Source organism: Kordia antarctica (assembly GCF_009901525.1).
GTDB lineage: Bacteria > Bacteroidota > Bacteroidia > Flavobacteriales > Flavobacteriaceae > Kordia > Kordia antarctica.
The window spans coordinates 2,288,873-2,346,543 of sequence record NZ_CP019288.1; the positions used below are offsets into that span (position 1 = coordinate 2,288,873).

The 57,671-nt window shown below is 33.1% G+C and carries 55 protein-coding genes (2 of these 55 running past the window's edge); 27 read left to right on the plus strand and 28 right to left on the minus strand.

The features are described 5' to 3' along the window. From IMCC3317_RS09215 to rlmB, 7 genes are all read left to right on the plus strand, one after another. Nucleotides 1-406, plus strand: partial view of a hypothetical protein gene (locus IMCC3317_RS09215; RefSeq protein ID WP_160129225.1) — the end only. 494 nt of this gene lie to the left of the window's left edge; the window shows 406 of its 900 coding nt (coding positions 495-900); its start codon lies beyond the left edge, outside the window; the stop codon is at nt 404-406. A 149-nt stretch (nt 407-555) separates the two neighbouring features. Then, nucleotides 556-2,190 (plus strand): aryl-sulfate sulfotransferase, encoded by a 1,635-nt coding sequence (locus IMCC3317_RS09220; protein WP_228055011.1) that lies wholly within the window; start codon nt 556-558, stop codon nt 2,188-2,190. A 374-nt stretch (nt 2,191-2,564) separates the two neighbouring features. Next, nucleotides 2,565-5,657 carry a SusC/RagA family TonB-linked outer membrane protein gene (locus IMCC3317_RS09225; protein WP_160129227.1) on the plus strand — a complete coding sequence of 1,031 codons (3,093 nt, stop codon included), beginning with the start codon at nt 2,565-2,567 and terminating at the stop codon, nt 5,655-5,657. A 10-nt stretch (nt 5,658-5,667) separates the two neighbouring features. Further along, on the plus strand, nt 5,668-7,092 hold the full coding sequence (locus IMCC3317_RS09230) for a RagB/SusD family nutrient uptake outer membrane protein (RefSeq protein WP_160129228.1): 1,425 nt from the start codon (nt 5,668-5,670) through the stop codon (nt 7,090-7,092). Nucleotides 7,093-7,112: 20 nt separating this feature from the next. Beyond that, nucleotides 7,113-7,952 (plus strand): hypothetical protein, encoded by an 840-nt coding sequence (locus IMCC3317_RS09235; protein WP_160129229.1) that lies wholly within the window; start codon nt 7,113-7,115, stop codon nt 7,950-7,952. Between the two features lie 10 nt (nt 7,953-7,962). Beyond that, complete coding sequence (locus IMCC3317_RS09240; protein WP_160129230.1) at nt 7,963-8,808, plus strand: hypothetical protein; 846 nt, start codon at nt 7,963-7,965, stop codon at nt 8,806-8,808. A 65-nt stretch (nt 8,809-8,873) separates the two neighbouring features. Beyond that, nucleotides 8,874-9,614: a 23S rRNA (guanosine(2251)-2'-O)-methyltransferase RlmB gene (rlmB, locus tag IMCC3317_RS09245; protein WP_160129231.1), complete on the plus strand. Its 741-nt coding sequence runs from the start codon at nt 8,874-8,876 to the stop codon at nt 9,612-9,614. Here the strand turns inward: rlmB and IMCC3317_RS09250 are convergent, their stop codons facing one another. Then, nucleotides 9,615-10,370, minus strand: coding sequence for a rhomboid family intramembrane serine protease (locus IMCC3317_RS09250; RefSeq protein WP_160129232.1), 756 nt, complete (start codon nt 10,368-10,370; stop codon nt 9,615-9,617). A gap of 179 nt (nt 10,371-10,549) precedes the next feature. Between IMCC3317_RS09250 and IMCC3317_RS09255 the strand changes: the two genes are divergently transcribed. Together IMCC3317_RS09255 and IMCC3317_RS09260 are read left to right on the plus strand one after the other, a co-directional pair. After that, entirely contained in the window at nt 10,550-11,407 is an 858-nt protein-coding gene (locus IMCC3317_RS09255; protein ID WP_160129233.1) for a hypothetical protein, read from the plus strand. Between the two features lie 127 nt (nt 11,408-11,534). After that, the gene (locus IMCC3317_RS09260) at nt 11,535-12,812 is read left to right on the plus strand and encodes a replication-associated recombination protein A (RefSeq protein ID WP_160129234.1); all 1,278 of its coding nucleotides are present in this window, start codon (nt 11,535-11,537) and stop codon (nt 12,810-12,812) included. A gap of 634 nt (nt 12,813-13,446) precedes the next feature. On the opposite strand, the gene IMCC3317_RS09265 is transcribed toward IMCC3317_RS09260, so the two are convergent. From IMCC3317_RS09265 to IMCC3317_RS09300, 8 genes are all read right to left on the minus strand, one after another. Further along, the gene (locus IMCC3317_RS09265; protein WP_160129235.1) at nt 13,447-14,241 is read right to left on the minus strand and encodes a hypothetical protein; all 795 of its coding nucleotides are present in this window, start codon (nt 14,239-14,241) and stop codon (nt 13,447-13,449) included. A gap of 53 nt (nt 14,242-14,294) precedes the next feature. Then, a complete protein-coding gene (locus IMCC3317_RS09270; protein WP_228055013.1) occupies nt 14,295-15,722 on the minus strand; it encodes a DUF5723 family protein in 1,428 nt (475 codons plus the stop codon). Between the two features lie 17 nt (nt 15,723-15,739). After that, nucleotides 15,740-16,291, minus strand: a complete 552-nt coding sequence (locus IMCC3317_RS09275; RefSeq protein WP_160129236.1) for a hypothetical protein — start codon at nt 16,289-16,291, stop codon at nt 15,740-15,742. Nucleotides 16,292-16,733: 442 nt separating this feature from the next. Beyond that, on the minus strand, nt 16,734-17,417 hold the full coding sequence (locus tag IMCC3317_RS09280; RefSeq protein WP_160129237.1) for a YjjG family noncanonical pyrimidine nucleotidase: 684 nt from the start codon (nt 17,415-17,417) through the stop codon (nt 16,734-16,736). After that, the gene (locus IMCC3317_RS09285; protein ID WP_160129238.1) at nt 17,410-18,696 is read right to left on the minus strand and encodes a polysaccharide deacetylase family protein; all 1,287 of its coding nucleotides are present in this window, start codon (nt 18,694-18,696) and stop codon (nt 17,410-17,412) included. The genes IMCC3317_RS09280 and IMCC3317_RS09285 overlap by 8 nt, the downstream gene beginning before the upstream one ends. A 163-nt stretch (nt 18,697-18,859) precedes the next feature. Continuing rightward, the gene (gene radC, locus IMCC3317_RS09290) at nt 18,860-19,555 is read right to left on the minus strand and encodes a RadC family protein (RefSeq protein WP_160129239.1); all 696 of its coding nucleotides are present in this window, start codon (nt 19,553-19,555) and stop codon (nt 18,860-18,862) included. 191 nt (nt 19,556-19,746) lie between these two features. Beyond that, the gene (locus IMCC3317_RS09295; protein WP_160129240.1) at nt 19,747-21,342 is read right to left on the minus strand and encodes a recombinase family protein; all 1,596 of its coding nucleotides are present in this window, start codon (nt 21,340-21,342) and stop codon (nt 19,747-19,749) included. Continuing rightward, nucleotides 21,296-21,499, minus strand: coding sequence for a hypothetical protein (locus IMCC3317_RS09300; RefSeq protein WP_160129241.1), 204 nt, complete (start codon nt 21,497-21,499; stop codon nt 21,296-21,298). The genes IMCC3317_RS09295 and IMCC3317_RS09300 overlap by 47 nt, the downstream gene beginning before the upstream one ends. Nucleotides 21,500-22,861: 1,362 nt before the next feature. Between IMCC3317_RS09300 and tnpA the strand changes: the two genes are divergently transcribed. From tnpA to IMCC3317_RS09325, 5 genes are all read left to right on the plus strand, one after another. Then, a complete protein-coding gene (gene tnpA, locus IMCC3317_RS09305; RefSeq protein ID WP_160128709.1) occupies nt 22,862-23,212 on the plus strand; it encodes an IS66 family insertion sequence element accessory protein TnpA in 351 nt (116 codons plus the stop codon). Further along, on the plus strand, nt 23,200-23,553 hold the full coding sequence (tnpB, locus tag IMCC3317_RS09310; protein ID WP_228054780.1) for an IS66 family insertion sequence element accessory protein TnpB: 354 nt from the start codon (nt 23,200-23,202) through the stop codon (nt 23,551-23,553). Before tnpA ends, tnpB begins: the two co-directional genes overlap by 13 nt. Nucleotides 23,554-23,602: 49 nt before the next feature. Beyond that, complete coding sequence (gene tnpC / locus IMCC3317_RS09315) at nt 23,603-25,090, plus strand: IS66 family transposase (RefSeq protein WP_228054778.1); 1,488 nt, start codon at nt 23,603-23,605, stop codon at nt 25,088-25,090. A gap of 1,723 nt (nt 25,091-26,813) precedes the next feature. After that, nucleotides 26,814-27,428, plus strand: coding sequence for a hypothetical protein (locus IMCC3317_RS09320; protein ID WP_160129242.1), 615 nt, complete (start codon nt 26,814-26,816; stop codon nt 27,426-27,428). Nucleotides 27,429-27,442: 14 nt separating this feature from the next. After that, entirely contained in the window at nt 27,443-27,637 is a 195-nt protein-coding gene (locus tag IMCC3317_RS09325; protein WP_160129243.1) for a hypothetical protein, read from the plus strand. Nucleotides 27,638-27,640: 3 nt separating this feature from the next. Here the strand turns inward: IMCC3317_RS09325 and IMCC3317_RS09330 are convergent, their stop codons facing one another. After that, nucleotides 27,641-28,093, minus strand: a complete 453-nt coding sequence (locus IMCC3317_RS09330) for a hypothetical protein (protein ID WP_160129244.1) — start codon at nt 28,091-28,093, stop codon at nt 27,641-27,643. Between the two features lie 467 nt (nt 28,094-28,560). On the opposite strand from IMCC3317_RS09330, the gene IMCC3317_RS09335 reads away from it, so the two are divergent. The 3 genes from IMCC3317_RS09335 to IMCC3317_RS09345 all read left to right on the plus strand — a co-directional run bounded on the left by IMCC3317_RS09335 (nt 28,561) and on the right by IMCC3317_RS09345 (nt 29,484). After that, entirely contained in the window at nt 28,561-28,701 is a 141-nt protein-coding gene (locus IMCC3317_RS09335) for a hypothetical protein (protein WP_160129245.1), read from the plus strand. Nucleotides 28,702-28,918: 217 nt separating this feature from the next. Beyond that, nucleotides 28,919-29,275 (plus strand): hypothetical protein, encoded by a 357-nt coding sequence (locus tag IMCC3317_RS09340; protein WP_160129246.1) that lies wholly within the window; start codon nt 28,919-28,921, stop codon nt 29,273-29,275. A gap of 14 nt (nt 29,276-29,289) precedes the next feature. After that, on the plus strand, nt 29,290-29,484 hold the full coding sequence (locus tag IMCC3317_RS09345) for a hypothetical protein (protein WP_160129247.1): 195 nt from the start codon (nt 29,290-29,292) through the stop codon (nt 29,482-29,484). Between the two features lie 3 nt (nt 29,485-29,487). Here the strand turns inward: IMCC3317_RS09345 and IMCC3317_RS09350 are convergent, their stop codons facing one another. Beyond that, entirely contained in the window at nt 29,488-29,940 is a 453-nt protein-coding gene (locus IMCC3317_RS09350) for a hypothetical protein (protein WP_160129248.1), read from the minus strand. 600 nt (nt 29,941-30,540) lie between these two features. Here IMCC3317_RS09350 and IMCC3317_RS09355 point away from each other — a divergent pair. After that, nucleotides 30,541-30,798: a hypothetical protein gene (locus tag IMCC3317_RS09355; RefSeq protein WP_160129249.1), complete on the plus strand. Its 258-nt coding sequence runs from the start codon at nt 30,541-30,543 to the stop codon at nt 30,796-30,798. A gap of 1,214 nt (nt 30,799-32,012) precedes the next feature. Here IMCC3317_RS09355 and IMCC3317_RS09360 read toward each other — a convergent pair. The 17 genes from IMCC3317_RS09360 to IMCC3317_RS09445 form a co-directional block, all read right to left on the minus strand. Next, nucleotides 32,013-32,225, minus strand: coding sequence for a heavy-metal-associated domain-containing protein (locus IMCC3317_RS09360; RefSeq protein WP_160129250.1), 213 nt, complete (start codon nt 32,223-32,225; stop codon nt 32,013-32,015). Between the two features lie 23 nt (nt 32,226-32,248). Continuing rightward, complete coding sequence (locus IMCC3317_RS09365) at nt 32,249-34,501, minus strand: heavy metal translocating P-type ATPase (protein WP_160129251.1); 2,253 nt, start codon at nt 34,499-34,501, stop codon at nt 32,249-32,251. A 376-nt stretch (nt 34,502-34,877) separates the two neighbouring features. Then, the gene (locus tag IMCC3317_RS09370; RefSeq protein ID WP_160129252.1) at nt 34,878-36,047 is read right to left on the minus strand and encodes an alpha/beta hydrolase-fold protein; all 1,170 of its coding nucleotides are present in this window, start codon (nt 36,045-36,047) and stop codon (nt 34,878-34,880) included. Nucleotides 36,048-36,250: 203 nt separating this feature from the next. Then, nucleotides 36,251-36,817: a helix-turn-helix domain-containing protein gene (locus IMCC3317_RS09375; protein WP_160129253.1), complete on the minus strand. Its 567-nt coding sequence runs from the start codon at nt 36,815-36,817 to the stop codon at nt 36,251-36,253. A 248-nt stretch (nt 36,818-37,065) separates the two neighbouring features. Then, nucleotides 37,066-38,868, minus strand: coding sequence for an efflux RND transporter periplasmic adaptor subunit (locus IMCC3317_RS09385; RefSeq protein WP_160129255.1), 1,803 nt, complete (start codon nt 38,866-38,868; stop codon nt 37,066-37,068). A gap of 14 nt (nt 38,869-38,882) precedes the next feature. After that, on the minus strand, nt 38,883-39,590 hold the full coding sequence (locus IMCC3317_RS09390) for a PepSY domain-containing protein (protein ID WP_160129256.1): 708 nt from the start codon (nt 39,588-39,590) through the stop codon (nt 38,883-38,885). Nucleotides 39,591-39,596: 6 nt separating this feature from the next. After that, nucleotides 39,597-40,076, minus strand: coding sequence for a YybH family protein (locus IMCC3317_RS09395; RefSeq protein ID WP_160129257.1), 480 nt, complete (start codon nt 40,074-40,076; stop codon nt 39,597-39,599). A gap of 19 nt (nt 40,077-40,095) precedes the next feature. Continuing rightward, complete coding sequence (locus IMCC3317_RS09400; protein ID WP_160129258.1) at nt 40,096-40,653, minus strand: potassium channel family protein; 558 nt, start codon at nt 40,651-40,653, stop codon at nt 40,096-40,098. A 555-nt stretch (nt 40,654-41,208) separates the two neighbouring features. Beyond that, nucleotides 41,209-41,745, minus strand: coding sequence for a DUF3347 domain-containing protein (locus IMCC3317_RS09405; RefSeq protein ID WP_160129259.1), 537 nt, complete (start codon nt 41,743-41,745; stop codon nt 41,209-41,211). Nucleotides 41,746-41,770: 25 nt separating this feature from the next. Continuing rightward, on the minus strand, nt 41,771-42,223 hold the full coding sequence (locus tag IMCC3317_RS09410; RefSeq protein WP_160129260.1) for a heme-binding domain-containing protein: 453 nt from the start codon (nt 42,221-42,223) through the stop codon (nt 41,771-41,773). After that, nucleotides 42,224-42,805 (minus strand): DUF3347 domain-containing protein, encoded by a 582-nt coding sequence (locus IMCC3317_RS09415; RefSeq protein ID WP_160129261.1) that lies wholly within the window; start codon nt 42,803-42,805, stop codon nt 42,224-42,226. It abuts the gene before it with no gap. 40 nt (nt 42,806-42,845) lie between these two features. Then, nucleotides 42,846-45,155, minus strand: a complete 2,310-nt coding sequence (locus IMCC3317_RS09420) for a multicopper oxidase domain-containing protein (protein ID WP_160129262.1) — start codon at nt 45,153-45,155, stop codon at nt 42,846-42,848. 127 nt (nt 45,156-45,282) lie between these two features. Next, nucleotides 45,283-46,254: a metal-dependent hydrolase gene (locus IMCC3317_RS09425; protein WP_160129263.1), complete on the minus strand. Its 972-nt coding sequence runs from the start codon at nt 46,252-46,254 to the stop codon at nt 45,283-45,285. A 48-nt stretch (nt 46,255-46,302) separates the two neighbouring features. Further along, nucleotides 46,303-47,520 (minus strand): TolC family protein, encoded by a 1,218-nt coding sequence (locus IMCC3317_RS09430; RefSeq protein WP_160129264.1) that lies wholly within the window; start codon nt 47,518-47,520, stop codon nt 46,303-46,305. Beyond that, the gene (locus IMCC3317_RS09435) at nt 47,517-51,254 is read right to left on the minus strand and encodes an efflux RND transporter permease subunit (protein WP_160131897.1); all 3,738 of its coding nucleotides are present in this window, start codon (nt 51,252-51,254) and stop codon (nt 47,517-47,519) included. Before IMCC3317_RS09435 ends, IMCC3317_RS09430 begins: the two co-directional genes overlap by 4 nt. A 104-nt stretch (nt 51,255-51,358) precedes the next feature. Then, nucleotides 51,359-51,775: an HYC_CC_PP family protein gene (locus IMCC3317_RS09440; RefSeq protein ID WP_160129265.1), complete on the minus strand. Its 417-nt coding sequence runs from the start codon at nt 51,773-51,775 to the stop codon at nt 51,359-51,361. 135 nt (nt 51,776-51,910) lie between these two features. After that, nucleotides 51,911-52,285 (minus strand): hypothetical protein, encoded by a 375-nt coding sequence (locus IMCC3317_RS09445; protein ID WP_160129266.1) that lies wholly within the window; start codon nt 52,283-52,285, stop codon nt 51,911-51,913. Nucleotides 52,286-52,473: 188 nt separating this feature from the next. Between IMCC3317_RS09445 and IMCC3317_RS09450 the strand changes: the two genes are divergently transcribed. The 9 genes from IMCC3317_RS09450 to IMCC3317_RS09490 form a co-directional block, all read left to right on the plus strand. Beyond that, nucleotides 52,474-52,896 (plus strand): HYC_CC_PP family protein, encoded by a 423-nt coding sequence (locus tag IMCC3317_RS09450; protein ID WP_160129267.1) that lies wholly within the window; start codon nt 52,474-52,476, stop codon nt 52,894-52,896. A 178-nt stretch (nt 52,897-53,074) separates the two neighbouring features. Then, complete coding sequence (locus tag IMCC3317_RS09455; RefSeq protein ID WP_160129268.1) at nt 53,075-53,656, plus strand: helix-turn-helix domain-containing protein; 582 nt, start codon at nt 53,075-53,077, stop codon at nt 53,654-53,656. A gap of 70 nt (nt 53,657-53,726) precedes the next feature. Further along, complete coding sequence (locus tag IMCC3317_RS09460; protein WP_160129269.1) at nt 53,727-54,194, plus strand: hypothetical protein; 468 nt, start codon at nt 53,727-53,729, stop codon at nt 54,192-54,194. Between the two features lie 48 nt (nt 54,195-54,242). Beyond that, nucleotides 54,243-54,485, plus strand: coding sequence for a hypothetical protein (locus tag IMCC3317_RS09465; protein ID WP_160129270.1), 243 nt, complete (start codon nt 54,243-54,245; stop codon nt 54,483-54,485). 12 nt (nt 54,486-54,497) lie between these two features. Beyond that, nucleotides 54,498-54,713 (plus strand): heavy-metal-associated domain-containing protein, encoded by a 216-nt coding sequence (locus tag IMCC3317_RS09470; RefSeq protein WP_160129271.1) that lies wholly within the window; start codon nt 54,498-54,500, stop codon nt 54,711-54,713. 22 nt (nt 54,714-54,735) lie between these two features. Next, on the plus strand, nt 54,736-54,954 hold the full coding sequence (locus IMCC3317_RS09475; RefSeq protein ID WP_160129272.1) for an SHOCT domain-containing protein: 219 nt from the start codon (nt 54,736-54,738) through the stop codon (nt 54,952-54,954). A gap of 17 nt (nt 54,955-54,971) precedes the next feature. Next, nucleotides 54,972-55,256 carry a DUF5676 family membrane protein gene (locus IMCC3317_RS09480; RefSeq protein WP_160129273.1) on the plus strand — a complete coding sequence of 95 codons (285 nt, stop codon included), beginning with the start codon at nt 54,972-54,974 and terminating at the stop codon, nt 55,254-55,256. Nucleotides 55,257-55,375: 119 nt separating this feature from the next. Then, nucleotides 55,376-56,731 (plus strand): NAD(P)/FAD-dependent oxidoreductase, encoded by a 1,356-nt coding sequence (locus tag IMCC3317_RS09485; protein ID WP_160129274.1) that lies wholly within the window; start codon nt 55,376-55,378, stop codon nt 56,729-56,731. A 7-nt stretch (nt 56,732-56,738) separates the two neighbouring features. Then, nucleotides 56,739-57,671: the 5' portion of an APC family permease gene (locus tag IMCC3317_RS09490; RefSeq protein WP_160129275.1), read on the plus strand. 423 nt of this gene lie beyond the right edge of the window; the window shows 933 of its 1,356 coding nt (coding positions 1-933); the start codon lies at nt 56,739-56,741; its stop codon lies beyond the right edge, outside the window.

Genomic DNA, 57,671 nt, shown 5'->3' on the forward strand with positions numbered 1-57,671 from the left:
TGACAATCAATCAGCTGATCACACATTTAGTTCTACTGTTGTTTGTATTGCTCCACCACCACCAGGTGTATGGACAATTGATATGCATGACTCTTACGGAGATGGATGGCAGACAGTTGGTAATAGCTCTGCTCCTATCACTATCACACTAAATGATGGAACTGTATTTCAAGTTGGTTTATGTACTCCTTACGAAGCAAACAATTTTGCTTGTATTAATGAGGCAAACGATGGAACTGACACAATTACTATTCCAACAGGAACTACCTCTGCAGATTGGTTTTTCCCTGGAGACAACTATGGCGAAATTTCGTTTGAAATTTATGCACCAAGTGGAAACCTTGTAGCTGCTTACACAGGTGGTTCAGCTGCAGGACCAATTGCATTAAACTTATGTAATGAATAAAACCAAAAGGTTTTAAAAAATCATATAGTATTATAAACTGCCTTTGAAATTTATTCAAAGGCAGTTTTTTTTTAGATGAATATTCTTTACTTTCCGCAATCGAAAACTAACGCTAGTTTTCAAAATGATTAAATGCTATGAAAAATCAGATGAAAAGTAAATTCTTTTTATATACTGCGCTTTTATTTTTTATATCTACAAAAGCTCAAAATACGGTTGGTACGCTAACAAATAATGCCGGCACTTATAACGGCTATACATTATTTGCACCTGCAGGACACACCGAAACCTATCTTATAAATAACTGTGGAGAAATTATAAATCAATGGTCAAGTACTGTCGCACCTGGAAATGCTGTTTACTTACTAGAAAATGGCAACTTACTTCGTGCTGGAAGAATATCTAATGCAGATGTAAACTTTGGAGGTGTTGGTGGAAAAGTAGAATTATTTGATTGGGACGGAAATTTACTCTGGGAATACACGTATTCTTCAACAACAGTTTCTCAACATCACGATGTATTTCCGATGCCAAATGGAAATATATTAATGCTTGCTGTGAATACCATAACAGAAACAGAAGCAATTCAAGCAGGAAGAGATCCGAACACAATTACACAAGGAAAAATTTTTAATGAACAAATTCTAGAATTAGAACCTGTTGGAACAAATGGTGCCAATATAGTTTGGGAATGGAATATAAAAGATCATGTTATTCAAGATTTTGACGCATCAAAAGATAATTTTGGAGTTGTTGAAAACAATCCGCAACTACTAGACTTTAACTTTTTAGGAAACTCTAATGGAGCTGCAAATTGGTTACATTTTAATTCTATTCAATACAATGAAAGATTAGATCAAATTGTTATTAGCTCAAGATTAATGAGCGAGATTTACATCATTGATCATAGCACAACTACCACACAAGCAGCAAGCAATTCAGGTGGTAATCGCGGAAAAGGTGGAGATTTCTTATACCGTTGGGGAAATCCTCAAGCATATAAAAGAGGAACTGCTAACGATCAAAAATTATTTGGACAACATTACCCACATATTATCGCAGATGGATTGCAAGACGCTAGAAAAATCATTGTATTCAACAACGGATTTACTCGTTTACCAAGTTTCTCACAAATTGATATCATTTCACCTCCTGAAGATTCTGAAGGTGTATATACATATACTGCAGGAACAGCTTATGGACCAGTAACGACTGATTATTCTTATGTAGATCCAACATTAAATACCAACTTCTATTCAAGAATTCTATCAAGTGGGCAACGATTACCTAACGGGAATACGCTAATTTGTGATGGAGATGACGGCTACTTTTTTGAAATAACTCCAAGTGAAGAAATTGTTTGGGAATATGTAAACCCAGTGACACCTACCGGAGTATTATCACAAGGAGACGATCCATCTATGACTCCAAACTTATCTTTCAGAGCAATTAGATATGCAACCAATTATCCTGCTTTCTCAGGACGAACGTTAACACCAGGAGCTCCAGTAGAGCAAAATCCGGATTTATCTGGCTGTACAATTTTGGGTGTTCCAGAATTCGAGAATGAAACCATCACTATTGCACCAAATCCAGTTAAAAATTCATTATCAATATTTAGTAACTTAGAAATTTATAAAGTGGAAGTCTACTCAATACTTGGAAGGTTAGTTCATTCCTCTCAAAATAAAAATATTGATTTAAGTAAAGAACGTGCTGGTTTGTATGTTATAAAAATATACACAGAAAATAAAATTCTGACTTCTAAAATTATTAAAGAATAATCTAGCGTTTAAAACACAATGTTTGGAAGTTGCCTTCTAAATGTGAACAAAACTCACTAAATCAGCATTTTTTAGTGCTTGAATCATTGAGTTTTTAACATTATCACAAAAAATAACTACAAAGCGCGCGTTTCAAATTCAGTATTTTGCTAATCCGTTAAAATATTTAACAAAAATATACTATTCTAATAAATAGGGCTTTTTTGACCACACATTCCCCTCATTTCTAAACGTATACCTATGTTTATTAGCTCAAAATAAACGTTGCTTTAAAAAAAAACTTCACTTATTAAATGATTTTTAAGAAAAAAAAATTGGATTATTAACATATAATTAGGATTTTTGGCAATAGCTAATTCAAATAAATTAAAAAAATGAGAACAAAGTTTAGTGGTATTCTAACGCTATTTCTAGCGTTATTTGTGCAGATTCTGTTTGCACAACAACAGACTGTCTCAGGAACAGTAACCGATGACACCGGTTTACCGTTACCAGGAGCAACTGTTTTGATTAAAGGTACAACCACAGGTAAAACTACTGATTTTGACGGTAATTATTCTATCAAGGCTAACAACGGGCAAACGCTTGTTTATAGTTATGTAGGATTTTCTACACAAGAAATCAAAGTTACATCTGCTAACATCAATGTACAATTAAAGCCAGGTGAAGCTTTAGAGGCTGTAACAATTGTCGCTTATGGCGGTGCTGTAAATAGTTCTAAAGTAGCGTCTGCGATTGCTACAGTAGATGGTTCAACAATTGAACAAATTCCTATTAACTCTTTAGATCAGATCCTTCAAGGTGCTGCTGCTGGGGTTAGTGTGAACACAGGTTCAGGACAACCAGGAAGTAGTGCGACAATTATTATTAGAGGTCGTAACTCTCTACAAGGTGATATTGAGCCATTATTCGTTATTGATGGTGTGCCAGTAGATCAGGATAACTTTAGAAGTTTAAACCAAAATGACATCGAATCTTTATCTGTATTGAAAGATGCAGCTGCTACCGCAATTTATGGTAACAGAGGTGCTGGTGGTGTAGTTATTGTAACTACTAAAAAAGGTAAAAAAGGTTCTGGAGTTAACATTCAATACAGAACGCTTTATGGTGTTGCTGTAAAACCGAAGACAAGATTTGAAGTAATGAACGCAAGTCAGTTCCTTACCTTTCAGAAAAATTTATTACCAGGTAACCAATTTGGAGATTCTTTAACAGATACTCAGATTGCTGCAATTGCTGCACAAACAAATACGAACTGGTCAGATATCTTTTTCCAACAAGGAACTACATTATCTCACGAAGTAAACATTTCTACAGGTAATGAGAACACAAGTTCTTATACTTCACTTCAGTACTTTAAGCAAGAAGGTATTACATTAGGTAGTGATTTAAAGCGTTTCTCTTTCAGAAACAACTTTACTGGAACTTCTGATAGTAAGAAATTCAACTATGCTACTACATTAACGTTAAACTACTCTGTAAACAACTTCATTGTTGATGCAGCTAGAGGTAATAACACAGGAGGTCAGTTAGATAACCCGTTCATTGTACCTTACATTGGATTGCCTTATTTATCACCTTACAATCCTGATGGAAGTATTAACATTATTGGTACTCAACAAAGTGGAGCATTAAACGCTGACGGTTCAATAAACGCAAGTGGAGCTAACGGATTTGTTAACACTGCTTATTTAGCATTGAACACAGCAAGATTAAACACAGATGAAGAAACTGAATTTAAAGCAGTAGGAAGTATTTCAGCAGATTACAACTTTGCGAAAAACTTAACTATTGGAGGTTCTGTTGGTATTGATTATACAAATATCGAAAGTCTATTCATCACTGCTCCAGGAAGTCTTAGAGGATTAATTTCTCCTAATCAAGCTTCAGAAGAAAAAGGTACTCAGTTTGAGAACTTCTTTAGAGATGCTAACTTTATTACAAATGCTTTCCTTAGATATCAAAATGATATTACTGATAAGTTAAATTTAACAGCTACTGTTTACGGAGAGTACAACTACTCTAATACACAAAATGCTAATTATCAAGCTTTCGGTCTAAACCCGGCATTGCCAGGTTCAGGAAATGGTTTCACTGATGGAAATACCACAGAAGATCCTGACGGATCTGGTACTGACATTTATAATTACGTACCAAGTGTTGGTTCTACTGAAACTGAAATCGCTTTAGCTTCTGTATTCGGAACTTTAGATTTAGATTACGATGGAAAGTACGGATTTGCAGCTACAATCAGACAAGATCAAACATCTCGTTTCCCTAAAAACCCAACAGGTACATTCTGGTCGGTTGCAGGTAGATGGAATATTGATAACGAAGATTTCATGAGTGATGTTGATTTTATTACGACATTAAAGCTTAGAGCAAGTTACGGAGTTGTAGGTAATCAAAACGTTGGAACTCGTTACCAAGGTCTTCAAACTGTAAATGCTGGTCCTAGCTACCAATTAGGTACAGGATACAACTTAGGGACGCTAGTTGATGAAAATATCAAATGGGAAACTTCAAATCAATTAAACGTTGGTTTAAGCTTTGGGTTATGGAACAATAGATTATCTGGAGAATTTGATTTCTATAGAAATTTAACGAAAGATTTATTCTCTCAAAAATTATTATCTGTTGCTGGAACTGGATACAACCAAGTTACTGCAAACGTTGCTGACATGAGTAACACAGGTTTTGATTTACAAATTTCTTATGATGTATTAAGAAAATCAGAAAATAATCCTTGGGCTGTTAGAGTTCATGCAAATGGTAACTACAACAAAAATGAAGTTGAAAGATTACCAGGTGGATTCACAGGTAACACGCTACGTGTTGCTGAAGGACGTGCAGCTAACACATGGTTCTTAACTAGATGGGCAGGAGTTGATCCTTCAAACGGACAACCTCTTTACTTTGATGTAGACGGTAACATTACGAATGTTTACAGTCCTGATGATGCAGTTTACTTAGATAAAAATTTCGATCCATCATATACTGGAGGTTTCGGAGCTGACATCACTTATAAAGGATTTACACTAAGTTCGTTATTCTCATTTTCAGCAGACAGATATAGACAAAATAGTTCATTAGCGATTGTAGAAGATGTAGGATTAGCAGGATTTGCTAACCAGTCAACTAGTATCTTAAATGCATGGACTACTCCAGGACAAGTAACTGACATTCCAGCATTATCGTTTGGAGGTTTACGTGCAGTTGATGGAGATCGATATCTTGAAGATGCTTCATTCTTACGTTTAAGAAACGTTTCATTATCATACAAAGTTGATTCTAAAATCTTAGAAAAAACAAATATCTTATCTGGATTGAGAGTTTATGTTCAGGGTACTAACTTAGTAACATGGACAAAATGGAGAGGATTTGATCCTGAAAGTAACCAAAATACTGGTTTCTTTGATTATCCAGTTCCAAGAACTTTCTCTTTAGGATTTGACTTAAACTTTTAAAAAATAAAAAATGAAAAAATATTTTCTAATACCAATTATTGTCACCTTACTCTTCGCAGTAAGTTGTGACGATCAATTAGAACGTTTTCCAGTAGATAGTTTGGTTGAAGAAACCGCCTATCAAAGTGTTTCTGATTTAGAAGCAGGATTACGTGGAGCTATAAACAGTATAAATCGTGGAGGTGGACAAGCTAGTTTAATCTCATTTAACTCTATCTTTTCAGATAATACCAAAATCGGAAAAGACAATGGAGGTCAGCAATTAAACCTGTTGAACCAATTATTGAACTCTCAAAATGGTGACCAAGGAACTTGGGGAGATAGATACAACGCGATTAACAACTTTAACCGTGTATTAGCTGGAGCTTCTGTAATTACACCAACATCTGGTGAAACTGGCTCTTACAACAATATATTAGCTCAGTGTTATGCATTCAGAGCGTATTTACACCATGATTTATTAACATACTATTCGGAGGATTTATTAAATTCTGCTTCTTTAGGTGTTTTCTATCAAAATACTGTATCTACATCTGATTTTCCTGCAAGACAAACTGTTGGAGAAATCGTAACTGAAATTGAAAACGATCTTACACTAGCTGCTAGCTTAATGCCAACAAGTTCTACTGATAAGAACTTCGCGACTCGTGATTTTATCACTTTCTTAAGAGCTAGAGTAGCATTGTACAGTGGAGATTACACGACAGCTATTTCTAATGCAAATACATTGATTGCTAGCTATTCATTAGCTAACCAAACACAGTATGCTGCAATGTTTAACGGAGATACTGACACAACAGAAGTTATCTTCAAATTTGACAACGTACAAGGAAACAACAGTAGTATTGCCTTCAACTGGATTTTTACAGGTACAGGTGGTGATTTTATCGAAATGTCTACCGGGTTATTTGGACTTTTTGCTGCTGGAGATGTTCGTCGTACTGTAAATGTTGATCCTGCAAGTAATCCAGGTGCTACGCCTCCTGAATTAACTATTGGAAAGTATCCAGCTGGTGCTGATACTAATTATATCAATGATTACAAAGCAATGAGACTTTCTGAAATCTATTTAATCAGAGCTGAGGCGCATGCTAGAAAAGCTGCTCCAGATTTCGCTGCTGCTGCTGCAGACGTGAATGCTGTTAGAAATGCTAGATTTAACACACCTCAAACAACAGCGACTTACACTTCTTTAAATGAAGCTATTACTGATGTAAAAGCTGAAAGAAGATTAGAGTTATGCTACGAAGGTTTCAGGTATGTTGATATTAAAAGATACAGAAATATCTTAAATGAAGGTATTGATAGAGCTGCTAACGATTGTGTTGGTGGTATTCCATGTTCACTTCCGGTTTCATCTGAGAAATTTACTTTCCCAATACCGCAAGCTGAAATTAATGCTAACCCTAACATGACCCAGAATTCAGGGTACTAATAAACTAAAAAAAGAAAGTAATGAAAAAAATCGCAATACTTTTCATAGGTGTGTTGTTTATGTTCACTTCGTGTGAAGAGACACAATCACCAATATATGATGGTAGCCAAACTTTGGCATACTTTAATGGAACATCTTCTACATTAGAAGTTGAGATCAATAGTACCAACACAATAGATGTATCTGTAGGTGTAAGTACTACATCTTCATCAGCAAGAACAGTAAATGTTTCTGTTGACGCTGATAATACAACTGCTACAAGTGGAATGTATTCATTTCCTACTACTGTTACGATTCCTGCTAACGAGTTCTTTGGAACTTTAACTGTTATGGGTATGGATGACGGATTGACAACTTCAGGTGAAACTTTATCATTAAAAATTGATTCAGTAGACGGAGGAATTGGAAGTACCCAAATTCATACACTATCATTAGTAGAAATTTGCCCTATTGACGCAACTTTCGCTACTGGTATGTATACTTTAGATTTCGTATCAGGTGGTATCGCTGCTGCTGGATTTGCTCCAGCATTAGGAACAGCAATAAATGTTGAATTAGTTGGTGGAACTGCATCAACTGAAAGAACCTTCAATGTGAAATGTTACCCAAGTTTTGGGTTTTCTAATCCACCAGTTGATTTCTCTTTTAGCTTTGTATGTGGTACAACTACATCTAAAGGGCTTCTTGACGGACAAGTTTCAGGAGTTGGATGTGGTGGATCTATCGCATTCGGACCTGCAACATCACTAGGATCATATACTGTTGGAGATGATACATCAATTACATTTATTTTCGATGAAGACATCGACGAAATATGTGGTTCTGTAGCTACAACTACGTATACATTAACTAAAATATAATAACTTTGTTATGAAAAAAATTATAAAATTATTCATCTTACCTTTGGTATTAGTATTTACATATAGCTGTGTAAGTGATGATGGTAATAGATTTCAATCAGATCCTGAATCAGGATGGATAGAATTCCCAACGGAAGTAACTACAAGTTCTGTAGATAACTCTTTGACGTTAATTACTGTTCCTGTAAACTTTACTGCTCCTATTAACTTAACTGCAGTAAATGTAACTTACGCTATCGAAGATGTAGTAGGTGTATCAAGTAACGCAATTTCTGTTAGTGGTGCTGTAACCTTTGCTGCTAATACGAATACTGCTTTGATTAACTTAAATCTTACACCAACTGCTGCTACTGCTTTAGTATCTTCTGATATCTCTTTTGATATCGTGTTACAATCAGCAACAAGAGGAGTTTCTGTTGGATTATCAGACGGATCTTCGACAGTACGTCACAGAGTAAACTTAGTATGTGATCTTACATTAGACTTAGGTGGAATGTACAGTGTTACTACTAATTACGGATACCATGATTTCCTTCCAAACTTTAACCCTAACACAGAAGTTATGGCGATTGTTGATAATGGAGATGGAACTTTCTTTGTACAAGATTTCTCAGGAGGTCTTTACAATGGTGGTCCTTACGGTGCTGCTTACGGAACTGGTCCAACTAGTTTTGACTTTACATTCAGCAACTCTTGTAACAAAATTCAATGGGAAAACCAAAGTGACCCTTGGGGAGCTGTTATTCCATTAAATGGAGGAGTTAACGAAGTAAATGTTGCTACTGGAGTTATGACTACTTCTTGGTTCTGCGAAGGATACGGAGAAAACGGAGTTTCTGTTTACACACCAATGTAAAAATAACAACATAATACATTCAAAAAACCACCCAATTGGGTGGTTTTTTATTTTATCTTTGTCCCATGCAAGACAATAACACACAAATATTTGGTATAAGAGCCATTATAGAGGCAATCAATTCAGGAAGCACAATTGATAAGGTTTTTATTCAAAAAGGGCTTAGAGGCGACTTATTCAATGAATTAGACCAACTATTGCGTACAAACGCAATCAGTACTTCGTTTGTTCCACCAGAAAAACTAAATAGACTTACCAAAAAAAATCATCAAGGTGTTGTTGCATTAGTTTCTCCCATAGAATTTCATGATCTTGATACATTAGTTATAAGTGTCATAGAATCTGGAAGAATTCCTAAGTTTCTAATCTTAGATCAACTAAGTGATGTTCGTAATTTTGGAGCCATTATCCGTACAGCAGAATGTACTGGAGTCGATGGAATCATCATTCAGAAAAAAGGTGGCGCACCTGTAAATGCAGACTCCGTAAAAACTTCGGCTGGTGCTATCTTCAAAATGCCAATCTGTAAAGTTGATCACATCAAAGATGCTATCTATCATTTACAAAGTTCAGGCATACAAATTATTGCTGCAACTGAAAAAACCGAAAACACATTGTACGATGTAGATTTCACCGTGCCAGTTGCTATTGTAATGGGTTCTGAAGGAAAAGGTGTTTCGTCTTCAATCTTAAAAATTGTAGATCATCATGCAAAATTACCAATACTAGGAGAAATTGCTTCTCTAAATGTTTCGGTTGCATGTGGCGCATTTTTATATGAAATTATACGACAACGTTTAGCCTAACTACTCTTCTTCATTAATTTTAGAAGTATCAACATAGATATAATTTACTTTTATCTGTGGCAGCGCTTGCGGTATTTCTTCTACTTCATCAGGCAACGTTTCAATAAAATTTCCGTCCGCATCAAAATGTTTCATAAAAGGATCATTTTCTGGGACAAACTCCTCTTTTTCCCACTCGTACGTATCTTTTGCATATACTACGGGAAGAAAAACAGCTAATAAAAACCCAGTGGTAAATCCACCTAAGTGACCTTCCCAAGAAATATGTGGTTCTATAGGAAACAAATACCACAACATTCCTCCATATAAAAACATAATAATCAGCGATACCGCGACGAATCTGTAATACTTCGTTATAACTCCTTTAAAAAAGATAAAACTCATCAACACATAAATAAATCCACTTGCGCCAATATGATTTGCTTCTCGCCCAATAATCCACGTGATCAATCCTGAGCCAAACAATCCAATCAAAAAGATCATCCAACGTTGCGATCTATAAAAATAAATAATTGCTGCACTCAGCAAAAATAGCGGAATTGTATTATTCCAAAGATGTTTCAAGCTTCCATGAATAAACGGACTCAGTAAAATTCCTCGCAATCCTTTCAATGTTCTTGGATACACGCCATATTCATTAAAACGGAATCCAAAACGTATTTCAGACCAATATACTAACCAAATTAATAGTATAAACAAAAATGGTAGTAGTACGACTTGTGGCGTAAATACAAAAGGTTGTTGATTAGAATTCATAAATAATTTTACATCAAGTAGTCAAAAAATCAGCCAAAATTAGTTCGCATGAAAAATTGTCACCTAGAAAAAACAGTTATTTAATCAGGGTTTTTCCTCTAAAAAAATACGGTGTTCACGTATTAAAAATACATTTTTAAATCGTAAATTATCTGACAATCAACTAAATAACAACTATTATGAAAAAAAAATCAACCATTCTAACATTACTAATGCTTATCATTTTTTCTTGTAATTTAGAAGAAAACACAAGCGAGACAACCTCTCAAGAAACGAATCTAAAATCCATAAGTGATTTTGACGGTTACGGAATATCTCACAATCTTGCGATGGATCACATTGCTACGATGCCTAATTTTAATACTGCATCCTTGCAAGACATTTTCTATTTTGGTGATACCTATAGCGACGCTTATTTTGATAACTCAACTTGCAATTGCACTGATTGGCAAACTCACGAAACAGAATTGACAATGCTTGAAGGAATGTATGACGATCTGAACAACGCTTCCAATGTGCTCGTAAACATGAATTATATTAAACCTGAAGATGCACCATTGACAGATATGCTATTTACTATTTTTGACAATGCAATCTCTATTGAAAATAGTACATACAAAAGCGTGGCAGAATTCACTGCCGAAATTGAAGCATTTGAAAACTTTATCATTGCTAACTATCCAGTAATATATGACCAAACTGCAGGAACAGGGAATTATGCAGCCAACATGTTAGGAGCGTGTAGTATTGCTAAAAATAGTTATAGTTATTGGATAAATGCCACACTCGATAGCTCACATCCTTGGAATTACCGCTTACTACACATGAATTCAAATAATAACAGGCAAGGAAATAAAATAGGAATGCTCCAAAAAAACTTATTTGAAGACTTTGGACGAGCTGTTGGAAGAATATTTGTAGATGCTGCTGGTCTTATAGCTGGTGGAAATTGTGGACGCATTTTTGATAAAAATGGAAGAGATATAACATGTGCTATAAGACATGCTGCAAAAGTATCTGCAGGAAAAAAATCTTAGAAATTATAACCTAATGTAAAAATATATGCAACTACAGATTCCACCAAAAAAATAGTAAAATTTGTAGTTGCAACACCTTATAGAAACTTCTAATGCATAATTTGGACAAATGCCTTATTTTTGCCTAATGAATGAACCATTAGCGGAACGCATTCGTCCGAAAACATTAGAAGACTATATCAGTCAAGAACATCTTGTTGGAGAAACTGGTGTACTTACCCGACAAATAGAAAAAGGATTAATTCCTTCACTCCTACTTTGGGGACCACCAGGAACAGGAAAAACAACGTTGGCTAATATTATTGCAACTACGTCAAAGCGTCCTTTTTATTCGCTTAGCGCGATAAGTTCTGGTGTAAAAGACGTACGAGAAATCATTCTACGTGCAAAACAAGAAAATGGGTTGTTTACGACTAAAAACCCAATTCTTTTTATTGATGAAATTCATCGTTTTAGCAAATCGCAACAAGATTCTTTACTTGGTGCTGTGGAAAAAGGTTGGGTAACTTTAATTGGTGCTACCACAGAAAATCCAAGCTTTGAAGTCATTCCTGCATTACTATCGCGTTGTCAAGTATATGTATTAAACCCTTTCGGGAAAGATGATTTAGTGAAACTACTAAAACGTGCCATCAAAGAAGATACACAACTTGCGCATAAGCAAATTACGCTCAAAGAAACAGAAGCTTTATTAAGACTTTCTGGCGGCGATGCTCGAAAATTGTTAAATATTTTTGAATTACTAATCAATTCGGAAGGAAAAGACAAAATCGTTATCACAAACGAATTAGTATTAAGTCGTGTACAGAAAAACACGGTTTTATATGACAAAACTGGAGAACAACATTACGATATTATTTCAGCATTCATAAAATCAATTCGTGGAAGCGATCCAAATGGTGCAGTTTATTGGCTTGCCAGAATGATTGAAGGCGGCGAAGATGTAAAATTTATTGCACGCAGAATGTTGATTTCAGCAAGTGAAGACATCGGAATTGCAAATCCGACAGCGTTAGTGATTGCAACCAATACATTTCAGGCAGTTTCCATTATTGGTTATCCTGAAGCGCGTATAATTCTAAGTCAGTGTGCGGTTTATTTGGCAACTTCTGCTAAAAGTAACGCTTCGTATATGGCAATCAAAAAAGCGCAAGCAATTGTCAAAGAAACTGGCGATTTACCAATTCCGCTACACTTACGAAATGCGCCAACAAAACTAATGAAAGATTTAGGTTATGGCGAAGATTACAAATACTCACACGATTACAATAATAACTTTGTAGCGCAAGAATTTCTACCTGATGAAATTTCTAGTACAAAAATATACGATCCAGGAAGTAATGCTAGAGAAAAAAATCTGCGCGATTTCCTTAAAAATCGCTGGAAAGACAAGTATGGTTATTAGGGATTAGGGATTAGGGATTAGGGATTAGGGAAAATTAAAACACCAACGTCACTTCGAGTGGAATTTCGTAGAAATTTTGTATCGAGAAGTACTTTAATTTCCGAAGCTGTTCTCGATACAATTTTTTCATTTCTGCTACGCGCAATGTAAAAATCACTCGAACTGACGGCTTTGGGAATTGAAAAGATTAAATAACTCATTATTTTCAAATAAACGAACTGACAAAAAACAAATTGACGAATCAACACTTCGACTCAACTCAGTGTAAACACAAACAAACAAACGAATGTCACATTGAGCATTATTGAAATCAAAATATATTTTGATTGAAAATACCTAGCGAAGCTATCAAAATGCAAAAACCTACAATCGCACATCATGGTGAGTTAGCGATAGCAGTGAAAAGCCCACAGCGAGTTTGCGAGCGAGGACTTGCAACGAATAGCGCGACCTGAAGCGATAGCGAAAGGGAACTTCCAAAGTTTAATGTAGCAATGTGAAATTCAGTTTAAAAGTTGAAAGATTTATAAGTTTATTCCATTGAGTAAATAATTCACATGCCAAAATACCAACAATCTAAGAGCAAAGCGATACTAAAGGCGTAGCCGTTTCCAAAAGCGAAGCGCGTCTAAAATCAAAACTTAATATTCAAAACAGACACAACATTTCCTTCACTTGTCACTTTTGACAAGATCCATTTTCCGTTTTCTTTATACACAGAAGCATCTTGTCCTTTTACGATATATACATTTGGAGCACCTGATTTTAGTAAAATCATGATAACTTTTGGCGTACTATCTACCAATTGATATCCGTTTTTAATCGGTTGTGCGTATAAAACAGCTTCCGTAGTTTCTGTCACCGTTTTTACAGCTCCATTTTGGACAACAGTTTTATCAATAGGAGTTTTTTCTTCTACTACTGTAATTTCTACGTTTTCAACAACTTCAATTGGTGTTTCTACAACCACTTTTGGCGTTTCTTTAATTGTTTTTTTTATTGGTTTATAACTATAATTTTTAGCTTCAATTTCTGCAAAAGCTCTTCTGAATGCTTGACTATACGCTTTTTCGTAAGCTTTTATTCTGGAGCGCCCTTGTGCAGTTTCCATCACAACTTGATTGGAACAATCGCGAAAAACGATGGACATTTTAGTCGTAAAAATACCCGAATCGTTATTTATGTCCATATACAATGCTAAACATCTGTCGTCTACCAAATCTTTCGGAAACTCTTCGCTATCATATAAAACTTCGAAACCTTCTTTTTTGAATGAATGACGCACCAACGTATTCACACGATACTTATCATGATCTTTTAAAAAGTCGAATTTATAAGGAACTACTACATATTTATAACTATTCAAATCTTGTGAAAAACAAGAAAACGTGATCAAAAGAAAAACAACACTCACTAAAAAACGTTTCATATTTTTATATTTTTTCTATTAGGCTTCCAAATTAAGGATTTTATTGGAATTCACTACTTTTTCTCCATCGGAAAAATGTAATTAAATCCAAGTTGTACAGAAGCATATTGTGCTTTTGCAATGTTTTGATATTCAAAAAGATTGTCTGCCATGATATAAAAATTCATGTTTCCAACGTGCGATGACAAACCGACACCAACATTTGTTTTGGAAAATCCGTCAACTGTATACGTTACTTTTCCGCTTAAAAAGCTAAATAATCGTCTGTAATAAAACGCCGTTACCGCAAGTTGTGGTCTTCGTGAACGTCCAATTGCAAATACTTGCAAACCAACTTCGTTTAAATAATCGCCATCTTCTGCAATGCAATTACATTCTTTCAATATTTTTTTGCCGTATTTGTACGAAGCAGAACCGTTTAATTTCGGCGAACGCCAAGAAACATACTTTTTTGTAATCGTATCCAGTTCGAATAAATCTTCAAAATTATCTTTAATTTCTTGCCAATATTCTTCCGCAGTTTGCCCAGAACCATTATTCGGAAACAGCGGATTTACACCTTCAAATGTATGTTGACCTTTTAATGTATATGTTTCTACATCTTTTGTGTGATGAATAAATCCGAGATCTTGAATACTTCCCGTAATTGTGAATTGTTCTTTTGGATGATACGTAAAACCAAGATCGACTCCTAATCCTAAATTTCCACCAAAAAGCACACGTTTGCGCAATTCCTTCACCGCTTTTTTATTCCAATCGTTTTGTCCGTCGTTGTCCAAATCAATCAAAGAAGCAAAACCCGAAGTTTGTAATTCTAAATCCAAATCAAACGCATGGTTATAGAAATTATTTGTGCCTTCTGTAGTGACAAAACTTCCATTATTATTGGTGGATTTAAAATTGAGTAGACTCGAATATATTTTTCCACGAATTCCATACGTCCATTTTTTGTTCACTTTAGTTGTTAAACCGACATGAAGCACAGAAATTAATTCGCCTTTTCCGTTCAAATCGCTCAAATCAAATTCACGATCGATATTATCACGATTTCCTTCGTATGCCAAAATTGCATAATCTCTCGGATAATACAAATGAATATCTGTTTCTTGATACAATCCAAAGGAAAGATATTTATTGCGTTCGAACGATTTTCCAACAGCAAATCCGCCACTTAAAATTTCTACTTGCTGATTGATTGTGAAGTAATCATTTCGATCTAAATTATAGACAACTCTCCGTAGTTTTTCATTAAAATCAATTCCATTAGCTGCAAATAAATCATATGCCGAAACGCCAGAAGCACCAAAACTTGCATGAATGTGTGATAATAACGGAATTCCAATATGCCATTTATAATTGACTTCAGCGCCAGGATTTAACAACAACGATTGTGGAATGTCCGTATAATTATACAGCAATTGCTTGTTCTGCGCATGCACAAAAAAAGAAAAGAGTATGAATACTATACTGAGTTTTTTCACAGATTATATTGTTAATTTTAGCTATCTATTTGAAAAAATAAAGTCGCTTTGGAGCGCATTTTTATAATTCCTTGACTGTTTTGATTGAGTGGAATTCCTGTCGGACTTGGAAACATATTTAAAATTAGTTCGAGTCGTACAGTATTTTTTAATTGTTCCAACGAAGCATCTTCAAAAACTTCGGTATGTGTGGTGACAACTTCGGTATTTCCATTTGGAGTTGTATCAATATTAAATGTATGAACTACTTGATTGTTTTCATCGTATAGAATAACATCTGCTCTAAAATTTCGATCAATTGAGTTCGTTACTTCAAAGAAGAATTCGGCTCTAATTAAGTTATCACGAATAAATTCTTCATTAAAAACATCCAATTCTAAATCGTCACTAACAGTTACAATTGCGGTTCCTGTTGGTTCTGAAAATTCTGAAGCAGGAAAGTTAAAAAAGATCAAACTCGATTCTACAATTGGAGAAATTGACAAATCTTCCGCTTGTTCAAAATCGACATCTTTCACACAAGAAGTGATGACAAATAGTAGTAAAAGTGGAATGATTTTTTTTATCATTGAAGGTTTTGATTTTAATTTTTGAATTGTCAAATCGAGCATTATTGAAATCAAAATATATTTTGATTAAAAATACTTCGCGTAGCTATCGAGATTAATAAAAAGCAGCTGTATTCTTTAGCTTCTCGACTGCGCTCGAAGTGACAAAGCATTGATTTTATTATATTTTATTCTTATAATAATCGATTGTGCATTTTGATAAAATTCGTCAATTCGAGTGAATTTTACGATTGAAAATAAGTAAAATTTGTATCGAGAATAGATTTTTTTATACTAAACTGGTTCTCGATACGATTTTTCGTGCCTCAAAATCACTCGAACCGACGCTTCACTATACTTTTGAATTCAAAATCCATAACGGCTTTATAATAGCCATTTCTTAAGTCGAACTATATTGATATAACAACTAACCTATTGAAAAAACGACGCTTTCATACTTTTATTACAGAATTTTTTCAATTTCTGATAAGTGACGAACTATTGGACAGTGTGAATGTTCGTGTTTTTGGTCAAAATCTACATGAATCGCATGCATATTTACTGCCAATGCACCTTGAATATCAGCTTCAAAACTATCGCCAATCATGAGTGTATTTTCAGGCGAAACACTTGCCAACGCTAATGCGTGATTGAATATTATTGGATTCGGTTTTTTTACATGAACACTTTCAGAATCTATAATATGTTCAAAATAATCATAAATACCCGAAGCTTTTATTTTTCTATTTTGCACTTCTCGAAAACCGTTGGTAATAATATGAAGTTTATAGTTTCCATGTAAATTTTCAAGTAGTTCTAAAGTGTATTCAAAAAGATGATTGAAGCTTGATAAGTGCGCAATATATTGTTCCGCTAAATGATTGATTAATTCGTCAGAAGCTTCAAATTCCAACGCTTTAAAAGTTTTTGCCAAACGTTCATAACGCAGTTCTGTTTTGGAAATTTTTTCTTCGCGAAAAAGTCGCCAATATTCTAAATTAATTGGCACATATATTTCTAAAAAACGATCAAAATCTACAGGAACTTCACTTTCAGTAAGTATTTTTTGAAAGGTTAATGCAGAGTTTTTTTCAAAATCCCAAAGTGTATGATCTAAATCAAAGAAAATATCGGTAATGTTACGCATTGCTGTGTTCTTTTAATAAATTGATATACAATTCTTTCCATTCTAAGTTACGTTCGGAAAGTACTACGTTGTGAAATACAGGTATAAAAGTACCGTTTACTTTTTGTACTTCTGCCAACATTTTCATGATTTCACTTGTAAAAACCTCAGCATTTAGTTCGCCCGAATATTCCATACAAAATGGATGAATTTTTAGCGGCGTTTGAATTTCCATACCAATGTCATAAAAGTAAAATGGACTGCACGTTCCTGCGCGAAATCCGTTGGTATTGCGATAACCCATAGAATAGTCTTCGGTAAATTCTAGATCGATTAAATTTCTATAAAATTGTGGCACATTTAGCTTGTTAAAATGTTGGCGCGCGCGTTTTACAGGTTTGTTTATTGTTGTGTTGAGTCGCTTCTTCTCTACTTTTAGTTTTTCGATATCTGTAAATGATTCATAGGAAGCTAAAAGCCCAATTTTACTGTAATCAGAGACGTTTTTTATCAATCGAATGAACTCATTTTTATAGATAGAAATGTTATGATCGTGCGTTGAATAATTCCCAATTTGGAAAAAATAGTATGCTTTTGTGCGGTATTTTTTGTGTAATGCAATAAATGCTTCAAAATTGTCATATGGATCTTCTTTCATGCCTAGTAATACCGCAAAACGGTCTATGAAACGTGAAAATTTAAACCGTACAATATCTGTAACAAATCCGCCAAGTACTCTAATCATTCCACGCTTTTTGTATGCATATGCAACTGGAATATTTATGACTGGTGTGTATGAAAATTTGCGTTCTTCAGGAACAATCGTTGGAAAAGCTTCTAAGAATATTTTTTTAAATTTTTGACACCAAATATCCACGACAGGCGTTGTCAGAAAATCATTTTTAAACGCTAAACTTTCCGCTGCTGTATAACGTCCGTGTTCGTCTTTTACATAAGGTAAATATTCTTCATATCTACTTAATAAATAGAAACTCGCGGCAAAAATATCGAATGGAATCATACTTTTTTCGCCTGTGGGAAATAAGCAAGGTGTTTTATCCCATTGCTGAATAGTAATATCTATTTCTCCAATTCCTTGCTCAAATAATAGATCTTGACTTCGCACAAAGAATTCATCGCCAAGCGGTTGTTTTGCGTACGACATTTTCACTTCGTTATGCGCAATAAAGGTTTCTATTTTAGTTGTAAAATCAACAGGAATACCTAATATCCGCGTAAGCAAATGTTTAAATGTGTATCGGAGTCTTGGTGTAATTTTTTGTGTGTATACTAACAGCATTTAGAACTCTTTTAATCTTTTTTAATTTGCTAAAAAATTGCTCTTTTCATTTCTGTATTTGTCTTTTCTTCATTGCTTAACACTGCTATGCAACTCAGAAAAGCCTTCATCAGAATTGAAAACTTCTAATTTTCGCTTAAATCCTAAAAGTTTAAACGAGTTCTTAGAGTAAGTTTTCATCAGCGAAACTAAAATACTCTTTTTCTGTGATAATTAAATGATCTAATACTTTTATATCTATATTTTCGGCACCTAAACTTAATTTCTTCGTAATTGCTTTGTCTGCCGCACTTGCTTTTAATGTTCCTGATGGATGATTATGTGCTAAAATAATCGCAACTGCGCCAACTTCCAATGCTGTTTTTAACACCAAACGAATGTCAACTAATGTTCCGGTGATTCCGCCTTTGCTCAATCGAATTTTTTTAAGCACTTTGTTTGAATTGTTGAGATATATAATCCAAAATTCTTCGTGTGGCAATTCGCCAATAATTGGTTGCATGATTTCGAATACCATTCTGCTCGACGTAATTTTTTTGAGTTCTACTTTGGTTTCTACTTGTCTTCGTTTGCCAAATTCTAATGCGGCGATAATTGTAATTGCTTTCACGAGTCCAACTCCTTTAAATTTTCGCAATTGTTCTGAAGATAACTTTGCGAGTTCGTTCAAATTTCCGCCAACAGAAGCTAAAATACGTTTGGAAAGTGATACGGCACTTTCTTCTTTGTTTCCTAATCGGATTAAAATGGCGAGTAATTCTGCATCACTTAATGCAGTTTTTCCTTTGTCAGCTAATTTTTCTCGCGGGCGATCATCTTTTGACCAATATTTGATAGATTGTAAGTGAGTGTCTTCCATTATATGTTTGTTTTTTCAACTTATAAATGTTTGATACAATCATATTCAAAAAAATTGAAGATGTTAGAAAATTTATAGATTAGCAGCTCATTTTTCACTATTAATTTTCATTTTCTTTGCTTGCCCAAAGAAAACAGAAACAAAAGAAAAGGCATTTTCTGGCAGGTATTTTTAGTTTTCTCTTTGGAAAACTAAAACCAAAAAACTTTTGCTAAATTTTCTCCAAGGCTTACGTAAGCGAATTTATTATGTTTACCCGTAATTTCTTCGTTCTCTTTTGGATTTAAAACCTCTGATAATGAACTAATTAAACTCAATACAGGGTTTAACTCAAGACTTAGATAGCTGTCTTTTTCACGGCTATACCGTATTCCGTGTGGAAATAGTAAGTCTTGTAGTTTTTGTTTGTTCACATAGTTTGATAACTCCCATGTTTTATGCAAGTTAGAAACTAATTTTATAGAATTATCCATATACAAATTAAACTTAGATTTTTCTATGCTGTTATTTTTGATTTCCTTTTCTATTGCTTCTTGTTCTAGCTTTAGTTTTTTGCTAAACTTTGTGTAAAGTTCCATATTTATTTCACCATATACAAAACGTTCCTCTACTTTTTCTAGCTTCTCTTTAATAGCGTTTAGGTTATACTTTAATTGCTCTGTAACATCCTTATTTGATTCATTATGATATTCAAATACATAGTTCAGTTGACACTTTAACGGTGCTATGAATTTTTTGGCTACCTCTAAAGTACTTAATAAGTTTTTGAATTTCTCATTCAATTTATCTGCACGGCTATAACCACTACAGCCTTTTGCATTGCATCTATAATAGTTAATCTTATATATTTTCTCTGTATATCCTGTTATTGGTTTTTCGCATCTATCACATTTAATAAATCCTTTCATCGGTAAATGTATGTTGTGCTTAGTGTGCTTAAAACCACCACCATTTTTTTCGTTGATGTTATTTACTTTTAAAAACAACCCTTTTGATACAATTGGTTTGTGATTTCCTTGTACAACTTGTCCATCCAGTAAGCTATTTGCAATGAGTCCACAATATACAGGATTGCGAAACATATCGGTAAGGCGTGGCGCATATAGTTTGAGTCCGTAATTTTTAAGTCGTTTTAGAATCTCGACATTTGATATGTTTTCGTTGGCTTTCCATTCAAATGCTTTGCGAACTAACTTCGTTTTTTCGTTGTGTATAAGAATCGGTCTATTTTGTTCGTCTCTAGCGTTTTTATATCCAAGTGGAGCGTTTCCAATATAGAAACCTTGTAAAAGACGTTGTTTCATTCCTGTGACTGTTTTGTCACGCCTTTGGTCATTATCATATTTACTAAATAGTAAATTCAGATTTTGAAAGAATGTACCTGTTGATGTTTTGGTGTCCATTGGTTGTGTGACTGAAATTACATTGATACCCTTTTTTTGTAATTTCTCAACGGTAGTAATAGCACTTGCGCCCGCCCTAGAAAAACGATCTATACTGTATACAATGATCGTTGCTATCTTTTTTTGTCGTACAAAGCTTAGCATTTTTTGAAACTGCTTGCGGTCATCTGTTTTAGCGCTTTCATACGTACCACCAAAATAGCCCGATATATCTAGCTTTGCCCTCTTTGCATAAGCGGTACAATATTCATTTTGACTTTCAAGACTCGTATTGTCTTTTTGTTTTGAACCCGAAACTCTTGTGTAGATAACGGCTTTATTGTTAGTAATAGCTGATTTATTGCTTTTCTTTGCAAAGCTTTGAAATTGAGTCAGATTGCCCATAGTTGGTAATGATGTTATGAGTTAATAATGATAATTCTTTTAAAGTGTTTATAATTTCAATTGCTTGTTCATTAGACACATCAGCGAATCCGTCGAAGCTTTTTAATTCTTCAATAGAAATCGTTTTTAATGTTGTTGTATCTTTTACATTTTTCATTTATAGGAACTATTGTATTACATCTTACCGCTAATACGTGGCTAGATGCTGTTATTCCCTTTTTAAAAATTGTAGAATTATTTGAAATCATATCTTCAATATTACAAAGAATTGAAACTAATTCCAATGATTCTACAACAAATTAATAGTTAAAATCTTACAATTTTAGATTAAGGAATATTATTGTATGTTTTATTTATTATAATGATCACTTCACGATAAAGTGATTATCTCTTACTATTGTATGTTTAAATTGTTTATTGATTCTATTATGTTCAAAACTTCTGGAATGATTTATTTGATAAATTCTTTATTGGTTTATAATTTTTACATATTGTTTCTTTTTAAGGTTACTGACTATTTTTCAGGTACTCAAAGTCTCTAAACTTTGAAGTAATATTTAATTCATGAGGTCTCTAAACCGTTATAGAATACAAATATGGAATGAATTGATTAAACATCATTTGTTCACTTTTGGTACTCGGTACGTAAAAACTGTAAGTCATTGATTTTATATGATTCTTTGAAAAGCAGTACAATTAGTTTTCTCCGAAAAATTGACTTTATTAGTTAGTAATGATAGTTCTATTTTAAAGCTTGCATAAATTCTTTATGTCTTTATGATTACAAAGATTCTATATAAAACTGAAATATCATTTGTAAAATTTTGGTTCCGAACCAAAGACTCGAAAGGGAAGGCTATGACTAAGAAAATGGTTAAAAAAGCACACATAATTACTGATTTTTTTATTTCTTTTTTTAAGGTTAAACATTCGTTTTAATTACGCCAACTCATTTTTTATGATCGTTATACTTATATGACAATTTCTTAAATACAGTTTGATGCGTTTATGAATACAAAGATTTAAAACAAAACTGAGATATCATTTGTACGCATTTTGTATCATACAAATGCCTTTAAAGGCAATACTATTGCTTAGAAAACAGTTCAAAAAGCACATAGAATTACTGTTTTTATTATTTCTTTTTTTAAGGTTCAACATTCGTTTTAATTACGCCAGCTCATTTTTTAGGATCGTTATACTTATAGGATAATTTCTTTAATACAGTTTGACGCGTTTGTGAGTACAAAGATTTAAAACAAAACTGAGTTATCATTTGTAAAATTTTGTGTACTACACAAAAGTCTTTAAGCGATTGTAAATTCTATGAAATTAGCTTGAAAATGGAACGGTCTTTTGAACTGAATTTTTCAGCTATTTTGAAGAATGGAATAGACGTATTTTCCATTAAGAAAACTAAAGCTGTTTTTTATTTTTTTTCAAAAAAATCATAGAAAAATCGTAAGCCTTCGGTAAACTGCATATTGCAGAGAATCTTTGAGTGGATTATTTTAGTCAGATGAAAAACTCCAAGAAACAAGAGCGTATGTTTGCCTTGATAGAAATGATGTACTTAGAAGATATCGATCAGAAATATTTTTGTGAGCGTGAAGATATCAAGCTGGCTACTTTAAAATATTGGCTGAAACACTATCATCTTGAAAAGAAATTAGATCAAGCGGAAATTCATCCTAGAGAAGAACCATCTTGGAGTAAATTTATTCCTATTGAAGTTGATATGCCCATGACTACTTCTGATTCATCAATTAAAATTGAATATCCAAACGGTGTTCGTCTACATTTAGATACCTGTTTATTAAATCAAAAGACTCTTTGCTCATTAACTCAACTTATATCATGTTTGGACTAGGAATTTCACACCGTTATCATTTATATAGTCACCCCACCGATATGCGTAAGAGTTTTGATGGTCTAGCAGGTATTATCCAAAAAGAACTCAACGGCTCTGCTCTGGATGGAACTGCATATATATTTATCAACAAATCACGTGATAAAGTAAAAATATTACATTGGGAAGATGGTGGTTTTGTGTTGTATTATAAACGCTTGGAATCTGGTCGCTTTGAGTTGCCTGTATATGATGCTTCTGTGATGGGTATTACTCTTAGTTATTCGCAATTGGTGTTACTTATCGATGGTATTTCAATCTCTCATATTCGTAGAAAAAAGCGATATCAAATACCTGCATAAATTGTTGTAAAACATTGTTTTTTCTAAGGAGTATTTGTATTTTTAACATGTGAAAACATCCTTATCTACAGTGGTTATCGATCAAGATTATGTTCAGATTCCTAAATCAGAATATGAACAGTTACTCTCTAACTATCAAAATTTAGAATTACAGTTATCTGAGTTAAAACGCCTTATTTTTGGTAGTAAAAGCGAACGATTTGTTCCTAACACAGATGCACTTCAATTAGGACTATTTACAGAAGAAACTTCTGAGCAGACAGCGGTAGTACAACAGCAGATTAGTTACAATCGGTCAAAAACAAAAAAGCATCCTATTCGTTTACCATTAGCTTCGCATTTACCAAGAGTTGAAGAAATAGTAGAACCTGTGCATATTGCTCAAGGTAGTATTAAAATAGGTGAAGAAATTACAGAAGTATTGGAGTATACGCCTTCTAGGGTCTATGTTCGTAAAATTATTCGTCCAAAATATGCATTACCAAATGATGCAGGAATCGTTATTGCTTCACTTCCTAGCATGATCTTGCCAAAATCCAATGTTGGAGCTGGATTATTAGCCCATATTTGTGTCAGCAAGTTCGTGGATCATCTTCCTTTTTATCGTCAGATACAAATTTTAAAAAGAGAAGACGTTGTTGTAGCAATGTCATCAATGACAGGTTGGTTTTCTAAAGGAGTAACACAATTGGAGGTATTATATGAAGTCCTACAAAAAGTAGTATTACAAAGTCAGTACCTCCAAGGGGACGAGTCGCCGATCAAAGTTCAAGACAATCATAAAAACGGAAGCTTGCATACAGGATATCATTGGGTATTCCATGCACCAGTGGAACGATTAGTATTATTTAAGTACGATCCTAGCAGGTCAGCAAAAGTTCCAAAAGATTTTTTACAACAGTTTAGCGGAACATTGCAAACTGATGGATATAGAGCATACCAAAATCTAAGTACCAAACATCCGATAAAGCTCTTGGCTTGCATGGCACATGCCAGGCGCTATTTTGAAAAAGCACTTGATAATGATAACGCAAGAGCCAGCCATGCTATGGGGCAAATCCAAAAACTATATGCCATAGAGCGAAAAATAAAAGAGCGTACTACAAATACACAGACCATAAAACGCTATAGAGAGTTATGTGCGAAGCCTATTTTAGAAAAGCTTCATACTTGGATGCAACAAGAGTACAGTAAAGTATTGCCTAAAAGCGCTATTGGAAAGGCTTTTGCGTATAGTTTAAACTTGTGGGATAAGCTAAGCGCTTACACACAAGATGGAAAGTATCTGATTGATAACAACCTAATAGAAAATGCAATTAGACCACTGGCACTCGGGCGCAAAAATTATCTCTTCGCGGGATCTCACAAGGCTGCACAACATGCAGCTATCATGTATTCTTTCTTTGCTACTTGTAAAATCAATGATGTAAATCCGTATCTGTGGCTACATGATGTCTTTAAAAGATTACCTGAGCATAAAGCCAATAAATTAGAAGAATTACTACCACAAAATTGGAAAAATCCAGCAGTAGTTTAAATTGTTAAAGAAATACCATTTTCTTAGCAGAATCTCTCCAATACTAAGAATAGCTTAAAATCAGACACCTATCTAAGAACTAGAAATACTAAGCTTGCTAACTATCAGTGTAATACGGTTTTTCATAACTCCTTTTATGTAAAATACAGTCTTACAAAATCATCCTGAAATATGCAATACGGGTTTTACCGAGTGCTTACGAAAAATCAATCCACATTGACCCTTATTTTATTAAATACTATTTATCATTTAATTATATTTTTTTCAAAAACTTTTCAGAATTTTTTTTCAAAAAATAAACTTCAAAAAACAGCCTTTTTTCAGAAAAACAGCAAGAATTTGGTGTTTTAATTTGAAATTCAGTTAAAAAGTGAAAGTGATTTGACCTTTTCGAAAAAAAATAAAACCACTTTTACTTTTTTTTATAATTCACTGAATTACAATTAGTTAATTTTTAAAAAAACAAATTAAAAAATTGAATTAAAAAACGAATATATTTTTTTCATAATTTAATTTCAAAAAACAGCCTTTTTTCAAAAAAATAGGTCGTTTTTCAAATTATTTAATAAAAAATTTGAACAAAATTAAAATTTTTCATTCAGTGATCAGTTTTAAAAAAAGAATTGAAAAAAATATTTACGTTCTGATTTGCATAAAAAAATAACGTTGCGATCCTCAAATTGGATACCCAATTTCAGCGATAAAAAATGAATACTGATTTTCGATTTACTTAAAGTATTACTTTAAGGTTCTTGACACGTTCATTTATCTTTTTTTTAAAGATATTTCAATGTTCTTTTTCACCTTTATTTTTGTAAATGAGATGTAGAAGTTTAAAATAATAAACTCGAAAATTTTGAGACATTGAGTACTTAAAAAATGACCCATTGAAAGCGTTTTCAATTTGAATAGAACTTATCGTATTCTATGATAAAAGCAAATAAAAATCTATCTATTTTCACAACTAATCACTAAGTGATGAGTAATTTTTTTCAACTTGTTCTTTAGCAATAAGTTGATATGAAAAACTAAATTCTTCACTATCTGCTTAATGATGAGTTCCTTTTGTATCTAAATTTCAGCTTACTGCTTAACAGTGAGTTGATTTTTCTTTATTATTTAAGGCTTAATGATGAATGAAAAATAAAGGTTAAAACAACTCATTGCTTAGTGATAAGTTAGGTTTTATGATAAAACAAAAGCTTCAATAATTACAATTGAAGCTTTTAAAAATATATCAAAACATGGTTTCTTTTAAAGAAAAGAAAACTTTGTAAATCTTGTTATTTTATAAGCAATACCAAACACATGGTTTTATCTTCACAACTAAGTTTACTAAAATGCGAGAATACATTTTCTCATTACGGAAACCCGTAAGTTTATTGCGTTTTTTATTTGTAGGCAACAAGCTTAGCTATTGTAAAACTGTATCTATTTTACGGTATTACCGTAATGAGTTGCTTTTTAGACTTTTATCTTTGATGCTGAATTTACACTTTACTAAATATGATAAATTAAATCATAATAAAAGCCAAGGTTTTATACTTTATTCATTGAAATACTTTACGTATTATTAGTAATTTACAGACTAGTAAAACCTAATTTAAGTATAACTTATTATGAAAAAAAGATTCAACAGTTGGGGGTATCCATTTTGTTTTCAGTAATGTATACAAATTGAACACTTGAAGCTTAAACGAAGAAGATAACACTATTGAAACCATTGACAAAAATAAAATTCAACATCCAAACGATAGGAGATATTTTAAAAATTATTTCTTTAGTAATTGGTGCTTTAATAGCTTTTACAGCACCATTTATTCACATGTGCTTTGATAAAAGTTCTGAAGTTGAAGTTTTCGGATATTACAATGCTCGAATGTTCTGCTATGCAATAGGCATGCCTGTAACTCTCTTTTTTTCTGCTCTTTTTGTTTCTTTCAGTTCAATGTTTATTCATATTAAAATTTTCAGAAAAATTATGTCTATTATTTCATACATGATTTTATCTATTTCAATTTATTATATAATTTGGAGTATCTGGGCAAGGAAAGATTTTCCCAAACCTTATTACTATACTTCTATCATTATCTTATCACTAATTTCTAGTTATCTATTGTTTTTATTAATAAAGAGAACAACTAAAAATACCATTAGACTTTCTAATATTGCTAGAGATCTAAAGTCTTTAGAAGTAGAGTCAAAAACTATAAATGACATTGCTAATATTATGCCTTCAAAAGACGAAACAGTCACCTATAAAGCAATGATTGATGTTACTGGAGAAAATATTGGAGAATCTATTAAGAAAATTGACAACGAAATAAATAAAGACTAAGAATCTTTAGAGTCATGGAGAACGAGGAATTAGAAAATATTAAAAATGAACTCCTAAAAAAGTTAGAGTCAGAATTTAAAGAATCTGAAACTATTCAATGGTTTGTAGAAATAGAGATCAAAAGACTCACAACAAAAGAAACTGATTATTCAGAAATAAAGAAAATTGCAAGATTGACCTCAAAAATTTTAAAAGGCAAAAAAAAATAACCTCTATTCGCTATTTTTCTGTTTGTCGTCTTTTAATTGATTTTTCAATGCGTTAAAAATATTTTCATCATTTAATATATTGAGTAGTTTGTGTGTGAAAAAATTGTTTATCTCTTTTCCAATTATAAGGGTTAAAGCTTTTTTTACTTTTTCATCATTCACTAGTGAATTAAGCAAACTCAAACTAAAATCAGGATTACTATTCAAAATATTAATATCTATTTGCTGATCTTCACTTAAATTATACATATTCCCTTTTCCCGTCAATAACCAAGTTGGATTTACTTCTTTATAAGCATTGAGATATTTTTCTATGTTTAACTCAGTAAGACCAGTTTTTTTTCCTAAAACACCATTAGCAATTCCAGTATCTCCATAAAATTTTCGATTACTAATCCCTTTATCTTTTAGATGTTTGAGTATTCTTAATTTAATTTTAGAGGAAAATCGCTCCATATTGTTTAATTATTGAGATAAGTGTCTATATTTGTGGAGACATTTATGTATTTATACTAATTTAGACTGTAAAATGCTGATTTTTTTTTCATGTTAATACAAAATAATCATTGCTTTTTGCAGTCTTAATTACAATAATGAGTTTATTATTTAAGACAACTAAGATAGTAAAATTAAAAGATTAGATTAGAATATCTTGTTTTAAAATAAATGAATGATCTCATAAATCATAAGGAAAATTATCCTTATTGTCTTTATATTTTCATGTTATTTATGGCTAGATAACGCTTTTACAAATATAAAAATATTTGAAAAAGTTAACTAATCAAAAACACAGCAGTTTTGCTTTATATGCGATATAAAAAAATAGCATGTAAGGTTGAATTATAGGCTTTTATCATTACAATACTCTATATTTTATTAGTATTTTACGATTTAGTAAATTATTAATTTTAAAAAGTATTAACATGAAAAAAGTATTTCTAATCTTGACAGGAATTTTATTGATGAATTTAACAGGTTGTAACCCTGAAGCTTTAAACGAAGACGATAACACTATTGAAACCATTGACAAAGATAAAATTCAACATCCAGACGATAGGGGATAATATAAAAATTATTTCTTTAGTAATTGGTGCTGTAATAGCATTTACAGCACCATTTATTCACATGTGCTTTGATAAAAATTCTGAAGTTGAAGTTTTCGGATATTATAATGCTCGAATGTTCTGCTATGCAATAGGCATTCCTGTAACTCTCTTTTTTTCTGCTCTTTTTGTTTCTTTCAGTTCAATGTTTATTCATATTAAAATTTTCAGAAAAATTATGTTTATTATTTCATACATGATTTTATCTATTTCAATTTATTATATAATTTGGAGTATTTGGGCAAGGAAGGATTTTCCCAAACCTTATTACTATACTTCTATCATTATCTTATCACTAATTTCTAGTTATCTATTGTTTTTCTTGATAAAGAGAACAACTAAAAATACCGTTAGACTTTCTAATATTGCTAGAAATTTAAAGTCTTTAGAAGGAGAGTCAAAAACTATAAATGACATTGCCAATATTATGCCTTCAAAAGACGAAACAGTAACGTATAAAGCAATGATTGATTTTACTGGAGAAAATATTGGAGAATCTATTAAGAAAATTGACAACGAGATAAACAAAGACTAATAACCTTTAGAGTCATGGCAAAAGAGGAATTAGAAAATATTAAAAATGAACTCCTAAAAAAGTTAGAGTCAGAATTTAAAGAATCTGAAACTATTCAATGGTTTGTAGAAATAGAGATCAAAAGACTCACAACAAAAGAAACTGATTATTCAGAAATAAAGAAAATTGCAAGATTGACTTCAAAAATTTTAAAAGGCAAAAAAAAATAAACTTTATTCGCTATTTTTCTGTTTGCTGTCTTTTAATTGATTTTTCAATGCGTTACAAATATTTTCATTATTTAATATATCGAGTAGTTTGTGTGTGAAAAAATTGTTTATCTCTTTTCCAATTATAAGGGTTAAAGCTTTTTTTACTTTTTCATCATTCACTAGTGAATTAAGCAAACTCAAACTAAAATCAGGATTACTATTCAAAATATTAATATCTATTTGCTGATCTTCACTTAAATTATACATATTCCCTTTTCCCGTCAATAACCAAGTTGGATTTACTTCTTTATAAGCATTGAGATATTTTTCTATGTTTAACTCAGTAAGACCAGTTTTTTTTCCTAAAATACCATTAGCAATTCCAGTATCTCCATAAAATTTTCGATTACTAATCCCTTTATCTTTTAGATGTTCGAGTATTCTTAATTTAATTTTAGAGGAAAATTGCTCCATATTGTTTAATTATTGAGATAAATGTCTATATTTGTGGAGACATTTATATATTTATGCTAATTTAGACTGTAAAATGCTGATTCTTTTTTTCATGTTAATACAAAATAATCATTGCTTTTTGCAGTCTTAAATTATAATAATGAGTTTTTTTATTAAAGACAACTAATATAGTAAAATTAAAAGATTGGATTAGAATATCTAATTTTAAAATAAATTAATAATCCCATAAAACAAGGTTGAAATTACACTTACAGTTTTTATTTTTTTCATGTTATTTATGGTTAAGTAACGTATAGAAGTTTCCTTATTATCTAAAAATTGTATTGCAAATAATTTTTAATAATGGACGTAGCTAAAAATAGTTTAAAAGTAACATATTAATTTTTTGTTGTAATAATATACAAAATGATTAGAAGGTTTAAAGTAGTTCAGCTTCAATTTTTAGGTTGATTAATTACTTTTTTTCATGATTACAGTTTTTATTGGTTATTGCACCTGTTCTAGGGCAGGTGCAATTTAATATGAAATTAAAAAACTGTGTTTATCAGTGCTTTTATTGTATTACAATGTACGATCCGTTAATGATTAATATAGAAATATATGATACACAAAGAACAACGCATTAAACTCAAAAAAGTTTTAGCACATAATTATACAAAAGGTGTTCTGAAAATTTTAAAAGAGAAGAAAATAACTAACAGAAGAGGAACACCTTACGGATCATCAATGATAAGAAATGTATTTAACGGTCTTAACCAGAATGAAGCTATTGAAGATGCAATTATGGAACTTTTTATCCAAACCCAAGAAGACATTAAAGAAACCGTTGAAGAGAGAAATCGAATTTTAGAAATATAGCGGTTGCTAGTTTATACCTAGACAACGAGTTTCAGAAAAACACTTTTGTGCTACATTTAATATGTGTTATAAATACAGTATTTCATTGATACTGTTGTTTAAGGCAGGGCGATTGACGGCTTACTTCTCGTCGCCTTGCTGACTAAATAAATGTAAAGATCTAATTAAAAAATTTCAACTTTCATTTCGATTTAACTCAATGTAACACGTGGCAATGAATATGAATTTAGAAGAAAGAAAAACAGAACATTTAAAATGGTTTATAATAGGATTTTGTAGTGCCTTTGGGATTGGAATACTGTTATTTACTGTATTATATTTTTATTTAAAGTAAACCTAAATTACTTGAACCCCCGTTTTCATCAGAACTAAATATTAACACACCGTACATTTTTTTCTTAGAAAATTATGGATAAACAACACGTAGTTTTATTTGGGCAATGCATGTTGTTAGGTGTGTTAAAAGTGGATCTTAGGAAACCTTTCAAAGCGACGGTTGGGTAGCTGTCGCTTTGTTTTTTACTTCGAGAAGTTCAGAACCAAACAGGAAATGATAAAGATTTCCATTTTCATGGGAATAAGATGTCTAATTACTTGCTGTTTTTAGAAAGGCAAGGCGTTACTAGGTCTATAGAGGTTGTGCCTAGCCGCCTTGTTATCATTAATAGATTCCTGCCTTCGCAGGAATGACAAAAAACTAATAAATGAGATTCCCATTTTCATGGGAAATGAATATGAATAAAGAAAAGCTATTATTTTTAAAAGGTTTCATTACAGGTTTTTTAACTGCAACGGTATTTATTGTACTTTTTGTTATCGTGGTTTTGTGTGTGAAGTATTCTTGATTTATCAGATTGGAATACCTTTTTATTTATTTAAAAACCCTTCAGTTGTAATGATTGAAGGGTTTTGTTTTGTTACTCTAAATTAAAGGTGTGTAAAGTTATTTTAGTATCAATATTTTTTATGTAAAGCTATTTTAGGACGACTGTTAAAATAAGTAAAGTTATATTAGTACGATAAGTTTAAACTGTAAAGTAGTTTTAGGATTAGACATTTACTAAAGTTTGTTTAACAACTGCTCAGCGTTTGTCTAAAGATTGCTGAAAATTTGTTTAAGAATTGTTTAGAGTTTTATTTATAATTATCACTAAAATAAATTAAGTATCTGAAAAACAAATTTTTATAGTTTTTACCATATTAAAGCGGAATTATTAATCTACGGACTCGGCCTTAAATCCAATTTTCTGTAATGTAGCTTTTACATCTTCTTCCGAAGCTCCATCGCCTTCTATAGTTAGAATTTTATCAGGATTGGTTGTATCTACTTCCCAGTTTACAACACCATCTTGTTTGTTTAAAAAAGGGGTTACTTTAGATACACAACCACCACAATTAATATTTGTTTTAAATTTTAAAGTTTTCATAGTATTTGAATTTATAATTAATATTAAAGTTTTATTCGTTTAAGTCTTAGACTATTTGTCACTACCGAAACACTACTGAATGCCATTGCTGCTCCTGCAATCATAGGATCTAATAAGAAACCATTTATTGGATACAAAACACCTGCGGCAATAGGTATTCCAATGATGTTATAAATGAATGCCCAAAACAGGTTTTGTCGGATACCTAACACGGTTCTTTTTGATAGCTCTAATGCTTTGGGAATGGATTGTAAATCTGACGTTATCAATGTCATTTTTGCGACGTCCATTGCTATGTCTGATCCTTTACCCATTGCAATACTCACATTAGCCTGTGCTAAAGCGTGAGAATCATTGATGCCATCGCCAACCATAGCTACTATTTTTCCATCTGCCTGTAATTTTTCAACAAAAGCTGCTTTCTCCGAAGGCATTACTTCACCTTTGTAATTTGTTATTCCTACCTGCATTGCGACAGCAGATGCGGTTTTCTTATTATCTCCAGTAAGCATATACACTTCAATTCCTCTTTCTTGCAGTATAGCTATTGCCTTTTTAGAAGTTTCCTTAATCTTGTCCGCAATGGCCAGTATTGCCAGCACTTGTTTTTCATTACTGAAGAATATTACCGTCTTTGCTTGGTCTTCTAAACTTTCAGTTGTTTGGGTAAAGTTAATGTCGATTTGAATATTTTTCTCGACCATTAGTTTATGGTTGCCCACATAATACTTTGAACCATTTTCAGCTTGAACGCCTTTTCCCGTAATACTTTCAAAAGCTGAAATTTCAGATTGTTCGACGTTTTGCTCTTTTAAATGGTTGACAACCGCTTCTGCCAAAGGATGTTCTGATTGACTTTCGATAGCCAATAGAGTTTGTTTGTATTTACTTAGGTCGTCAAGTTTATCGTTCCAAATTACATCAGTTACATTAGGTTTTCCTTCTGTAATCGTGCCTGTTTTGTCAAGAATTACCGCATTTACTTTATAACCTAGTTCCAAGCTTTCGGCATCTTTTATAAGAATATTATTTTCTGCTCCTTTGCCAATGCCTACCATTATTGCCGTAGGTGTTGCCAACCCTAATGCGCAAGGACAGGCAATGACCAATACAGCGACTGAAGTCAATAATGCTTGAGAAAATGCGTTGTTACCACCAATCGAAAACCAAACAATAAATGTTATAATGGAAATACTCATTACCACAGGAACAAATATTCCAGCGATTTTATCGACCAATTTTTGAACAGGCGCTTTACTTCCTTGGGCTTCCTGTACCATTTTGATGATTTGGGATAATAAGGTTTCCCCGCCTACTTTTTCAGCGGTAAATTGAAAACTTCCTTTTTGGTTTACCGTACCTGCAAATACTTTTTCATCCTTTGTTTTTTCTACAGGAACAGGTTCCCCCGTAATCATACTTTCATTCACATAAGAATTTCCTTTTGAGACTAAACCATCAACAGGAATTTTTTCTCCAGGTTTCACCAAAATAGTTTGCCCTACTTGCACAGATGAAATCGGAATTTCTTTTTCTTCATCATTCTCAATAATTTTTAGCGTTTTAGGTTGTAGACCCATCAGTTTTTTAATAGCCGAAGAGGTATTAGATTTTGCCTTTTCCTCCAATAATTTCCCCAAGGAAATAAAGGTTATAATTACTGTTGCTGCTTCATAATAGACGTGAGGTTCAGTACCTCGACTCAACCAAAATTCAGAAAAAAATGTATTGAATACACTAAACAAGAAAGCGATTCCAGTACTCAAGGCTACCAAGGTATCCATATTGGCTTTACCATATTTGGCTTGCTTAAAGGCGTTTATAAAGAAACTTCGCCCAAACCAAAAAAGTATAGGAAACGTCAGTACCAAGGAAATCCATTTTCCTGGTCCCCAATTCATATAGAACATTCCTAATACGAAAATTGGAAGGGTAAGAATAGCCGACCAAATAGTACGGTTTTTTATATCCTGATAGTGTTTTTGTTGAAGTTCTTGCTGGGCTTCTGATGAATTTTCGGTATCCAGAATTAAATCGTAACCAACTCCTCTTAACGCATTTTGAAAGTTCTCGGGATTTATGGCTTTATCATATTCTACCAAAACAGAACTGCTGGCAAAATTGACGCTGGCATCAAAGACACCTTCAGTATGTTTTAGTACAGACTCTACACTTGCTGCGCAGGATGCACAGGTCATACCAGTAACTGGAAATGATTCTTTTATTCCTTGCTTATGTTTTTTTTCTTTGGTTTCAAAAATGTTAACTGTATCCATAATCCTATTGTTATTTGTACACTACAAATTTCGGGATTAAAGGACTTTAATATGTTACGTTATATGCTGAATGAATTGTAAAATTTACTGAAACTCCAAACTGTTGTCCGAGTTTGGTTTGTTAATGATCTGGTAAATAGAGTTTAATGCTTCAATCGTCAAAAGTTACTTCATCCAAATCTAGCTGGGCATGAAGTTTTATATTATTATTTTAATGACACTATTCATTTGACAGTACGAAAGATTTAATCTGCTTTGTTTTTTTACTCAGTTCTTTGTTGTCAGTAGTTTTTGTTTTTATCTGTCTAAGTCTGTAGAAGAAATATCTTTCTTACCTTACTTAATTCACTAACCAATTCAATGGAGTTGAAGATTGCTAATTTTTAAGTTTAGTTTGAACACGTATTAACTGTCTTGAAAAGTAATTTGTATCAGGAGAGTTTTGTTCTTTAGATAGATTTACTGCTGTTTGATGAGCTTTCAACGCTTTTTTTATTTCATTATTTTCTTCATAAGCATCACCTAAAGCTTTATGAGCAATAGCCGATTGAGGATATTTTTTTATATTTTCTTCAAATAAATTGATTGCCATATCCGTTTGACCATCATCAAGTAATACATAGGCAACACGCCTTAATGTTCTATTAGGAATCTCTTTAGAAGTTTGATACTTATCAGCTCTATGTGAATAATAGGTTTTAAGAGCATTAAGCCCACCACGGTTTTTGAAATCTTCATAACTACTGTATCTAGGAGATTGATAATCGGCAAATACTTTAGATAACCCTTCATACATAGTAAGATATGGAGTGGTCATATGTACTTGATTTTCTATAAAGTTATATTTCCAATCTAATGATTTAGGAGCTTCATTTTTTAAGATTTCTACAAACTTTTTAAGCGCATTTGTTGCACGTTCACCTTCTGCCGCTTCATCTGCTAATGTAAAATAAAGAGATTTATTTAGTGCCTTTTCTGTTTTAAACAATTCATTAAACTTACCATGTAATTCAGAGTCTAAAATTTGAATTACAGGACTTGCCGCTATATAATTATCAAACAACGAGGATTCTGTTGCCAAATAATTTAAGACAAATGCACCAGCCATAGAGTGACCAAAAATGGTTTTATGGTTTGTAGTGCGATAGTTTTTTTCAACAAACGGTATCACTTCATCTTTAATATACTGCTTAAATTTATCCCTCTCTCTGGCTAAATCTCTATTTCTTGTTCCTTGATTATTTGGAATAGCAACAATAATACTTTCTGGCATTCTTTCATTTTCAGCTAAAAGGGTGGACGCATTCGATGTATGTTGAAAATGATTGTCGCCATCTAAAACATAGATTACGGGATATTTCTTTTCTGAGTTTTTGTAATCATTTGGTAGGTGAATCAATAAATTGCGTTCTTCATTTAGGATAGATGATTGAATCTTATGAAGGCTACCAATTTCTACTGTAACTGGCTCACTAACTATTTCTTGTTGTGCTTGAGTAGTAGTTAAAAATAGGATTACTAATATTCCTGTAATGATTTTTTTCATTTTAATGATTGTTTAAATTTTAATTAAAAGTAGAATAACCTTATACAATTTAATAGAGGTATATGCTATCTCAAGTTGTTCCAAAATATTGGACACTACAAATTTCAGAACTTTTAGCGAAGAACGTGTTATGGAATATACCGAAAGAGTTATAGAATATGCCGAAGGAGTTATAGAGTCTTCCGTTGTAAAACTTATCTGCTCTAAATTTCATCCAACGATTTACGATTTCTATCAATAGATTTCTTAAAGTGCGTTGGCGTCATTCCAGTTACTTTTTTAAATTGGTTGCTCAAATAGGCAACGCTACTATAATTCAACTTATAGGCTATTTCACTTAAAGTTAACTCGTCATAGACTATCAGTTCTTTAACGCGTTCAATCTTCTGATTTATAATATATTCCTCAAATGTGATACTTTCAACCGATGAGAAAAGTGAGCTTAAATATTTGTAATCTAGGTTGAGTTCATTACTTATGACGTCTGCCCATACTATATCAGTTTCTTCATTTGAATGGTGTATTCTATTTACAACCAAATTCTTCATTTGCTCAATTAACTGACTTTTACGATTATTAATTAAACTAAAACCAGCATCTCGAAGTTTTTGGGACAATGCCTCTTTGTGCGTTTCATTAGGTTTTGAAACCAACTTTACTTCACCCAATTTAACAGTGCTATATGGAATGTTCAATTCTTCCAAAATATTAGATACTGCAGATATGCATCTTGGGCATACCATGTTTTTTATATGGATAATCTCATTCATACTTTATTTGCTTCAAAACAATGTTAATTCAGATTTGGATAGAGAATAATAAACAGCTGCTATAGCTGCAACCACAAAAATCATTACTATTACAATTAAAGCTATGACTTTATCTTTTCTTGTAATAGCACTTTTAGGCTGCTGTTTATTTCTCTCACTTTTCCTTCTATTTCTTCTACTTTCACTCATCATCTCTACTATCTTTAATGGATTAGAGCTTGAAGAACTTTAGTCCTGTTATAATCTAATTATTCTATTGTATCTCTAACCTCACCACATTTCAACATTGCATCTCCGTAATATGGATTACGGATTTCTTTTTCTAAACTCAACCAATAAGCACCTTTGTTATTATCAGCCATTGGGCAAAACTCGCTATACACTTTTTGATTAATCCCGAAAAGCTGTATACTACTTATCATATGAGCAGAAAGATGCTTGAAATGTCCTCTTTGTGTTGCAATTTCCGAACTGTTCTCAATAGCACTGGCAGCCGTTTTTAATTCTTTCTCAATGGTCATCCAATGATTATGTGCTTTTTCATTGGATAGTAGTTTCATATCTACTTTTGCTAAATTTTGACCTATTTTTTTCGCAGCTATTTGTGCTTCATTATTATTATCATTGACTAGAGCATCTTTTAAAAGAATATAATCGTCAAAAACCTGTTTCAACTGATTTTGAAATTTGTTTGAAACTACTATCCTTTCTTTCATCTCTGAATGATTAGTTTTATCCGTTTTATTTCCAGAATCACCATCTTGCATACCTAGATGTCCTTCGTGTCCTGTCGTAGTTTTGCCTCCTTCAGCATTCATCATACTTTTTTTACCCTGTAACTGTGCAGCTGCATCTACTGTAAATGTGCCATTGGTTACAACTTCGTCACCATTTTCTAAACCTTCAAGAATGGTATAAGTATCTCCATTGGCATTGCCCAATAAGACTTCTCTCATTTCAAAAACAGACTCATTTGGTTTTGTTTTAATATAAACCACAGAGCGTTCTCCTGTCCACATCACAGCAGTAGCTGGAACCGTAACAGTACTATTAGAATTTGATTGAATACCTTCAACCTTTCCTTCAACAAACATTCCTGGTTTAAACTTATCACTTTTGTTATTAAGCACAGTTCTTATCACGATAGTTCTGGTTGCAGAATTTAATAATGGATCTATAAATGAAATTTTTGCGTCAAAAACTTCATTGCGGTAGGCGTTTGTGTTGACTTTAATAGTTTGCCCTTTTTTTAATAAAGCAATTTGATTTTCATACGCATCAAATTCTGCCCAAACCGTATTGAAATTAGCAATTTTATATAAGGGTTGCCCTTGTTTTACATAATCACCTTCTTCAACCATTTTATTAGTTACTGTACCAGAAACCGTCGCAAATACAGGAAAATTCTCTTGTATTTTTCCAGCAGACTCAATAGCATTAATTTGCTTTTCTGAAAGTTTCCAAAGTTTAAGCTTGTTTCTTACAGCCTTATAAAGTTCAGGTTGTGATTCTTTTAGAGATGAAGCTGTTAGTAGTTCTTGCTGTGCAGCAACTAACTCTGGTGAATAAATGGTTGCCAAACGTTGACCAGCACTAACACGTTCTCCAGTAGAATTAACATATAGTTTTTCAATTCTTCCACCAAAATAGGTCACCTGAACTGCATTGGATTCTTCGTTAGTCATAATTTTACCCGATAGCTTTAAAGAATTATCACCCACTTGTCCTTGTTCCACAACAGATGTTTGAATGTTAGCCAAAGCCATCGCATTTTCGGTCATTTTAATTTCGTTAGCATTAAGACCTTCTGCTCCAGTTTCAGCTGGTATTAAATCCATCCCACAAATAGGACAATCACCAGGTTCTTCTCTCATAATTTGAGGGTGCATAGAACAGGTCCACATTTGGTTAGAAACAATTTCTACTGAATGTTCGTGGCTATCCGTGATCTTATTTGTCGCAATATCAGCAGAACCTCCACCAAATAATAGAAAGCCGCCTAACAGGCCAACAATCAACGCAACACCTATATAAATGATGTTTTTATTCATAATATTTTGTTTTACTATCTTTTCTTTTTATTTATTTTTCTAATCGTTGGTGATGATGTATACCAAAGTAAAAAACCGCTTAATACTGTTATTAGACCTAGTAACGAGAATATTCTTAAAACGATGGTGTTAAAATTATCTCTGCCTTCATAGTCCATAGTATGTGTCATCCATAAAAAGTCGAACCAACGCCAACTGCGGTGTCTTACGGTTTGAAATTTCCCATCATTTACAGACACATAGGCTTTTATAGCTTCATCATTTGCATACGATATTACATAGGCGGGTAATAGCTTTTCACGATACTCGTGTTGTTTGCCTACTTCTGTGATGCGCTCCACATTTACGATTTGCAATTCCTTTTTCATATACTGCTTTGCCACATATATTGCTTCTTCTTCGGTTATTTCTGATTTTAATTTTCCGTTTAAAGCGTTGTAAAGCTGTTTTTTATTTATCCAATAATGAGGTACATTATCTATATCTCTTATTTCTATTGCCCTGATTCCTTCTTGCACGTTAAGTTGAGAAGGGCTTAAAAGGTTTTGAAAGGCTTTTGGTTGGTATTGTAAATTCTTAAACTGGTCACCGTGGATGTCATCAATATCCGTCCAACTAAAATACAAGCCACTAATCGTCCACATCAAGAATTGAATACCGATGAAAAGACCTAAATACCTATGTGTCTTTCTAATTTTAAGTGCTGTTTTTCTACCTACCATTAGTAATTATTTTTTATTTCTTGATGACGAATGCGTTTTAATTATTTGCCACTTACCGTCTATCTTTTTTATAATTGAAGTAGCCACTCCTTTTTTAATAATTGTTCTACTTTTTCCTTTCTCATTGGGATTGAGAACAATGGTATAAACATAGGTTTCTGTAGTAAACGCATAAATGCCATCTACCTCAACATCGATTTCATAATCTGAAAATGTGAAACTTTTAAAATGTCCTAATTCTGGACCTAAATGATGCTCTATATAATGTGCATAAGAACCTTCTACACCTCCAGATTCAAAGACTTCTGAATTTTCGGAAAATAATTCGAATGTGCCTTCGGTTGTTAAGTTTTGCAGGGCATCTTTGTATGATTTCATTACTTTTAGGACAGCTTCCTTTTCAGAAGTTTCAATGTTCTGTGCATTGGTAAAGTTGACTGTTGTAATGAAAACAGTTACTATTGTAATTAATTTAAGTACTTTCATAGTTATAGTTTTAAAAGGGTTATTTGTCAACGTGTATTCTATTAATATTTGCAATTCCGAAGACCAAAACGAAAAAGCTTAAAAAGACTTCCAACATTACTATTATTTTTCCAGGAACAGAGATTGGTACGATGTCTCCAAAACCAACGGAAGAAAACGTGATTAAACTGAAATATAAAAATTCGAAAAATTGTCTAAAAAAGGAATCATTTTCTATGAGTGATGTTTTAAAACTATCAAAATCCGTGATATAAAGAGCGTGATAATCAAATGAGAACGACAGCACGATTAAGAGAATTAAAACTCCAAAAAGTGTTAGTATGTGAGTAAGTTTATGGCTTTCGCCAATTATTTTACTTAATTGTATAAAAGTTAGCCGAACAATAAATATTGTTTTGATAATGGCAAAAAGAACGATTAAAATAGGCAGAAATAAGCTATTAGAATTTCCGTTAGCCCATAGTGTATAACTTAATGATAGTACAGTGATTACACCTGCAGTAAGCAATACCTTTTTTAACAGTTGTTTATAAAAACCTGTGTTTTTAAATGTTTCCGTTGTGTTCTCTATTCCCATTTTAACTTATTCTTTTAACTGAATAATTGCAGTACCAAAGCTCCGCCAACTATTAGGGTTATAATTATATAGACGACATAATTAATCCATTTTTTAACAACAGATTTTTCTGTTGTATGTTGACAACCATCTTTGCAACATTCTTTCATTATTTTAGTTAAATCAAATTAGTATTCTACTTAGTTATAGTTCCATCATTAAATAGCACTTGAAAATGAGAGTTAAATTCTATCCATCAATCAAAAAATATATTCTCCTCTCAAAATCAAGTACTCTTCCAATAAATTTCTCTTTTTCAAAAGTTCTTATTTTCCTGACATAGAAAGAGATATATTATTATTCTTAAGGATTTAATACTTCTCCTTTGCACAGGCTGCTATTAATCAAATCAACTTTTCTTTTTCAAATATCTTGTGCCTGACACGGGAAGAAATTAACGCTAACCATCAACATTGTTTTCCTTCCCACGACAGGACTTAAGCACTATTCAGATATCCTAACCTTTTGTTAACTAGCAAACCAGAGCCAATTAAAAGATTTTAAGGAAAGGATTATCTAATTAATAGTCTTTTGAACTTTTCCACATTTAAGCATTTTGCTTCCGTAATATGGATTTCTCACATTTTTACTTGTACTTAACCACGCACTGCCTTTATCATACATTGGGCAAAACTGTTCGTAAAGTGTACTTTTTGTTCCTGTAATGGCAACCATATCTGAAACATCTTTACTTAATGTTTTAAAGTGTTCTCTTTGATGGTCTAAAGGACTTTTTACAATATGTTCTGCGTGCTCTGTTGCATCAACAATAATGTCAGCCAATTCTTTTTGCTCTTCTGTTGTATAGCTTGACTTGTCAAATGCTTTCAACGAAGCTTCTAATTTTGATCCTGCTTGTGCTGCCTTTTTAGAATCATCTGCAACCAGCGCATCTTTTAACATAAAATAATCTGCAAGAATTGCTTCTGCCTTGGAATCGTTCATTTTGTCCATGTTCATTTTACTGTGATCCATCTTATCTTTTTCTTGTGCATTGGTAAAAGAAACTGCTAACAATAGCATTGCTACTATACTCATTTTTAAATTTTTCATTGTTTTTATATTTAATTATTGTTGTTTATATACTATCTTTTAATTGAGTCATCCATTGAATCATTTCCTGCTTTTCAATATCTGAAAACGCAGCATCACCATGAATAAATGTGTAAGAGTTCATAGGCATTTTGCCACTTTCAATTTGCTTAATAATAGATCTTAACTTGCTCTTTTTTCTACGATTTGATAATGAATCCCACTCATTGAAATTCAATTCAGCTTTACCTTCTTTGATATGACCTTCTAAAAACCAAGCCACAGGCTGGACTTTATTATACCAAGGATATTTCGTGTTGTTACTGTGGCAATCATAGCAGGATACTTGCACCATTTTTTTGATATTATTTGGAACATTGTTGACCAACATAAAATCGGTTTTTGGAATACTATCGCTTTGGTTACGCTCTGTAGGTACAAATTGTATACCCACAAGAACGACCAATGCTATAATTGCTATGATTTTTATAATCTTCATTTAGTTGATTTCCCTTTGTACTTTACCACACTTCAACATTTGGCTACCATAATATGGGTTACGTACTTCCTCTTTCATACTTAACCAAGCAGTTCCTCCATCGTACATTGGGCAATATTGCTCATATAATGTATTTGAAGTACCTGTAATTGCAACCATTTCTGTAATATCTTTACTTAATACTTTAAAATGTTCACGTTGGTGATTGATATCGCTTTCAGAAATATGTTCTGCATGTTCTACAGCATCTTCTATGATATCCTTTAATTCCGTTTTTTGTGAATCCGTATATGTTGAAATATCAAGATTGCCTAAACTTTTTGCTAACGCAGCACCAAATTCCTTTGCCTTTTTATTATCATCACCTACCAAAACATCTTTTAGGTTGAAATAATCTTTTAGGACAGCTTCTGCTTTTCCATCTTCATTGGTGTTCATTGCCATTTCTTTTTTCTCGCCTTCGTGATTCATTTCTGTATTCGATTCGCTATTCACTTGCGCTTTCTTTTTATCTTTACAAGACATTGCTGCTAGACTCGTGAAAGCCACTGCTAAAATTGTTATTGTTTTTAAGTATTTCATTTTTTTGTTATTTAGGTATTATTATTAATTTTTGTTTGTGTTAAAATCGCACTGATAATCCACCACCTGCTCCAAAACGATTATCATAACTTGCCATTAAAGAAAAGTTTCTTGAAAGCATATATTCAGCTCCAGCACTCCAAGTTGTTTCAGAAGTAAAATTTTTATTTGTTGGTAGATTGTTTACCCAACCAAAATCCATTTGATATTCATAATATCCAAATACAGATAGTTTTGGAAAGATCATAATACTTCTTCCTAGAGATATTCTTGGTCGTAGTTCATTATCAATTCGAGCATCAAGTGCAAATAAATACGGTGTTAAATAGCGAACACCAATAACTGCGATTGTTGAAAATTCATCAAGACTATCTTCCATTTCATTCTCGATATTGACACCTCCAAAAACTCGTAAGTAATCATGTAAATAGCGTTCATACGTAAATTCTGCTTCTAAATTTTTATTCCATCCATATTCAATAGACGCATTAAATTGGTTTCTCAAATTAGAAGTTATCAAATTAATTGTAGTGTTATGTGAAGCAATATCTGCCATTCCCCATGAATACCATAAATCGGTTTCTTCAACAATTATAGAAACTGGATACTCTTTCATTCTTGGGTCTCTTGGCGTATCATACGATATTACTCTAGCCATACCACCCATCATGTGATATAAAATATGACAATGAAAAAACCAGTCGCCATTTTCGTCGCCATTATTACCATAAAATTCTATGGTTACTTCTTGCATAGGCGGCACATTGACTGTGTGTTTGAGAGGTGAGTACTCCCCATTTTCATTGATAATCCTAAAGAAATGACCATGTAAATGCATAGGATGGTGCATCATAGTAAGGTTGTTTAAAGTAATTCGTGTTACTTGATTGCCTTTTATCTTAATATTATCTGTTTCTGAAAGTGGTAAACCATTCATACTCCAGATATAGCGGTTCATATTTCCAGTAAGATTTAGCAATATTTCCTTTACGGGAATATTTTTGTCGTAGACCGTTTTTTCGGGTGACTTCAAATAATTATAATTATATTCTGAGAACAAACCCATTCCTTCCATTTTCTGTAAGGTGTCCGTTTTCATACCTTTCATAGAATCATCGCTATTCATCTCCATTCCTTTCATTTTGGAATGGTCCATATTTTTCATTGTATCATCTTTCTTTTCAGAATTATCCATATTCATTCCCTGCATGTTATCCATCTGCATTCCGTACTCATCCTTCATTTTATGGCGTTCATCTTTTCCTGGTTGAAACTTTAAAGCGTGTGCTCCCATTTTCATATCCATCTTTGCCATTTTTTGCATCATCCCAATCTTATCTGGTCTTGGAATATCCATAGCAGGTAATACTTTTCCATTTCCAATAAAAGCAGATGCAGTTCCTGAACCATCTTGCGCTGTGATTTTGAATTCTATTTTACCATCTTCTGGTATGGTTACAATAAAATCGTAAGCTTCTGCTATACCTATAAAAGTTTTGTTCTTTTTAACAGGCACTACGTCAAGACCATCAGCCGAAACTAATAATGGCATCTCTCCACCAAAAGTCATCCAGAATGAGGTGGAAGCACCACCATCAATAATTCTCAATCGTACTTTTTCACCAGGTTTAAATTCTGGATATTCTATACTTTGCTCTCCATTAATTAAAAAGGCAGGATAATACACATCGGCTATATCTGCTCCACCCATGCGCTGTCTCCAAAAATTGAGTTGTGCTCCAAAGGCTCCACGTACAATAACCTGATTCAATGGTGTAGCGGTTCCTTTTTTGATACTGTACCATTCATTACCTCGTTTTAAATTGCGAAGTACATTCATTGGTTTTTCATTAGTCCAGTCTGAAAGCATCAGAACAAGTTCTTTATCATAATCCAATGTCTTTTCTTTAGGCAGAATAACAATAGAACCATACACACCACTTTGTTCTTGCAACATCGTGTGTGAGTGATACCAATACGTTCCTGATTGTTTTATAGGGAATTCGTACTTCTGCGTATGCCCAGGTTCTATTGGTGGTGTATTTAAAAAAGGCACACCATCATAGAAATTGGGAAGTAATAGTCCGTGCCAATGCACAGAGGTTTCTACACTCATCTCGTTTTTTACATAGATAACCGCATATTCTCCTTCGGTAAATTCTAAAGTAGGACCAGGAATTGTTCCGTTGACAGTCATTCCCATAACATCTTTTCCTGCTTTATTAACCGTTGCTTGACGTAAGGTTATGGTATGTTCTCTAACAGGTAAATTATCAACGTTACCTTCCACAGACTGTGAAAAAATTGGTTGACTAACAATTAGAATTAGTATAAATTTTAGATATTTCATTATATAAGTTTGTATAGATTTTATTTGTTTGTTAAATAGTTAATAATTGTCATCTGCGCATAAATAAGGCCTTCTACTTGACTGTGACAATCATTGAGCGTCATTCCTTGTAATTTATATATGTGCTTCATTTTAAATCCTTTTTATGCATTCCAGTATTTAACTTATAATTGCCATTTGAATTTGGTACAACTTCAAAATAAAAAGCTGTTGGTGCTCTGTAACTTCCATACGTTCGAATGCCTTGCATATCGCATTGCATATTATATAACCGTATTTTTCCATCGTTTTCTGCTACAGTATAAAACCCTTTTGAAAACCATTTTAATGTAGAAGCCAATTCAGCATCTATATTATCCAATAAATAATCATTTATCGGAAACTCGGTAAAGGTTATTGGGTTTTGTGATAGATTATTATACTTACCAATAAATAAACTGTTTTTAGTTTTAGCAACACCATACCAACTAACACTCCCAATTTTTACAGGAACAGTTAATAAACTTTTATACGGAATGTTTTCTGCTTTTAACTGCGCATCAAACTTTTGATTAACATAGCTTTTAATACCTAAAGTTGATACTAGATACAACGTGCTTATTACAAGCCCAATTTTACTGAATAAACCTCTATTTTTTTTGTTCCTGAAAAGTGTTAGACTTAAAATTAATCCAATCAATAATGGAACTGTATAAAAAGGATCTACAATATTAATGCTATCAAAACTTACGCGATAGTTTGAAAATGGCAGTAGTAATTGAGTTCCATAAGTTGTGAACGCATCTAACAGCATGTGCGTAATTAATGCTAACCAACTAAAGACCCAAAGTCTCCAATATAAAACATGTTTTGTCCACTTTATTTTTGATAAAATAAAAGCAATTAAAAATGCTCCTATCAAGCTAAATAGAATGGAATGACTGAATCCTCTATGAATACTTATTCGTTCTATGTCTGAATAAAATGGTAACAAAGCAATATCAAGGTCAGGAATAGTAGCTATAACCGCGCCTAAAATTGCGCCTTTACTTCCAATTTTTTTACCGAGTATTACCTCTCCAATAACTGCTCCTAATGTTGCTTGCGTTAAACTATCCATTTAAAAAATTAATTAGTGTTTGTGTCCGTTTTCGTTATTGTTTTCATTTTAATTACTTAAATAATTAATTATTGCCGCTTGAATGAAGTAACCTTTGATGGATTCAATTAGGTTGATTTGGAACTTCAATTGTAATTCCTGCACATCTAATACATCATTAAAATTAATAGTTCCAGTCTCATAGTTTTTAATCAGAATCTCTTCAGCATTGTTGGCTTGTTTTAAATTATCGGATTGAATATTGAACTTAATTTTTGTTGCCTCTCGATTATATTGTGCATCTGCCAATAGTGTTTCAAGTTTGTTCAACCTATCCTCTTTCTGAGATTGTATTTGCAATTGCTTTAATTCATTCTGTTTTGTGACAGACTTATACTTATTATTAAATATTGGAATTGAAATAGAAACCATTGGCATCAAGATATCTTTTCCATTGTCGGTAAAATTCATACCTGGACGTTCCGAAACTGGAACATAATCCAAACCAAAACCAATATTTGGGGCACTTTCTTTTTGATTTAATAATTCAGATTGCTCAACAGACTCATACAATTTATCGTACTTTATAAGTTCTGGGTTCAGTAGAAGGTTACCTCTTGAAATCAATATATCATCATCTGGAATCGTCATTTCTTTAACTACCACCACCACTATAGTTTCATTTCGATTTAAGAGATTATTGAAGGCTACTTGTTCTGCCAGAAAATCTTGTTCCAATACTTCTTTTTGCTGTATCAGTTCATTCTGTCGTATTTGAAGACGAAGCACATCCACCGCAGATGCCTTACCAACTTCTACAGAAGTTAACGCAAGACGCTCATAGGTATCCAAAAGCTCGATGTTTTCATCAAGAACAAATTGTTTTGCTCTAATGGCGTAAAGCTTATAATAGGATTGAGAAACTGCTAAAGCAAGTTTTCTCTTGGCTATGACAATATCTACATATTGGGTTTCTGCCATTGAGCTTGCGTAGTTTTCCCTTGCGGTAATAGTACCGAACCAAGGCAACATCTGTTTTACAGAAAAACGTGCACGCTGCGCTCCTGTACGTGTTTCAGGTTCACTCACAAAATAACCCACGCTTACTTCTGTATTTGGAAGTGTATTTACCTCATTTACTTTTTCTTCGGCAATAGTATAGCGCAATTCAAAAGCTTGAATTTCAGGATTGTTCTTTTCGGCTTCCTGAATATAGGATGCTAACTGCTGTGCGTTTGTTTCCGCGAAAGCGAAAAAAACAAGTCCTATTAAAATTATATATCTCATTTTGTAGCTCTTTTTAATTGAAATTCTTGTTTCCAGCTAAATAAAACTGGTACAACAAACAATGTTATAAGTGCAATAAGCATCCCACCAAAAGATGGAATTGCCATTGGTATCATTATATCACTACCACGACCTGTTGATGTTAGTACTGGTAGTAACGCAAGGATAGTTGTCGCAGTTGTCATTAGACAAGGACGAATACGCTTTTCACCAGCTTCAACCACAGATGCTCGTATTTCTTTCTTGGTTACTGGTGTATTTCTATCAAAAGTTTGTTTTAGATAAGTTGCCATTACCACACCATCATCCGTAGCAATACCAAAGAGCGCAATAAACCCTACCCAGACCGCGACACTCAAGTTTATAGGATGCATTTGGAAAAGGTCTCGAAGGTTTTCGCCAAAGAAGTTAAAATTCAAGAACCAGTCTTGACCATAGCACCAAATCATTATAAAACCACCAGCAAATGCTACTGCGATACCTGTAAATACCATTAATGATGTACTTACAGAACGGAACTGGAAATAAAGAATAAGAAATATAATTCCCAATGCTAATGGTACAACCACACCCAAAGTTTTTTCGGCTCGTAGTTGATTTTCATACGTACCAGTAAATCGATAGTTAATCCCTTTTGGGACTATAAGTTCGCCACTATCTATTTTTTCTTGTATAAGTGCTTGTGCGCCTTCAACTACATCAACTTCGGCATAGCCATCCAATTTGTCGAATAGTACATAGCCTACCAAGAATGTGTCCTCACTTTTTATGACTTGTGGTCCTTTTTCATATCTAATAGTAACAAGCTCGCTCAATGGAACTGGATTTCCATTTGAAACTGGAACATGAATGTCTTTTAAATCATTTGGATTTGCCCTTAATTCTCTCGGATAGCGCACACGAATACCATATCGTTCTCTACCTTCAACGGTTTGCGTTAGCACCATTCCTCCAACAGACACCTGAATGACTTGCTGTACTTGTTCTACGGTAATACCATATCGTGCAAGTTGCTCTCTATCAATATCCAAAAGCAGATAAGGTTTCCCGACAATACGGTCAGCAAAGACAGCTTCATCCTTAACACCATCTGCTTGTTTTAATATGCCTTCTAGTTGTACTCCAAATGCTTCAATTTCTTTTAAGTCTTGTCCTTTTACCTTTATTCCCATAGGTGCTCGCATACCAGTTTGCAACATTACCAAACGTGTTTCAATAGGCTGTAGTTTAGGTGCTGACGTAACTCCTGGAAGCTTTGTAACCTTAATAATTTCTTTCCAAATATCATCTGGTGATTCAATTTCTGGTCGCCAGTTTCTATAGTATTCTCCGTCATCATCTGGTATGAGTTGTGAACGATGAACCGAAAATGGGTCTTTGATTTTGGAAGCATCATAGTCTGCTGCTTCATCGACTTCGTTATTTGGGTTTATAACCAAGCTTCCATCTTTCAGAATAAACAGTCCGTCTTTGTCTACTTTATAACGTTGCCTAGCTCTTTTATCATTTAAAACATATTCTGATTTATATTGAATGACATTTTCATACATAGATAGCGGCGCTGGATCTAACGCCGATTCTGTTCGACCAGATTTACCAACAACCGTTTCAATTTCTGGAATACTAGCTACAGCCATATCCAGTTGTTGTAGAACGCGTTTATTCTCTTCAACACCAGCGTGCGGCATAGAAGTAGGCATTAAGAGAAAGGATCCTTCATTTAAAGAAGGCATAAACTCTTTGCCTGTATTTTTCATAATCATCACACCCATTATAATGATTGCTGTAGGTAGTGAAAGAAATAAGATTTTATTACGTAATGCCCAGTTAAGAATGCGCACATAATACCTTCTAAATAAAGTAAAAACGCCCAACAAACCAAAACAGATAAGCCCAACGAAGATCAAGTTCCAAAAGATGCTTCTATCTACTCCTAGTGGTCTCCAATATTCTGCCAATAAAAATATAATCGCGAATGCCGATATAAATATGTTAATGGTATTTGCACGACTTGATGTTAGTTTTTCTCTTAATCTTAAAAATCCAGTAATTGCAAACGCTAATAATATCAAGCCAAGAAAATAACCAGAAACAATAGAAATAACACCAAGAACTACGAGTGCTCCATTTAAAATATAATTGTATAATTTTTTAACACTACGCTGCTTAAAAAGGAAGGCGGCAAATGGCGGTATTAAAAACAAAGCAACTATAAGGGATGCCGTTAGTGCCGACGTTTTTGTAAATGCCAAGGGTCTAAATAATTTTCCTTCGGCACCAATCATTGTAAATACTGGAATAAAACTTATAATTGTGGTCATTACAGCTGTTAGTATAGCTCCAGAGACTTCAGCAGTTGCATTATAAACCACCGTATTTATCGGTAATTTCTGGTCATTTTCATCTAAATGCCGTAGCACATTTTCTGAAAGAATAACACCTACATCCACCATCGTACCAATTGCTATAGCAATACCCGATAAGGCAACAATATTGGCATCCACATTAAACAGTTTCATTGATATAAATACCATCAAGACGGCAACCGGAAGCAGTCCAGAAATAAGTATAGAAGCCCTCAAATTAAATAACATCATAATGATGACAAAAATGGTAATGAGTATTTCTAATGAAAGTGCTTCGTCTAGGGTTTCCAGCGTTTCTTGAATCAATTCTGTCCTATCATAAAAGGGAACAATGGTAAGCTGTGACGTTCTCCCGTCACTCAATGTTTTTGAAGGTAAACCTGCACTTAATTCATTAATTTTTTCTTTTACATTATTGATGACTTCCATTGGGTTTGCACCATAACGAGCCACAACGACACCACCGACTACTTCTGCTCCTTCTTTATCCAAGATTCCTCTCCTAGTGGCGGGACCGTGAGATACTTTTGCTATATCTTTAATTCGGATTGAAGTAAAATCTTGAGAGGTAACTACAGCATTTTCTAGGTCTGAGATGGACTTAATGTACCCTAAACCTCGTATAAGATATTCCGCTTGGTTAATTTCTAAGGTCTGTGCACCGACGTCCTTATTACTTTGTTTAACTGCTTTAACTACTTCATTTAAGCCTATTTTATACTGCTTCATCAACTCTGGGTTGACATCAACTTGGTATTCCAAAACATATCCACCAATAGAGGCTACTTCAGAAACACCACTAGCAGAAGATAATGCATACTTAACATAGAAGTCTTGAATGCTTCGCAATTCCTGTAAATCCCATCCACCAGTTACATTACCATTCTCATCACGCCCTTCGAGTGTGTACCAATATATCTGTCCAAGACCAGTCGCATCAGGACCAAGTGCTGGATTAACTCCGTCAGGAAGCAAACCAGATGGTAATGAATTAAGTTTTTCGAGAATACGGCTTCTGCTCCAGTAAAACTCAATATCTTCTTCAAAAATGATGTAGATACTAGAGAACCCAAACATTGATGAACTACGGATGGTTTTAACTCCAGGAATACCTAGAAGAGAGGTAGTTAGTGGATAGGTGATTTGATCTTCTATATCTTGTGGAGAACGACCATCCCATTTTGTAAAGACAATTTGTTGGTTTTCACCAATATCTGGTATTGCGTCTACTGCCACTGGATTACGTGGAAAGGAACCTGTGTTCCATTCAAAAGGTGCATTTACAACGCCCCAAGCCACAAATAAGGTCAGTAACAAAACAGCTACTAGTTTATTTTCTATTAAAAATTTAATGCTTTTATTTAGCATAAAAATGAGTTTTAAGTATTTATAATTTTTGTTGTAAAAAACAACAAACAAGCATTTTAGTCCATACAAATGAATGTTGGACTACAGTACTAATTACTTAAAAATCAAATAAGGAAAGTTTGGTCTAAAACTTGAATATCCCTGACCAAAGGAGGAGGAGAATAATCTCTAAACGAAGGATTTTTAGTTTGTAACCCTTCAAATAAATTTATATAAGAATATAAAAAAGTAGTAACAAAAATTTGCTGTTCTTTTTCTAATTTATCAAAAGATGTCTTTAAATTATCTTGCCCATCAACAGTAAATTGTTCATCACTACAGCAATCTTTCTTTGTAATGCTACATTCTGACGAGGATAATTTTTGTTGAACTTCCATACCGCAAGTTTCAGCATGACCAAACAAGGAAGAATCTACTAAAACATCACCACAATAATGGCTCTCGACAGTAAAAGACAAGGTCGATAACAACACTAAAAGTGCCATAGAAAATGATGATATTTTATAAAAAGTTTTCTCCATTAATTTTACAAAGTTACAAAAATTTTAGCATTATAATTTTGTTTAACATAATTTTAAATGTCTCGCTTAAGAAAATATTGGATTTAATAAATTGATTTACTGACGCTTACAATATAGTCTACAGGTTTTTAATCTCTAAAGGAGGATTGCCATAATCAAAGCCAGATGATTCATATATTTATCTTTAAAAGAAATTTTTAATTGTGCATGAGCGACACCATAAAATGTTCGTTTCTCCGATGGGACTTTCAAAGAGGAAAGTTCTTTAAATTTTATTTTATTTGCTAAATCTACTAACTCCTTCCATTGTTTATTATCTACTTTCATAGAACTGTTTTTTACCCCAGTTCTATCTTCACTAAAAACAAGTGTCTCTTTATCTATTTCAATTTTCTGATAATAACCTTTGGATATAGCCTCATATTCTAAAGAAAGATCATTCATTTTCTCTTGAGAAAATGCTGATTGTACAATCGTAATTGTTAAAATTGTTAAAAGTATTCTTTTCATAATGGATATTAATAATTGTGGCTTTACATCTTACAAATTTATTAATCTATATTTTAATACAACATGACGAAAGTCATATTTTTGTTCAATCTTTAAAATTACATTTGCTTAATTGGTTTAATGATTTAAAATGTAAATACTTAATATTAAGTATTTTAATATCAAACAATAATACATAACTTTCTAATGTGAAAACTTTTTTTACTAAAATATTATCCTTTTTTTTAGCAGCTTCTATACTGTTTACTACTACTTCATTTACAGTAGATATGCACTTTTGTTGCAATAAATTGGTAGATATGTCCATTATAGGAAAAGCAAAAGTCTGCAAAGACAAAGTTCAAAAGAAAGATACACCTACTAAACAATGTACTACTCTACAAGAGAAAGATTGCTGCAGCAATCAAACCATTGTCAAAGAAGGAGGTGATACCTTCAAAAAATCCAATACCACATTAGAAAACGAAACGCTGGTTTTCATCAATACTTTCTTTTATACATATATCAATCTTTTTGAAAGGCTAGAGGAAAATATAGTTCCTTTTTATGATTACAGGCCACCCTTGCTATCCAAGGATATACAACTTCTTGACGAAACTTACTTAATTTGATTTTCTACACTGCGGATTGAACACATCAGTCTGCGCATTTTATAATAGCCAAAGTACTACTTCTGGCTGAAAATTGTTGTACCCAATTCTGAACAACGGTCATTACACAATTAAATCTATAAAAACTAAACCTTTTAACCTATTGAGCGCAATGCACAATAGCAACACATAACATATCATGAGTGTACCAAAAGAATTTTGGATTAAAAATATGGTCTGTAATCGCTGTTTAAAAGTGATTACACAAGAACTACATGAACATGGAGTGACCATTCTTTCATTAGAACTAGGAAGGCTTTTGGTCGAAGCAACAAACGAAGTAGATGACGCTATAACAGATAAAGTAACTGATGTTCTCAATTCCAATGGTTTTGAAATTGTACAGAGTGAAAGTAAAATGCTTGTAGAGCGAATAAAAATTCTATTGATTGAACAACTTGTTGAGTTGCCTTTACATATCAAAGTAAAGACTTCAGAGTTTTTAGCATCAGCAATACATCGTGACTATAAAACATTGAGCAAGTTATTTTCTGCTAATGAAAATACAACCATTGAAAAGTTCTTTATCAAATTGAAGATAGAAAAAGTTAAAGAACTCATTCAACTTAAACAACATTCTTTTTCAGATATAGGCCACTTGTTGGATTACAGCAGTGTAAATCATTTGTCCAGACAGTTTAAAGAAGTGGTGGGAATGAGTATGACAGACTATAAAAATACAGAAAACTGGAAACGTAATTTCTATGATGAAATTATATAAATAAGAACGAAAGTTATGCAGATAAAAAAGCTGAATGACTGATATATTTAATAATCTAAAAACAAATATTATGAGAACACTAGTAATTATTTTTTCAATAATTGGGCTTATCACATTGAACAGTTGTAAGCAAGAAACAGACGTAAAAGCGATGCTTCAAAATTCCGAGACAAGGAGTGAAGTCATCAAAACCATTGCAGAAAACCACGATTTTATGACAGAATTTATGGAGAATATGCAAGGAAACAATCACGCAATGCAAATGATGCAAGGAAATAAAAAGATGATGGGTACTATGATGCAAGGAGAAGGAATGCAAATGATGATGAAAGATAGCGCTATGATGAAGCAAATGATGGGCAACAAACAAATGATGCACTCAATGATGAATGACGGAAAAATGATGGAGAAAATGATGAAAATGATGCACGAAAAAGGCATGATGAGTGAAGATTGTATGGAATCCTGTACAAAAATGATGGGCGAAAAAGGGATGAACATGCAAGGAATGAATAATATGGATAAGTCAAACAATTAAGACCATTCCGAACATCACTAATATTTTAATAATTAAAAACTTAAATCAATGAAAAAAAATCACTGGATATGGATGATTATCGGTTGTGGCTTGCCACTGCTGTTCATCTTTTTAGCACCCTCGTTTGGCATGGGAAGTGGTTCGTCCCTCTTCACTTTTATAATTATAATGTTTGCTATTCACCTCTTTATGCCTCACGGATCACACGGACACGATGGACATAAACACGATAACCAAAACAAATCAGCAGAGAGACCAATAGAAAAACACAAAGGGCATCAACATCACTAAATACTAAACACAATGAAACAAAAATTTCAAATAGACGGAATCAGCTGTGGCGGATGTATTGCAAGAGTTAAGAAGGCTCTAGAAGAACATCCAAATATTGAAAAAGCAGAGATTTTTTTAGCACCAAAAGGAGCTGCAATAATTACAATGAAGGAAAATCTTTCAACTGATGAATTACAGAAACAACTCAATACACTTGAAGGATATACAATCACAGAAATAAATTAATAATAACTTAAAACTAAACATTATGCATTTTTACGACGGACATTTTGGAGGCATGCACCTAATATGGTGGATTATATGGATCATTTTGCTAGCGTGGATATTCTTTATCCCAACAGATATTCCATATCAAAAAACAACGAAAGAAAGCCCACTGGATATTTTGAAAAAGCGATTTTCGAAAGGCGAAATATCAAAGGAAGAATTTGAAGAATCAAAAAAGATTTTAAACTCGGACAACTAATTTAAAACAATAGAATTATGTATCGATTAAACGTAAAAAAACTTGGATTTGCCTTCGGTCTTACTGGAGCCTTAATTTATTTGGGCTGTATGATTGTAATGGCAACAGCAGGACAAGAAGGATCAATAACCTTTTTTAACAGCCTTTTACATGGCTTAGATACTACAAGTATTATTAGAATGGATGTACCACTTTTAGAAGTTTTAATGGGAATAGTGCAAACTTTTATTCTTTGGTGGTTAATAGGCGCTTGCATTGGTGCTTTTTATAATACTCAAATTAAAATTAAAATTAAAAAATAGAAAAATCGTATTTAATTATGCAATACGTCTAGTTGATATGAACATTTATATTGGCGAAAACTCGTGAAAACAAAGAATATTGAATAACAATTGAATAAGGAATACAACCCTGTTAAAGAATGAAAATTAACAACATAAAGCATACGAAACACCTGTCTCCTTGCAAAATATCAGATACCATTTGTCTGCCTGACTCTAATGTGCCGCGAATTGTGGTCATCGGTGGTGGATTTGCAGGTTTGGCATTGGTAGAAAAATTGAAGCACAAAGAAGTACAGGTGGTTTTGTTCGATAAAAACAACTTCCATCAATTTCAGCCTTTGTTATATCAAGTGGCCACAAGTGCTTTGGAACCAGATAGTATTGTTTTTCCTTTCAGAAAACAAATCAATGGGTATAAAAATGTGTTGTTCCGTTTAGCTGAAGTTGAAGAAATTCAACCTTCTTCAAATACAATTGTTACTAACAAAGGAATAGTTAATTACGATTACCTAGTATTAGCAACTGGTACGACCACCAATTTTTTCGGAATGGAAAGTGTAGAGGCTAACAGTTTGGGGATGAAAGATATTCGTGACTCCCTGAACATCCGCCATATGATGCTACAAAATCTGGAACAGGCTGCCATTACTTGCGACGAAGACGAACGTGATGCGCTAACCAATTTTGTGATTGTAGGTGGTGGTCCTGCAGGCGTAGAGATGGCTGGAGCCTTAGCTGAATTCTGTAAATACATTCTTCCAAAGGATTATCCAGAGTACCCTTCTTCCATAATGAACATTTATTTGATAGAAGCTATTGATAAGTTGTTAAGCACAATGTCTGATAAAGCATCATCTAAAACCTTAAAGTATTTGAAGGACTTAAATGTAAAAATACTATTCAATGAATCAGTAAGTGATTACGATGGCTCACAAGTCACTACAAAAAGTGGCAAGACCATTTTAGCCAAAAACTTAATCTGGACAGCAGGTGTGAAAGGACAATTCCCAAAAGGTATTGATGAAAAACACGTAGTTAAGGGCAACCGTATAAAAACCGATTCCTATCTAAAAGTAGAAGGTTACAAAAATATTTTTGCCATAGGTGACATAGCATCTATAATTACAGATGACACACCAAGAGGACATCCACAGGTAGCACAGACAGCTATTCAACAAGGGAAATATCTTGGCGATAAATTATTGGAAATTATTAAAAATAAGCCCATAAAACCTTTCAAATATAAAGATAAAGGTTCATTGGCAACGGTAGGAAAACGAAGAGCAGTAGCTGATTTGGGTAGGTTCAAGTTTGCAGGTTATTTTGCCTGGTTGCTTTGGTCTGTTGTGCACCTTATGTCCATAAGCGGTTTCAGAAATAGATTGATGGTTGGTTTTAATTGGGCGGTTAGTTATTTCACCTATGAAAAGAGCAACCGTGTGATTATTAGGAATTTTAAACCAAAACCACCTGTCAACCATACTAAGAAATAACATCACAATGAAAAATAATAAAGACAAAAATAATAAGCTTTCCCTGATAGGTTCCATTTCTCTTGGCACTGGCGTAATGATTGGTGCTGGCATATTTGTCCTAATGGGACAAATAGCAGAGTTAGTAGGCGATTTATTCCCAATTGCTTTTATTGCTGGTGCCGTTGTGGTAGGTTTCAGTTCCTATTCCTATGTAAAGTTCTCAAATGCTTTTCCTTCCTCTGGAGGTGTTGTCAAATTTTTTAATAAATCCTACGGACCAGGAACAACTACAGGAGTTTTTTCCTTGTTGATGTATGTATCAATGGTGATTTCAGAAAGTTTGGTGGCAGGCACTTTCGGCGCCTATACGCTTAGGTTGTTCCCAGAAAGCTATGCTGGTTATGCATCCATTCTCGGTATTCTACTTTTGGTAACAGCATATATCGTGAATATTTCAGGAAATAAAGTAATTGGAGCAACAGCCACCTTTACAGCAATCATTAAAGTTGTAGGCATAGCATTGCTCGCCATTGCAGGTCTAGTAGTTTCTGGATTTGCAGATATTACTGGAAACTATATCCCAAAAAATACCGAAACGTTGCCACAGGGAATTGGCTTTGTTGCTGCCTTGGCGTTAGCGATTCTTGCCTATAAAGGGTTCACTACTATTACAAATCAAGGAGGAGATATCAAAAATCCACACAAGAACCTCGGGCGATCTATTATTTTTTCCATTCTTATCTGCACTGTCATATATGTAGCCTTGGCACTGGCCGTTGCAGGAGGTTTAAGCATCCCGGAAATAATCGAAGCAAAAGATTATGCCTTGGCAGCTGCCGCAAAACCGATTTTTGGAGAATGGGGTTCTTGGATTACTATAGCAATAGCAATTGTAGCAACCGTTTCAGGCGTTATCGCAAGTGTATTTTCAGCGTCACGCTTACTGGCAATGTTGAGC

Excerpts from the sequence above, each read along its gene's own strand:
- IMCC3317_RS09275 (WP_160129236.1), bottom strand. The coding sequence starts at position 16,291 with ATGATAAAAAAAATCATTCCACTTTTACTACTATTTGTCATCACTTCT.
- IMCC3317_RS09390 (WP_160129256.1), bottom strand. The coding sequence starts at position 39,590 with ATGGTAGGTAGAAAAACAGCACTTAAAATTAGAAAGACACATAGGTAT.
- IMCC3317_RS09220 (WP_228055011.1), top strand. The coding sequence starts at position 556 with ATGAAAAGTAAATTCTTTTTATATACTGCGCTTTTATTTTTTATATCT.
- rlmB (WP_160129231.1), top strand. The coding sequence starts at position 8,874 with ATGCAAGACAATAACACACAAATATTTGGTATAAGAGCCATTATAGAG.
- IMCC3317_RS09355 (WP_160129249.1), top strand. The coding sequence starts at position 30,541 with ATGATACACAAAGAACAACGCATTAAACTCAAAAAAGTTTTAGCACAT.
- IMCC3317_RS09335 (WP_160129245.1), top strand. The coding sequence starts at position 28,561 with ATGAAAAAAGTATTTCTAATCTTGACAGGAATTTTATTGATGAATTTA.
- IMCC3317_RS09240 (WP_160129230.1), top strand. The coding sequence starts at position 7,963 with ATGAAAAAAATTATAAAATTATTCATCTTACCTTTGGTATTAGTATTT.
- IMCC3317_RS09235 (WP_160129229.1), top strand. The coding sequence starts at position 7,113 with ATGAAAAAAATCGCAATACTTTTCATAGGTGTGTTGTTTATGTTCACT.
- IMCC3317_RS09250 (WP_160129232.1), bottom strand. The coding sequence starts at position 10,370 with ATGAATTCTAATCAACAACCTTTTGTATTTACGCCACAAGTCGTACTA.
- IMCC3317_RS09330 (WP_160129244.1), bottom strand. The coding sequence starts at position 28,093 with ATGGAGCGATTTTCCTCTAAAATTAAATTAAGAATACTCAAACATCTA.
- IMCC3317_RS09425 (WP_160129263.1), bottom strand. The coding sequence starts at position 46,254 with ATGGATAGTTTAACGCAAGCAACATTAGGAGCAGTTATTGGAGAGGTA.
- IMCC3317_RS09435 (WP_160131897.1), bottom strand. The coding sequence starts at position 51,254 with ATGCTAAATAAAAGCATTAAATTTTTAATAGAAAATAAACTAGTAGCT.
- IMCC3317_RS09285 (WP_160129238.1), bottom strand. The coding sequence starts at position 18,696 with ATGCTGTTAGTATACACACAAAAAATTACACCAAGACTCCGATACACA.
- IMCC3317_RS09325 (WP_160129243.1), top strand. The coding sequence starts at position 27,443 with ATGGAGAACGAGGAATTAGAAAATATTAAAAATGAACTCCTAAAAAAG.
- radC (WP_160129239.1), bottom strand. The coding sequence starts at position 19,555 with ATGGAAGACACTCACTTACAATCTATCAAATATTGGTCAAAAGATGAT.
- IMCC3317_RS09445 (WP_160129266.1), bottom strand. The coding sequence starts at position 52,285 with ATGAAAAGAATACTTTTAACAATTTTAACAATTACGATTGTACAATCA.
- IMCC3317_RS09460 (WP_160129269.1), top strand. The coding sequence starts at position 53,727 with ATGAGAACACTAGTAATTATTTTTTCAATAATTGGGCTTATCACATTG.
- IMCC3317_RS09280 (WP_160129237.1), bottom strand. The coding sequence starts at position 17,417 with ATGCGTAACATTACCGATATTTTCTTTGATTTAGATCATACACTTTGG.
- IMCC3317_RS09225 (WP_160129227.1), top strand. The coding sequence starts at position 2,565 with ATGAGAACAAAGTTTAGTGGTATTCTAACGCTATTTCTAGCGTTATTT.
- IMCC3317_RS09370 (WP_160129252.1), bottom strand. The coding sequence starts at position 36,047 with ATGAAAAAAATCATTACAGGAATATTAGTAATCCTATTTTTAACTACT.
- IMCC3317_RS09300 (WP_160129241.1), bottom strand. The coding sequence starts at position 21,499 with ATGAAAAATGTAAAAGATACAACAACATTAAAAACGATTTCTATTGAA.
- IMCC3317_RS09230 (WP_160129228.1), top strand. The coding sequence starts at position 5,668 with ATGAAAAAATATTTTCTAATACCAATTATTGTCACCTTACTCTTCGCA.
- IMCC3317_RS09440 (WP_160129265.1), bottom strand. The coding sequence starts at position 51,775 with ATGGAGAAAACTTTTTATAAAATATCATCATTTTCTATGGCACTTTTA.
- IMCC3317_RS09385 (WP_160129255.1), bottom strand. The coding sequence starts at position 38,868 with ATGAATAAAAACATCATTTATATAGGTGTTGCGTTGATTGTTGGCCTG.
- IMCC3317_RS09260 (WP_160129234.1), top strand. The coding sequence starts at position 11,535 with ATGAATGAACCATTAGCGGAACGCATTCGTCCGAAAACATTAGAAGAC.
- IMCC3317_RS09295 (WP_160129240.1), bottom strand. The coding sequence starts at position 21,342 with ATGGGCAATCTGACTCAATTTCAAAGCTTTGCAAAGAAAAGCAATAAA.
- IMCC3317_RS09395 (WP_160129257.1), bottom strand. The coding sequence starts at position 40,076 with ATGAAAGTACTTAAATTAATTACAATAGTAACTGTTTTCATTACAACA.
- IMCC3317_RS09485 (WP_160129274.1), top strand. The coding sequence starts at position 55,376 with ATGAAAATTAACAACATAAAGCATACGAAACACCTGTCTCCTTGCAAA.
- IMCC3317_RS09415 (WP_160129261.1), bottom strand. The coding sequence starts at position 42,805 with ATGAAATACTTAAAAACAATAACAATTTTAGCAGTGGCTTTCACGAGT.
- IMCC3317_RS09405 (WP_160129259.1), bottom strand. The coding sequence starts at position 41,745 with ATGAAAAATTTAAAAATGAGTATAGTAGCAATGCTATTGTTAGCAGTT.
- IMCC3317_RS09480 (WP_160129273.1), top strand. The coding sequence starts at position 54,972 with ATGTATCGATTAAACGTAAAAAAACTTGGATTTGCCTTCGGTCTTACT.
- IMCC3317_RS09465 (WP_160129270.1), top strand. The coding sequence starts at position 54,243 with ATGAAAAAAAATCACTGGATATGGATGATTATCGGTTGTGGCTTGCCA.
- IMCC3317_RS09430 (WP_160129264.1), bottom strand. The coding sequence starts at position 47,520 with ATGAGATATATAATTTTAATAGGACTTGTTTTTTTCGCTTTCGCGGAA.
- IMCC3317_RS09375 (WP_160129253.1), bottom strand. The coding sequence starts at position 36,817 with ATGAATGAGATTATCCATATAAAAAACATGGTATGCCCAAGATGCATA.
- IMCC3317_RS09365 (WP_160129251.1), bottom strand. The coding sequence starts at position 34,501 with ATGGATACAGTTAACATTTTTGAAACCAAAGAAAAAAAACATAAGCAA.
- IMCC3317_RS09345 (WP_160129247.1), top strand. The coding sequence starts at position 29,290 with ATGGCAAAAGAGGAATTAGAAAATATTAAAAATGAACTCCTAAAAAAG.
- IMCC3317_RS09265 (WP_160129235.1), bottom strand. The coding sequence starts at position 14,241 with ATGAAACGTTTTTTAGTGAGTGTTGTTTTTCTTTTGATCACGTTTTCT.
- IMCC3317_RS09475 (WP_160129272.1), top strand. The coding sequence starts at position 54,736 with ATGCATTTTTACGACGGACATTTTGGAGGCATGCACCTAATATGGTGG.
- IMCC3317_RS09360 (WP_160129250.1), bottom strand. The coding sequence starts at position 32,225 with ATGAAAACTTTAAAATTTAAAACAAATATTAATTGTGGTGGTTGTGTA.
- IMCC3317_RS09410 (WP_160129260.1), bottom strand. The coding sequence starts at position 42,223 with ATGAAGATTATAAAAATCATAGCAATTATAGCATTGGTCGTTCTTGTG.
- IMCC3317_RS09455 (WP_160129268.1), top strand. The coding sequence starts at position 53,075 with ATGAGTGTACCAAAAGAATTTTGGATTAAAAATATGGTCTGTAATCGC.
- tnpB (WP_228054780.1), top strand. The coding sequence starts at position 23,200 with ATGTTTGGACTAGGAATTTCACACCGTTATCATTTATATAGTCACCCC.
- IMCC3317_RS09255 (WP_160129233.1), top strand. The coding sequence starts at position 10,550 with ATGAAAAAAAAATCAACCATTCTAACATTACTAATGCTTATCATTTTT.
- IMCC3317_RS09470 (WP_160129271.1), top strand. The coding sequence starts at position 54,498 with ATGAAACAAAAATTTCAAATAGACGGAATCAGCTGTGGCGGATGTATT.
- IMCC3317_RS09400 (WP_160129258.1), bottom strand. The coding sequence starts at position 40,653 with ATGGGAATAGAGAACACAACGGAAACATTTAAAAACACAGGTTTTTAT.
- IMCC3317_RS09350 (WP_160129248.1), bottom strand. The coding sequence starts at position 29,940 with ATGGAGCAATTTTCCTCTAAAATTAAATTAAGAATACTCGAACATCTA.
- IMCC3317_RS09340 (WP_160129246.1), top strand. The coding sequence starts at position 28,919 with ATGTTTATTATTTCATACATGATTTTATCTATTTCAATTTATTATATA.
- tnpA (WP_160128709.1), top strand. The coding sequence starts at position 22,862 with ATGAAAAACTCCAAGAAACAAGAGCGTATGTTTGCCTTGATAGAAATG.
- IMCC3317_RS09420 (WP_160129262.1), bottom strand. The coding sequence starts at position 45,155 with ATGAAATATCTAAAATTTATACTAATTCTAATTGTTAGTCAACCAATT.